We start from the raw sequence: 56,500 nt of genomic DNA, 5'->3' as shown, positions 1-56,500 counted from the left end.
GTGCACCGCGCGGATGTCGTTGGCCTGGGCGGTCTGCACGGCAGCGAGGTCGAAGGCCTGGCCGAGGCCGAAGACCGGCACGGTCCAGTCGTGCAGCATGTCGCCGTAGCGCACGAACGCCCGGGCCGAGCCGCGGGTGGCGCGCTCGGTGTGCAGCATCATGTTCACCCATGCGGCGGTGCGCTGGACCTCGCCGAACTTGGCGGCGTAGTAGCGCTGCTTGCTGCCCACGACCTCGGTGACCGGGCGCAGCATCGTGACGTAGGTGGGGGTGGCGTCGCAGCGCAGCGCGGCCGAGCGCCACAGCCCGAGGAACCACGACAGCCGCGGGTCCTTGATCACCAGCTCGGGACCACCGGCCTCGAACTGCCCGGCCAACCAGTCGTGCAGCCGCCCGCGCAGCGGCTCCAGGTTGGCCAGCCTGCCGGCCTCGAACCAGGCCGCGGGGCGGGCGTCGGAGACCTGCACCCGGCAGCGCTGCAGCAGCTCGTCGTGGAAGTCGACCACCCACTGCGGCTCGCCGAACCCCTTGGGGTTGGTCTCGTCGGCCTGCACCTCGGGCTGCGGCACGTGCATGCCGAGGGTGCGCAGCGTGCCGGCCATCGTGCTCGTGCCGCTGCGACCCGAGCCGACGACGAACACCACCCGGCGCTTGATCGGCGGCGAGGCGGAGGCGTCCACGGGGGTCACGCTAGCGGCCCCGCGGCGTGCGGAGTCGCCTCGGCCGCAGCGGTGGGCCCGCCCGGCTTGTCACCCGGCTTGTCACCCGGCTTGTCTCCGAGCGCCCCCTCGATGCGCGCCCACGCCTCCTCGCTGCTGACGGCGGGCCCGGTGGCTCGCGGATATCCGCGGGGGCGCACCTGCTCGGCCGGCCCGAAGCCCGCCTCGCGGCCGGTGAGGTCCTGCGCCCCCGCGATCGCGGCGATCACCTCGTCCAGGTCCTCGCCGGGCCGCGCCACACGGCGGGCACGGTTCAGCGCGGCGGTGCGCACCAGCCGCGCCACCGAGCCGTCCTTGAGGTGCAGGCGGCGCAGGCCGTCGTGGGTGTGCTCGAGGTGCAGCAGCTGCTTCTCCAGCGTCAGCCGGCGGGGGGCGAAGCGCACCCCCGGCAGCCAGAGTCGGAACGCGGCGCCGGTGTCCTGGGCCGCCAACGACTCCGGGGTGTCCTCGAGCAGGCGCACCCGCGGCTCGTGGGCGTAGGTGGCGTGCACGACGCGCAGGTCGTAGCGGTCGTCGAGCACCGGCGCGCGGCCGTCGTCGAGGCTGCTCCAGTCGCCGAGCAGCAGCACCTGCACGTCGGTGAGGGAGCCCACCAGCACCGAGTCGACCAGCGCGCGCACCTCCAGGGCCTCGTGACCGCGGGCGTCGACGACCACCTCGAGGTAGGGCACGGGGTAGGACCGACCGCGCCGGCGCTTGGAGCGCAGCGCGGGCGAGAAGGCGGCGTGGAAGGGGTCGTTGTAGGTGTTGACCCGCTCGCGCCGCGACATCACGTGGGTGGGCCCCAGGTGCCAGGACCCCGCCTCGTGGTCGGGGATGAACACCGCTCCGGCGCGGGCCAGGGCGGCGCCGAGGGCGATGTCCTCGCCGAGTCGCAGCGAGGTGTCCATGCCGCCGGCGGCGAGGTAGAGCTCGCGGCGCACCGACGCCGTCGCGCCGGTGTGGGTGCGCAGCGCCATCCAGCCCGCCTGCGTGAGGTCGTCGGTGGCCTCGTAGATCTCATCGACCCAGGTGTGGCCGACCCGCTCCTGGTCGGCGAACCAGTCGGCGGCCCGACCGGCCACGACCTGCGCGTGCACCCGGGCGGGGTCCAGCTCCAGCACCGGGGTGGGGTCGACGAACCACTTGTCGCCCAGCACGGCGGCGTGGTCGATCAGGTGGTGCCAGCGCAGCTGGGCCTCCATCTGGGTGGGCTCGGCCAGCATGTCGGCGTCATACCAGTGCAGGACGTCGCCCTCGGCCGCCAGCGCCCCGGTGTGGCAGGCGTTGGCGCGGCCCCAGCCCTCGGTGACCTCCACGATCCGGGTGCGCTCGGGGCGCAGCTCGGGCAGCGTGAGCGGCACCGGCCCGTCGTTGACCACCAGCACCTCGAGCAGGTGGGCGGGGTAGGTCTGCGCGGCGAGCCCGGCCAGCACGGTGGGCAGCAGCGCGCCGGCGTTCCAGGCCGGGATGACGACGCTGAGCGCCAGCGTCGGCTCCCAGGAGCCGAGGGCCGGCGGGGTGAGCACCCGCCACTCGTTGCGGCGGATCCGGGGCTGGTTCACACGACCTCCTCGGCGGGGCTGGCGGGGCTGGCGGGACGGGGGCTGCCGGCGGACCCGGGGGGCACGCGGGTGAGGTAGCCGACGCCGCCGGCGGCGAGCACCGCCTGCCAGCCGCCGTGCTCGCGCAGCGCGGCGGCGCGCACCAGCAAGGGCCGCCCGGCCAGCGCCGCGACGGCGTCGGCGGGGGCGAGCGCGCACTCGGCGGGCTGGTCGGGCGTGGCGGCGCCGACGACGTCGGCGCCGGAGTACTGCAGCGCGAGCAGCAGCGCGTCGCGCAGGCCCGGACCCACGGGGGCCCCGGGGAGCTCGGACTCGACGAGCACGACGTCGGGCTCCGCGTGGCGCACGCCCGCGGCGTCGGCGAGCCGGGCCCGCCAGGCGGCCGTGCCGTGGGTGCGCAGCGCGTCGGTGCGCACCTGCACCGAGTGGGCCTCGCGGACGTCGTCGTCGGCGAGGTCGGGCTCGCCGAAGGCCCCGCCCACCAGCGGCACCCCGGCCATGGCCAGCGCGGCGACGCGGCGCGGGTCGTCGGGGGGCCCCACGCGCACCCCGCGCAGGGCGCGGTCGCCCGGCCCGGGCGGCAGGTCGGCCAGTGCGACGACGGGGCCGGCGGCGTCCCGGCGGAACCCGACGGGGCGGTGGCGGCCCTCGTCGAGGGGGTCGGCGCCCAGGGAGTCGGCGCGCAGCACCGCCGGGACGCGGCCGGTGACGGCGGCCTCGGCCGGCTCCGGCTGATTCGCGGCTTCCGCGGGGAGGAGCAGCACGTCGGCGGGGCGCTCGGCGTCGGGGTCGTAGGCGGGGGTGGCGGTGGGGTCGACCGGCGGCACCACGGCGCCGGCCACCCGCACCCCGAGGGGGCCGGCCGGACGCGGCTCGGGGGCGCCGGGGCTCACCGCGGCCCGGGCGAGGGCGAGCAGCACGGGAGCGGCGTCGGTGCGGGCGGCGAACTCCAGCCGGGTGATGTCGGGGCCCGCGTCGAGGTCGCGCACGGGCGGCCACCCGGGCCGGCCGCGCACGAGCAGCGGACCCGCCCCCGGCGCGACGACGCCGACGTGGCGGGCGCCGCCCACGCGCGCGCAGCGCGAGACCAGCCGCCGCAACTCCTCGGCGTCGCGGGCCACCAGCAGCAGGGTGCGCACCGGGCCCTCGAGGTCCTCGGGCCGGGGATCGCCGGGGGCGCCCTGGCGCACGGCGGCCGCGATGGCGGCGTCGCCCCCGGCGGCCACGAGGTCGAGCGGCACGGGCGTGAGCACCCAGGCGGGGGTGCGGACGCCGTCGAGGGCGGCGACCACGAGGCGGGCCAGCGCCGCGGGGTCGATCGACGCGGACTCGCTCGACGCTGCGGGGCCTGCGGACATAGGCCCTAACTTAGAGCGCGTGATCGAGATCCGGGTCAAGGGCGGCGAGCCGCGGGCCGAGCAGTGGCGCGCGGCACTCCCGGGTCACCGGGTGCGGGCCAGCCGGGGCGGGCCGGCCACCCGCCCGCCGGGGCCGCGCCCCGACGTCGTCGTGACGGTGGACCGGTTCGTGAAGCCGCCCACCTGGGACTGGGTCGAGCCCCTCGTGGCGGCCCTGGAGGCCAGCGGCGCCGACGCCGTGCAGTGCCCGATCGTCGACGCCGCCGGCCTGCTGGTCTCCCCCGCCCGGCCCGGCGAGCCGGTCTCGGCGATCGAGGACCTCGACGGCGTCGCGCTGCCCGAGCACTTCGCCGGGGTCGAGGCCCGGCGCCGCGGCACCGACGGTCCGGCGGTGCTCACCACTGCGGTGTGGCTGCCGCGCCTCGAGGCCGCGGGCGACGACGGCCTGCAGGCGCCGCAGGGCCCGGCCTGGGACGCCTGGCGCGCCCCGGTGGCCCCGCTGGTCGCGGGCGGGGGCGCGCTGCGCTGGTCGATCGACATCGCCGCGCACGCCAAGCCCGCCGGCCGCACCTGGGGCGACTGGCACTTCGCCCGGTCCCTGGGGCGGGCGCTCGCCGGCCTCGGCGACCAGGTCGTGATCGACCACACCGACACCCGCGACCGGCCCGGGCGCGCCGCGCAGACCGACGTCGTGCTCGTGATCCGGGGGCTCGACCGGGTCGCGCCGCTGCCCGGCACGGCCAACCTCGTGTGGGTGATCAGCCACCCCGACGACGTCACCGCCGAGGAGCTGGCCGGCTTCGACGCCGCCTTCGCCGCCTCCCCCACCTGGGCCGCCGCCCACGGCGCCACCCCGCTGCTGCAGTGCACCGACGCCACCCGGTTCCGTCCGGACGTCGCGCCCCGCACCCTCGGACCCGGCGCACTGTTCGTGGGCCACGCCCGCGGCGGCATGCGCCCGGTGGTGGCGGCGGCGCGCGAGGCCGGCGTGCCGCTCACCGTGGTCGGCACCGGCTGGGAGGAGCTCGGCGTGCCCGCCGCGGCGTCGTACCTGCCGAACGAGGACCTGCCCGGCGCCTATGCGGGGGCGCCGGTGGTGCTCAACGACCACCACGCCGACATGGCGGCGGCCGGGTTCGTGTCCAACCGGGTCTTCGACGTGCTGGCCTGCGGCGGCCGGCTGCTCACCGACCCCGTGGCGGGCCTCGCGGACGCCGACCCCGCGCTGGCGCAGGTGCCGACGTGGACCGGCCCGGACGACCTCGCGGCCGCCGTCGCGGACCCCGCCCGCTGGCCCGACGACGACGCCCGGCGCGCGCTGGCGCGCCACGTCGTGGCCGAGCACTCCTTCGACGCTCGCGCCCGGGTGCTCCGCGCCGCCGCCGCGGCCCTCGTAGACTCCCCCGCGTGACCCAGGCCGAGACGATCACGCCGGACCCGGCGATCCCCCTCCCGCCCTACACCCTGCGGATGGGCGGCAAGCACTTCAAGAACGACGTCGACTTCGTCGCCGCCGGCGTCCGCGACGCCCGGATGCTGCGCTCCCGCACCGGCATGGGCCGGCGCAAGCGGGTCCTGGACTGGGGCTGCGGCGCGGGGCGGCTCGCCATCGGCATCAAGCACCTGATGGGGCACGTGGAGGACTACCACGGCGTCGACATCCAGCCGCCGCTGCTGAACTGGGCCAAGGAGAACCTGGGCGACGAGCACACCCGCTTCACGCTGGTCGACGCCCACAACGCCCGCTACAACCCCGACGGCGAGTCGCACTTCGAGATCCCCGCCGACCCCGGCAGCGTCGACGTGCTCTACGCCTACTCGGTGTTCAGCCACATGCTCACCCACGACATCGCGGGCTACGGCGCCACCATCGCCTCGATCCTGGCGCCCAAGGGCAAGGCGATGATGACCGCGTTCGTGGAGGAGGACGTCCCGGACTGCGTGGAGAACCCCACCGACTACCTCAAGCTGGAGTGGAAGGGCGCGCTGCACTGCGTGCGCTTCGAGCGCCACTTCTTCGAGCGCACCCTGTGGGACGCCGGCCTGGCGGTGGAGGAGTTCGTCTACGGCCGCGAGACCGACGGCCAGTCGCTCTACGTCTTCCGCCGGCGATGAGCCCGGCCGAGGCCGAGCTGGAGCGGCTCCGCGAGGAGAACGCGGCGCTGCGGGCGCGGGTGGCCAAGCTGCGCAAGCGCAGCGGCGGGGAGGACCTGTCCTACCTGTTCGTGCTCACCTACGGCCGCTCCGGCTCCACCCTGGTGAGCGGGCTGCTCAACCGGATCCCCGGCTACCTCATCCGCGGTGAGAACCTCAACGCCGTGCACCACCTCTACCAGTGGCACACCAAGCTCGTCGAGGGACGTGCGAAGGGGCCCGCGGCGTCGTTCCGCACCCCCACCCACCCGTTCTTCGGCATCGGCGACGTGCCGCTGGACAAGTCGATCGCCGGCGCCCGCCGCCTGGCGCTGGACACCGTGCTGCGCCCCCTGGCCGACACCCGCGTGACCGGCTTCAAGGAGATCCGCTGGTACGCCACCGACATGCCGGCCTACACCGCCTGGCTGCGCGAGGTCTTCCCCGGCGCGCGGTTCCTCGTGAACACCCGCCACCAGCCCGACGTCCTCAAGAGCAAGTGGTGGGCCACCGGCACCGAGGAGGAGCGCGCCCACAAGGCCACCCACCTCGCCGACGTCGAGTCCCGCATCCTGGCCTGCGCCGAGGGCCTGGGCGAGGCCGCCTACCGGGTGCACTACGACGACTTCGTGGCCGACCCCACCGTGCTGCGCGGCATGTACGACTGGCTCGGCGAGCCCTGGGACGAGGCGGCCGTGCGCGCGACCCTCGAGGTGCGCCACTCCGTCTGACCCTCCCGGCCGGTCCGTGGTCGCCGGGGGAACGTTGCAACTAGCGAAATATGCAGGGTCCGCGATGGGTGCCGCGGTCTGGTCTGCACATTCCGCTAGTTGCGATTGGGAACGGCGACCACGAGGTAGTCCAGGTCCGCCCAGCGGTCCGTCGACCGCAGTGGGCGCCAGTCCTGACGACGCCCGGCCACGTCGTCGGCCCGAGGCTGTGGTCGCCCGTGGATCTCCAGGACACGCCACCGCGCGACCGCGAGGACACGGCTCCACGACGACAGTTCCGGGGCGATCTGGAGGCTGATCCGACCGCTGACGACCGACCCGCGCTCCGGGACGACGTCGGAGTCGAACACCGTGTGCTGTCGGTACATCCGCAGCCCTCGGCTTTCGATGCAGGTGTGGCCCTCGGTGTCGACGAGGACTCCCGTCACCTCGTACCGAGCGTCGTGCCCCGCGTAGGTGAGCGCATCCACGGGCGCGTCCGCGGGCGATCGAAGGCGGAGCCGGTCCGTGCGTGAGTAGCCGAACTCGAGGGCGAAGGCCCGCTCCTGCCCGACCTCAAACCCCTCGAGCGAGCCGTCCTCCAGCAGCCACGACCGCAGCCCCAGCCGGAAGGGTCCGGCCGCCCCAGGAACGGCGACCACGGCTCAGCCGCGGCTGCGGGGCTGGGCGGCGATGACGCGGGAGTACCAGTGGTACGAGCGCTTGGGGGTGCGCACGAGGGAGTCGAAGTCGACGTGCACCAGGCCGTAGCGCTCCCGGAAGCCGCCGGTCCACTGGAAGCTGTCGAGGAAGCTCCAGACGTAGAACCCGCGCACGTCGACACCGCGCTGCGCGGCCGCGGAGACCGCCTCGAGGTGGCCGGCGAGGTAGTCGACGCGGGCGGCGTCGTCGATGACCCCGCCGGGACCGGGGCCGGTGTCGTAGGAGGCCCCGCACTCGGTGATGACGATCGGCGGGAGGGCGTTGCGGAAGCGGGCGCGCAGGGTGATCAGCCATTCCCGCAGCGCGTCGGGCACGACCGCCCAGCCGGCGTCGGTCTCGGGGTAGCCCACGGTCTGCAGGAAGCGGAACGGCAGCGGGGCGCCCTCCTCGGCCGCGGCCACGCGCATCGGCCGGTAGTAGCTGACGCCGTAGAAGTCCAGCGGCTGGCGGATCTCGGCGAGGTCCCCGGGCTGGATCAGCTCCTCCACCAGCGGCATCAGGTCGGCCGGGTACTGCCCGAGCAGCATCGGCTCGAGGAACATGCCGTTCCACAGGGCGTCGAAGAGCTTGGTGGCACCGACGTCGGCGGGGTCGTCGCTGGCCGGCCACATCGGGGCGTGGAAGTTGGCGCACCCCACCGCGACGACGCCGGCCTGGCGCAGCGCCACCGTCGCACGGCCGTGGGCGAGCAGGAGGTGGTGGGCGACGTGAAGGGAGTCCAGGCCGAGCCGCCGTCCGGGGGCGTGCTGGCCGGTGGCGTAGCCCTGCATGGTCTCGACGTTGGGGGCGTTGACCGGCACCCAGCTGGCCACGCGGTCGCCGAGGCGGTCGGCCATCACGTAGGCGTAGTCGGCGAACTCCTCGATGGTGGCGCGGTTGAGCCAGCCGCCGTCGTCCTCCAGCCGCTGCGGGAGGTCCCAGTGATGCAGGGTGACCATCGGCGCGATGCCGGCCTCCAGCAGGCCGTCGACGAGGCGGTCGTAGAAGTCGAGACCGGCCTGGTCGACGGTGTCGGGGCCGTCGGGCTGCACCCGCGCCCACGACGTCGAGAAGCGGTAGCCGGTCACGCCGAGTCGCTTGAGCAGGGCGAGGTCGCCGCGCACGTGGTGGTAGTGGTCGGCCGCGACCGCCGGGCTGTCGCCGCCGGTACGCCGCACGAACGGGTCCCACACCGTCTCGGCGCGACCGCCGGCCGCCCCTTCCGTCTGCAGCGCCGAGGAGGCCACGCCGAGCACGAAACCGGGCGGCAGCTGGGGGACGTATCCGGTGACCTGTCCGGAGCTGCGGCGCGACACGGGACAATCCTGCCCATGAGTGTGGAGATCCGCCGCGGAACGTCCCGGTTCGTCGAGCGCGAGCCCGGCCGGCTGAGCCGGCACGCCTTCTCCTTCGGCTCGGTCTACGACCCCGAGCGGCTGCGGTTCGGGCCGATGGTCTGCCACGACGACCACCTCCTCGGCGACGGTCGCGGCTTCGAGGCCCACCGCCACTCCGGGCTGGTCATCGTCACCTACGTCGCGTCCGGGGCGCTGGCGCACACCGGCGACGACGGCGTCACGACCGTCGTGCAGCCGGGTCGGCTCAGCGTCACGCGCACCGGCGACGGCACGACCCACAGCGAGATCGCCGCGGCACCGCAGACCCGGTTCGTGCAGGTGTGGCTGGCCGACGACGCCCCGCCCGACGCGCCGACCTACGCCGTCTCCGAGGCCGCCGACTGGGCCGAGGCCACCGAGGTCGTGCCCGGCGCGCGGCTGCGGGTCGTGGACCTCGCCTCCGGCGGCGCGAGCACGGTCGAGCTGCCCCGCGCGGCCTTCGTGCACGCCTACGTGGCCCGCGGCGCGCTGCTGCGCAACTCCCTGGCCGAGCCGCTCGCCGAGGGCGACGCCTTCGAGCTGGCCGACGTGCCCGCGGAGATGCCGCTGGAGCCGCTCGCCGCCGGCGTCCCGACCACGCTGCTGATCTGGGAGTTCGACGCCGACCGGGTGCCCCACCCGCCCGCCTGACCCACCGGCCTGACCTGCGCGCGCGGGCTCGACAATTCGTCAGGTACCTGACGAATTGTCAGCGGCCCGCACCCACCCGGGGGCTGGGGATTCAGGGCAGCAGGACGGTGAGCGCGCCGGGGCGCACCTCGGCGACGGCGGGGGCGGCGTCGCGGGCGGGGAGGTGACCCAGCGACTCACCGTCACCACCCACCGGCACCGGGCCGCGGGCGCCGTCGGCGTGCACCTCGATGCGCCGGCCCCGCAGCACGGTGACCTCGGGCCGGTGCACGTGCTCGCCGCCGTAGATCGTGGGCAGCGCCCGGATGAGGGTGAGCTTGGAGCTGGCCTCGATGAGGATCACCTCCAGCAGCCCGTCGTCGACGACGGCGCCCGGGGCCACCTTCATGCCCTTGCCGTAGAAGGCGGAGTTGGCGAGCACGATGTTGGACGCCGCCACCTCGTGCGCTTCACCGTCCACCACCACCCGGGCACGCGCGGGCCGGTAGGTGGCCAGCGCGCGCAGGGCGGCGTAGGGGTACTGGGTGGCCTTGGGGAGGCGGTGGGCACCGTCGACGATCTCGGCGGCGCGGGCGTCGACACCGGCGTACACCGAGCCCGCGACAAGCCGCTCGGGCGCGCCGGGCAGCTGCCAGGAGATGAGGTCGACCGGCCGCGGCGCGCCCGTGAGCAGCACGCGGGCCTGGCCCTCGGCGTCGTCGGGGATGCCGAGCATCCGGGCGAAGTCGTTGCCGCGGCCCGCGGGCACGAGCGCCAGCGTGCCGCCGGCGGCGGCGACCGGGCCGGCGAGGGAGGCGAGCATGCCGTCGCCGCCCACCGACACCACGACCCGCCCGGCGGCGACGGCGTCGGCCACGAGCTGCGCCATCGCGGCGGGGCCGGGCGAGTAGGTGACCTCGACGTCGGCGCCGGCCTCGCGCAGCGCGCGGGCCACCGGCACGACGGCGCCGGGGGCGGCCCCGCCACCGGAGGCGGGGTTCACGAGGAACGCGAAGGAACGGGCGCTCATGGGATGAGCACCCCCGGGTTGAGGATGCCGGTGGGGTCGAGGTCGGCCTTCACCGCCCGCAGCACCGAGGTGCCGAGCGCGCCCACCTCGGCCCCGAGCCAGGGCTTGTGGTCGGTGCCCACCGCGTGGTGGTGAGTGATGGTGGCGCCGGCCGCGACCAGCGCGTCGCCCACCGCCGCCTTGGCCGCCAGCCACTGCGGCAGCGGGTCGGCCGCGGCGCGCGTCGCGACGGTGAAGTAGAGCGAGCAGCCGGTCTCGTACACGTGCGAAATGTGGCACAGCACGAGCGCGCCGTCGCCCAGCGACTCCGCCAGCGCGGTGCGGACGCCGGCGTAGACGGCGTCGCGGTTGCTCCAGAAGGTGGCGGTCTCCATGGTCTCCACGAGCACCCCGACGTCGAGCAGGGAGTCGCGCAGGTAGGGCGCGTCGAAGCGGCCGTGGGCCCACGCCTCGCCGGGACCGGTGCCGAGCGGGGTGCCGCCGAGGGCGGTCAGCGCCGCGGTGACGCGCTCGCGCTGCGCAGCCACGGCCTCGTCGGTGCCCTCGTAGCCGTTGATCATCAGGCAGCCGCCGGCGGGGGCCGCGGCGTCCTCGTCGGCGCCGATCGCGTCGGGCCGGGCGAGGTTGATCGCGGTCTCGTTCTCGTCCGAGAGCCGCAGCACGGTGGGCGCGAGGCCGCCCTGCACCAGCGTGCGGACGGCGTCGGCACCGGCGTCGAAGGAGGGCCAGTGCCAGCCCTCGTAGACCTTCTCGGCCGGCAGGCGACGCACCCGCACGGTGAGCTCGGTGATGACGCCGAGGGTGCCCTCGGAGCCGAGCACCAGCTGGCGCAGGTCGGGTCCGGCGGCGGTGGCGGGGGCGACGCCGAGGCGCCACTCGCCGCGGGGCGTGGCCAGCCGCAGCCCCACCACGAGCGCGTCGAAGCGGCCGTAGCCGGCGCTGGACTGCCCGCTGGACCGGGTGGCGGCGAACCCGCCGAGGGTGGCGTGCTGGAAGGACTGCGGGAAGTGGCCGATCGTGAGGCCGTGCTCGGCGAGCAGCGCCTCGGCCTCGGGGCCGCGCAGGCCGGGCTCGAGGGTGGCGGTCATCGAGACGGGGTCGACGGCGAGCAGCCGCTTGAGGCGCACCAGGTCCAGGCACACGACGCCGGCGAAGCCCTCGCGTCGTGCCACGAGACCACCGGTCACCGAGGTGCCGCCCCCGAAGGGCACGACCGCCACGTGGTGCGCCACGGCCCAGGCCAGCACCGCCTCGACGTCGTCGTGGCTGCCGGGGCGCACGACGGCGTCGGGGGCGTCGGTGAGGTCGCCGGCGCGGGCGCGCAGCAGGTCGGGGGTGGACTTGCCGCGGGTGCGCAGGCGGCGCACGGCGTCGTCGAGCAGGACGTGTTCGGCCCCGACGCGTGCGCGCAGCTCGGCCAGCGCGGCCGCGGGCAGCCCGCAGGGCGGCAGCGGCGCGTCGACGACGACGGCGCGCTCGCTCAGCTCGCCGAAGGCGAACTCCACCAGGCCGCGGGTGGCCTCGGGCAGGGCACCGGCCCGGGCGGGATCGCCCCAGCGGAGCGGGTGCATCTCGGTCTGCTCGACCGCGGGGTACTGGCTCATGCGTTACAGTGTGACATATGACGTCACTTCGTCACATGGATGCGGAGCAGGAGCCGCCGACCGAGCCGCGCGAGGCCTACCTCGACGCCGCCCGGGAGTGCGTGCTCGACCTCGGCTGGCGCCGCACCACCCTCACCGAGGTGGCCCGCCGCGCCGGCGTCTCACGGATGACGATCTACCGCACCTGGGCCGACCGACCCGCCCTGCTGGCCGACCTGCTCACCCGCGAGTGGACGGCGGTCGTCGACGCCACCGCCCCCGACGCCGCGCGGGCGGACGGGCTCGTCGACCGGCTCGTGGCGGCCGTGCGCGCGCTGCGCGGCAACGAGCTGTTCGTGCGCATCGTCGAGCTCGACCCCGAGGTGCTGCTGCCCTACCTCACGAGCCGCCGGGGCCGCTCCCAGCAGCACCTGATCGACCTGCTCGAGGCCGCCGTCGCCGCCGGCCAGGCCGCGGGTGAGGTGCGGGCCGGCGACCCCGCCGTGATCGCCCGCGCGCTGGTGCTGGCCGGCCACGGGTTCGTGCTCTCCATGCACACGATGATCGACGGGCCCGGCGGCCCGGTGTCCGCCGCCGCCCTCGAGGCAGAGCTGCGCCTGCTCATCACCCGGGCTCTGGCCCCGTGAGCGCCGCGACCGCCCGCGCCGCGGGCCGGAGCGACGGCACCGAGGCGCGCCTGGTCGCCGGGCTCGGCGGCGCACCGGACGACGTCGACGTCGTCGTGATCGGCCTGGGCATCACCGGCGCCGGGGTGGCGCTCGACGCCGCCACCCGCGGCCTGTCGGTGCTCGCGGTCGACGCCCACGACGTCGCGTTCGGCACCTCGCGGTGGTCCTCCAAGCTGGTGCACGGCGGCCTGCGCTACCTCGCGAACGGCCAGCTCGGCGTGGCCCACGAGAGCGCACTGGAGCGCGGGGTGCTCATGGAGGTCACCGCCCCGCACCTCACCCGCGCGATGCCCTACGTCGTGCCGCTCACCGCCGACGCGCCCTGGATCAACCGCACGCTCACCCGCGTCGGGCTGCGCGCCGGCGACCTGCTGCGCCGCGGAGCCCGCACCTCCGCCGACACCCTGCCCCCGCCGCGGCGGCTCTCCGCCACCGAGGCGCTGCGACTCGCCCCCGTGCTGCGCCGCTCCGGGCTGCGCGGCGCCCTGCTGTCCTGGGACGGCCAGCTCGAGGACGACGCCCGGCTCGTGCTCGCCGTCGCCCGCACCGCCGCGGCCCACGGCGCCGCGGTGCACACCCGCGCCCGCGTGCTCGGCATCGCGGGCGCGCCGGGCCGGCACGAGGTACGGCTGCGCGACGAGCTCACCGGCACCGAGCACGTCGTGCGCGCCCGCGCCGTCGTGAACGCCGCCGGGGTCTGGGCCGGCGACCTCGCCCCCGACATCGCCCTGCGCCCCAGCCGCGGCACCCACCTGGTGCTGCGCGCCGAGGCGCTGCCCGGCCTGGGCGCGGCGGTGTTCGCCCCCGTGCCGGGCAGCACCAGCCGGTTCGTGATGGTGCTGCCCCAGCCCGACGGCACCCACTACGTCGGCCTCACCGACGAGCCCGTCACCGGCCCCGTGCCCGACGTCCCGGAGCCCACCGAGCCCGAGATCGGGTTCCTGCTCGACGTCGTGAGCGCGACGGTCGACCGACCGCTGCGCCGCAGTGACGTCGTCGGGGCCTTCGCCGGGCTGCGACCCCTGCTCGACGGCGCCGACGGCAGCACCGCCGACCTCTCCCGCCGCCACGCCGTGGTGACCGGTCCGACCGGCGTGACCACCGTGGTCGGCGGCAAGCTCACCACCTACCGCCGGATGGCGCAGGACACCGTCGACGCCGTGCTGGCCGCCCGACCCGAGCTCGCCGCGCGGGCCACCGGACCGTGCATGACGGCGTCGCTGCCCCTGCTCGGCGCGGCGTCGCGCGAGGAGCTGGCGCGCAGCGAACAGCCCGCCCGGCTCGTGCGCCGCTACGGCACCGAGGCCGCGCTGGTGCTCGCCACCGCTCGCGCCACCACCGGACTCGACGACGACGCCCTGCTCGCCCCGATCGCCGAAGGCGTGCCGACCTGCCTCGCCGAGCTGGTCTTCGGGGTCACCCACGAGGGCGCCGCCGACGTCGCCGACCTCCTCGAGCGCCGCACCCGCATCGCCCTCGTGCCGGCCGACGCCGACCTCGCCCGCCCCGCCGCCCTGCAGGCCCTGGCCGCCGTGGGTCGCCGCTGAGCGTCGTCACAAGCATTCGACAGGCGAATCCGCCCGATCGGCATGCCGAATGCTTGTGACGACGGACCCCGCGGGGCACCGATGAATCCGGGGGCCGAGGACGGTCGGTGGTTCGATGGGCCCGGACCAGGAGGTCCCGGGCGGAACGGAGCAGGCATGGACGACACCGGCACGACGAGCGACCCGCGCGCGGCGCTGGGCGACTTCGACACCCTCACCGCCACCTACCAGCGGGAGCTGCTGGCGCACTGCTACCGCATGAGCGGCTCGCTGCACGAGGCCGAGGACCTGGTGCAGGAGACGCTGCTGAGGGCCTGGCGGGCCAGTGACCGCTTCGAGGGCCGCAGCTCGGTGCGCACCTGGCTCTACCGGATCGCCACCAACGTGTGCCTCACCAACCTCGAGGGGCGACCACGCCGGCCGCTCCCGGCCGGGCTCGGCACCCCCGACCAGCCGGCCGGCGACGCCCTGGAGGAGAACCACGAGATCCCGTGGCTGGAGCCGGTGCCCGACGCCGCCGTGGTGGTGGCCGAGCGCGACACCCTGCGGCTGGCGTTCGTGGCCGCGCTGCAGCACCTCCCGGCCCGCCAGCGCGCGGTGCTGATCCTGCGCGACGTGCTGCGCTGGAGCGCCGCCGAGACCGCCGAGGCGCTGGAGACCACCGCGGCCGCCGTCAACAGCGCGCTGCAGCGCGCCCACGCCCAGCTGGCCCAACGCGGCCTCAGTGAGGACACCGTCGTCGACGAGCTCGACCTCGCCCAGCGCCGGCTGCTGGAGGCCTACCTCGACGCCTTCTGGCGCAAGGACGTCGACGCGATCGTCGCGCTGCTCAAGGCCGACGCCACCTGGGACATGCCCCCGTTCCTCAACTGGTTCCGCGGGGCGCGCACGATCGGCGACCTCATCGGCGGGCAGTGCCCCGGCGGCGTGCACGACATGCCGATGGTCGCCACCGTGGCCAACGGCCAGCCGGCGTTCGGGCTCTACATGCGCACCCCGGAGGACGACTTCGTGCCCTTCCAGCTGCAGGTCCTCAGCCTCGACGGCGACCGGGTGCGACACGTCACCGCCTTCTTCGACACCGCGCTCTTCGCCCGCTTCGGGCTGCCCGAGCGACTGCCGGTCGGCCATGTGCCCGCCCCGCCCTGCTTCTAGCGACCCCCGCGCCGACGAGCACGCCCTGTGGGCCGCGGCGGCGGCCCACCTCGACGACGTGCTCGCCGGGATCCGGGCGCCCGACCTCGACCGGCCCACCCCCTGTGCGCGCTGGCGGGTGGGGGATCTGCTCGCCCACCTCGACGACGGGCTGCAGGCGCTGGCCGAGGGCGCGGTCGGCGGCATCACGCCGCGGGCGACCCCACCGGCGACGGCGGTGACACCCCGCCGGGTGCGGGCCACGCTCGCGGTGGCGGTGGCGCGCTGGCAGCGCCTCCCGCCCGCCTCGCCCGCCGCGCCCGCCTCCCGGGTGGATCGGTGGCCGGTGCCGCCCTGGCTGCTGCTCACCGTCGGGGCCCTGGAGGCGACCGTGCACGCCTGGGACCTCGCCCGCGCCGTCGGGTCCGACGCCGCGATCCCGGTCGAGCTGGCCCTGCCGCTGCGACCGGCCGCGGAGCTGCTCACCGGCTGGAGCGGCCACCGCGGCGACCCCGACGACGCCTTCGCCGCCCCGCTGCCCGTCCCGCCCGGCGCGAGCGCCGAGGAGCGCCTGCTCGGCGTCGTGGGGCGGCGATGGTCCAGACCGGTCGACACCGGTTCGCCGATTCCCGGGACGCGACCAATCGGGAGTTCCTAGCCTGAGGCCATGCCGGTCCCGCCCCCCGCCGGCCCGACTCTGACGCGCGCCGCCGTCGCCCGGCCCCCCATGCCGGACGACGCCGACGCCGCGCTCGAGCAGGCCCGTCTCCTCCTCACCCGTGGTGAGTTCGCGAGCGCGGTGGACCTGCTCGACCGGCTGGTCACCGGCGACGACGCCGACCCGCGGCGCGCCCCCGACAGCGACGCCGCGCTGGCGCTCGCCGCACGCCTGCGCACCCGGCTGCGGGCGCTGTGCGCGCTGGTCGAGTGCCGCCTGGCCCGCGGCGAGCTCGACGAGGCCGCCGCCCTGCTGGCGCGACTGCGGCCCACCGGCGGCGCCGCCGACGCGTGGGTGCACCACGCCCGGGCCGAGGTCGCCGCCGCCCACGGCGAGCACGAGTCGGCGCTGCTGCACCACCGCGCGGCCGGCGGCGCGATCGCCGCCTTCACCTCCCGGCCCCGCACCGACACCCCCGCCGACACCTACTGGGACCAGGTCGGCTGGTCGGCGCTGCGCTGGCGTCCCGGCGCGGCGCTCGCGCTGGTGCACCTGGGCCGCCCCGCCGAGGCGCTCGACCTCGCCTACGCCGAGCAGGCCGAGGCCTGGGAGGCCGGGGACCCGCTCCACCTCGCCGTCGCGCTGCGCACCCTGGCCGCCGTCGAGCCGTTCGGGGAGCGCGTGCTGCGGCTGCGCGAGGCCCGGGCCCTGCTGCGCGACAGCGACGCCGCACGGCTGCAGGCCCAGGTCGCCACCGACCTCGCCGCCCACCTGATCCTCTCCGGCGAGGGCGCCGAGGCGCTCGCCCTGCTGCGCGAGGCCGAGTCCTACGCCATGCGCGAGCAGCTGTGGCCGCTGCAGAACCGGATCGGGCGCCTGCTGCAGCACCTCGGCGAGGACCCCCGACGCCGGGAGGCCGAGGCCCTGGCCGTCCTGACCCAGGCCGAGCGCCGCGTCGCCGTGCTCGTGCTCGAGGGGCGCAGCAACCGCGACATCGCCGGCGTCCTGCTGATCTCGGTCAAGGCCGTCGAGGGCCACCTCTCGAAGATCTACCGCAAGCTCGGCGTCGCCTCCCGACAGGCGATGCTCGCCGCCATCGCCAGCTGAGGTCCTTCTCCGGCCGTCAGGCGGCGAACCAGTCCGAGAGCCGGATCGGGCCGGGGCAGCTGATGTTCATGTCGCGGTCGGCCTCCACCCACTGGGCGAAGATCGGCTCCCCGCCCTGGATCGAGGCCTCCGGGCCGCAGCGGCGCAGCGCCTCCTCCCGCGAGGTCTGCCCGGCGGCGCGCCACTCCGGCACCCCCAGCGCCAGGTCACCGACGACGGCGTCCCACAGCGCGGTGGTGGAGTAGACGCCGATGCCGTAGCCGGCGTCGCGGTAGCCCCGCGCCAGGCCGGTGACCACGGCGGCGTTGGCCTCGAGGTCGCTGCTCCACTCGAAGTCGGGCACCGGCTCGACGTCGATCCAGATCACCGGCACCTGCGCCATGCCCGCCTCGCGCAGGGAGGCGAGGTTGAACCGCGCCTGCTGGTAGCCGACGTTGGCGAGCAGGCCGGCGGGCGTGGCGGCGTCGAAGGGGCCGTCGTCGCCGTACTGCTCCACGAAGCGCGGCTCGGGGTAGCTGGCCACGGCGTAGGCGCCCAGGAGCATGCCGCGCTCGCGCGTCCAGGCGGCCTGCTCGGCCAGGCAGGGGTTGGGGGAGACGCCGGGGCCGTTGGTGAGCCCGAGGATCACGTACTCGGCCTCGGGCACCGGGCGCGGCTGGCCCGAGGAGCGCTTCTCGGGGATCCCGAGGCCGGGGGCGCACTGCGGCCAGGACATGTCGGCGCCCAGCACGTCCTGCACCACCGACTCGGCCGACAGCTCGCCCGCGACCTGCTCGGCCAGGTCCGCGAGCGAGGGGCGGGTGGGTGCGGGCGGGGCCGGCGCTGCGGGCACGGTGGCCTCGGGCACGCCCACGACGTCGCCGCCGGGCACCGAGGGCGCCACATCTCCCGACGGGCCGCCCGACGGGCCGCCCGACGGGCCGCCCGACGGGCCGCCCGCCGGGCCGGCCGGCGCGGCGCCGGTGCCGCAGGCCGTCAGGAGCAGGGCCAGCAGCAGGGGCAGCAGCCGTCGGGGCGCGGGCCGCCGGCGGGCCTCAGACCGGGAGCGCCACATAGGTCGTCTCGAGGTACTCCTCGATCCCCTCGAAGCCGCCCTCGCGCCCGAAGCCGCTGGCCTTCATGCCGCCGAAGGGCGCGGCGGCGTTGGAGACCAGGCCGGTGTTCACCCCGACCATGCCGAACTCCAGCCGCTCGGCCACGCGGATGGTGCGGGCGAGGTCGCGGGTGAAGACGTAGGAGGCCAGGCCGTACTCGGTGTCGTTGGCCCGGCTGATCGCCTCGTCCTCGGTGGTGAAGGTGGTGATCGGCGCGACCGGTCCGAAGATCTCCTCGCGGGTGATCGCCGAGTCGGCCGGCACGTCCACCAGCACGGTGGGCGGGTAGAAGTACCCGGGACCGGGCAGCGGCTCACCGCCGACGACGACGCGGGCACCGTCGTGCACGGCGTCGGTGACGAGCTCGGCCACCGACTCGCGGGCCTTCTCGTCGATCAGCGGCCCCACCTGCACGCCGTCGTCCTGGCCCCGGCCGACGACGAGCGCGCCCATCCGGGCGGCCAGCCGCTCGGCGAACGCGCCGGCCACCGACTCGTGCACCAGGAAGCGGTTGGCGGCGGTACAGGCCTCGCCCATGTTGCGCATCTTGGCCACCATCGCGGCCTCGACGGCGACGTCGAGGTCGGCGTCCTCGAACACCACGAACGGGGCGTTGCCGCCCAGCTCCATGCTCACCCGCTGCAGCTGGTCGGCGGACTGGCGCACCAGCACCTTCCCCACGCCGGTGGAGCCGGTGAAGCTGATCTTGCGCAGCCGGTCGTCGCCCTGGAGCGCCGCGCTGATCGCACCGGCGTCGAGGCCCGTGACGATGTTGAGCACCCCGTCGGGCAGTCCGGCCTCGGCCAGCAGGGCCGCGAGGTACAGCATCGTGAGCGGGGTCTGGGCGGCCGGCTTGACCACCATCGTGCAGCCGGCGGCGATCGCGGGGGCGATCTTGCGGGTGCCCATCGCGAGCGGGAAGTTCCACGGCGTCACGAACAGGCAGGGGCCCACCGACTTGCGCATCGTGAGCAGCCGGCTCGCACCGTTGGGGGCGCTCATCCAGGTGCCGTGGATGCGCACGGCCTCCTCGGAGAACCAGCGCAGGAAGTCGGCGCCGTAGGCCACCTCGCCCTTGGCCTCGGCCACCGGCTTGCCCATCTCCAGACTCATCAGGAGGGCGACGTCGTCGGTGCGGGCGGTGAGCAGGTCGAAGGCCCGGCGCAGGATGTCGCTGCGCTCGCGCGGCGGCGTGGCGGCCCACGAGGCCTGCGCGGCCACCGCGGCGTCGAGCGCCTCGACCGCCTCCCCCGCCCCGGCGTCGGGCACCGTGGTCAGCACGCTGCCGTCGGCGGGATCGAGGACGTCGAAGCGGGCGCCGTCGTCGGCCTCCCGCCAGGCGCCGCCGATGAACAGCGCGCGGTGGACGGCGGGCAGGAGGTCGTCGAGGCGGGCGTCGCGATCGCTCATGGCACCACTCAACCACCCCGGTGGTCCCCCGCGCGGCAGGACGTCGCGGCCCCGCGGCAGGACCGACCCGCCCACGAACACGGCAATCGGCAGACAGCGACGACACGGCGTCGTAGGATCGACCAGTCGTCCTTCGAAAGGGAGCACCGAGAAGACGACAGGACCCCTCGCTGACCCCATGCGGCGAGGGGTCCGCTGCTTCCCGGGTGGATCAGCCCGTGGCCAGCAGCGCCGCGAGTTGGGCGCGGGACCGCACGCCGAGCTTGCGGTAGATCCGGGTGAGGGTGGCCTCCACCGTCTTGACCGACACGTAGGTGGTGCTCGCGATCTCGCGGTTGCTGGCACCGGCGGCCACGGCCGCCGCCACTCGTCGCTCGGCGTCGGTGAGCGAGGCCAGGCCGGCCCCGGCCGGCGCGGGCGCGTCGTCGGCCTCCAGCCCCTCCAGCCAGGCCGAGGCGCCGAGGTCGGTGAGCACGCGGCGGGCGCGGTCGGTGAGCGCCCGCGCACCGGCGAGGCGACGCCGGCGCCGCTCGATCGCGGCGTGGGTCAGCAGGGCGCGGGCATGGTCGAGCAGCAGTCCCCGGTCGGCGCACACGCTCGCCGATCCCTCCAGCAGGAGCACCGCGCCGTCGGGGTCCCCGCGGGCGGCGAGCACCTCGGCCTCCGCGCGGTCGAGCACGGCGCGCACGCCGGCGGTGTCAGCGGGGTCAGCGGGGTCGGCGGCGCCGCGGGCCAGCCGTCGGCGGGTGGCGGCCAGCAGGTCGGCGGCGTCGTCGACGCGACCCTGGCGCACGAGCACGACGGCGTGCTCGGCCTGCCAGCGGTGCACGGTCGGGTCGTCGTAGCCCTCGGCGGCCTCGATCGCGGCGATCCGCCCGTAGGCCGCCTCGGCGCCGGTGAGGTCGCCCGTGCGCAGCCGGCACTGCCCGAGCACGGCGAGGTGCCGCACGACGTAGCGCAGGTCGCCGCGCTCGGTGGCGGCCTCCGCACCGCGCTGCGCGAGGGCCGCGGCACGCTCGACGCTGCCGCCCACCGACTCGGCGAGCGCGAGGGCGAACCAGGTGGTGTGCGCCTCGAGGTCGAAGGCCGCGCCGACCACCTCGGCGCGCCGCGCCAGCTCCCGGGCCTCCCGGCCGTGTCCGGTGCGGGCGGCGACCTCGACCAGCGAGCGCAGCACGTGCACCTCGTCGGCCCCCGCGCCGGGCTCGAGGCGGGCCAGGACGTCGCGCAGCTCGCGGTCGGCGTCGGCCGGGCGGTCGTCGTAGAGCGCGAACCGGGCGCGGGTGTACTGCGGGGAAACGTGCCAGAACCCGGCCGCCGGCACGCCCGCGAGCGCGAGCGCCTCGGCGAGGGGGGTCCGGTGGTCGCCGCCGCTCCAGCGCCGGGCCACGGCGAGGGTGGCGAGCGCGCGCGGCAGCTCGGTGCCCCCGGGGTCGACCCGGCGCAGCAGGCCCACCGCCTGCTCCGCGGCCTCGGCGGTGGCGTGCGGGCGGGCCTCGGCCAGCGCGATCCGGCCGCGCTGCAGCAGCACCTGGGCCACCAGCGCCTCGTCGTCGCCGGCGTCGGCGAGTGCGGCGGCCAGCACCTCGGCGAGGGCCCGCACCCCGAGACCGGCCAGCTCGGGCACCGCCAGCCGGGCGCGCACCGCCTGCGCCGGGGTGGGGGCGGGGTCCACCACCTCGCGCAGGGTCGCCAGGGCCCGCCGCACGAGCAGGGCGTGGTTGCCGGGGGCCGCGGTCTCGGCGGCCGACACCAGCCACTCCACGCGGTCCCCGGCCCGGGCGACGTCGGCGCGGTCGGCGGCCAGCAGGAGCAGGTCGGCCGCGAGGTCGCGGGCGCCCCGACCGGTGGCGGCCGTCGCGGCCTCGGCCAGCCGTCGGGCGAGGTCGGGGTCGGGACGGGGGTCGGCCAGCGCCCGGTGGCGCAGCCGGGTGGGCTCGTCGGCTGCGCTGGCGGACAGCCGGGCGTGCCGCGCCGCGACCTCCTCCGCCGGACCGGCGGCCAGCAGGTCGCGCAGGACCGAGGGCACGAAGCGCACCACGTCGTCCTCGCCCAGCACCACCAGCCCCTGCGACGCCGCCACCGCCACGTGCTCGGCCGCGGCGAGGTGACCGGCGCGGGCGAGGTCGCGCACCCGCGGGCGCAGCAGCAGCGCGGCGGAGGCGAGGGTGTCGCGCACCGGCGGGGGCAGCGCGGCCACCCGGGCGCGCAGCACCCGCTGCAGGCTTTCGGGGAGCGAGTGCGGTCCGCCCAGCACCTGCGGTCGCTCGCCGATCGCCCCGGCGAGCAGCAGGGCCAGCGCCGGGTTGCCGGCCGACTCGCGGTGCAGGCGGGCGGCGACGTCGGGTCCGACGCCCTCCTCGGCGAGCACGGCCACGAGGTCCACGACGTCGAGCGGCGGCACGTCGAGCAGCGTCAGGCCGCGCAGGTCGGCCGGATCCGGCTCGGCGCCGGCCACCAGGGAGCCGAGCAGCACCACCCGACCGGGCAACCGTCGGCGCAGCGCACCGACGGCGTCGGAGGAGGCGGCGTCGAGCCAGTGGAGGTCGTCGGCCACGAGCAGCACCGGGTGCGAGGCCGCCACCCGGGCCACGACGCGCTCCAGCACGCGCCGCAGCTCGCCGGGTGCCGGATCGGCCGTCGGGAGGGACGTGACGAGCCCGCGCAGGCGCGGGTCGGCGCTCGTGCGCGCGTGCCAGAGCAGCGCGCGCACGGCGGCGTCGGGCGACGCGGCGTCGCCGGGCGACCCGGCGCAGCGCAGCACCACGACGTCGCGGGCGGCGACGTCGGCCGCGACGGCGTCGAGCAGCGCGCTCCGGCCGATCCCCGCCGGACCGCACAGCACGACCGACTCCCCGCCCACCAGGGCCTCACGCACCCGGGCCCGCAGGTGCGAGCGCCCGACCGTCGGCCTCATGCCGTGCACCGCAGGAGAGGGGGCGAGGCCCGGCGGGCGTTCACTCCGCCAGGCCGCGCAGGAACTCCTCCAGCAACGGCCCGGCCGTGCCCGAGCCCGAGGATCCCTCGGCGACGAAGACGGCCACCGCGAGATCGCCCTGGGCCGCCACCATCCAGGCGTGGGTGCGCACCTCGCCGCCGTCCTCGAACTCGGCGGTGCCGGTCTTGGCGATCACGGCCGGACCCGGCACGTCGGCGAGGCCGCGCCCGCTGCCCCCGGTCACGACGCCGCGCAGGAGCGTGCGCAGCGTGTCGGCCTCGTCGGCGGTGAGCGGCGCGACGCCGTCGGGCACCGCGACGTCGACTTGCGCGAGCAGGCGGGGCACCACGGTCTCGCCGGCCTGCACCGAGGCGATGACGGCCGCCATGGTCATCGGCGAGGCCAGGATCGTGCCCTGCCCGATCATCTGCGCGGCGCGGGTGGTCGCACCCTCGGGGGCGGGCACGCTGCCGAAGTAGGCCGGGAAGCCGAGGTCGTGGTCGATGCCCAGGCCCAGGGAGGCGGCCGCGGCGGCGAGGTCGCCGTCGTCGAGGCGGTCGCGCTCGGCGATGAAGGCGGTGTTGCAGGAGTTCGCGAGGGCGGTGGCGAGCGGGATGTCGCCCAGCCCGCCGGCGGGGTAGTCGTCGTAGTTCTCGAAGTCGCGCCCGTCGACGTCGACGGTGGCGGTGCAGGGCACGACGTCCTCGGGACCGACGCCCGCGCGCAGCAGGGCGAGGGTGGAGACGATCTTGAACGTCGACCCCGGCGCGTACTGACCGAACGTGGCGAAGTTCTGGCCGCCGTTGCCGGGACCGTTGGCGGCGGCGAGGATCGCACCGTCACTGGGGCGGATCGCCACCAGCGCGCTGGCCGGACCGACGTCGGCCAGCACCCGCTCGGCGAGCTCCTGGGCCGGCAGGCTGAGGCTGGTGGCGAGGTCCTCGCCCTCACCCCGGCCGCCCACCCGCGCGAGCCGGCGCTCCCTGTCGTCGCTGGCCACCGCCTTGACCAGCAGTCCGTCGGCGCCGCGCAGCTGCTCGTCGTAGCGCGCCTGCAGCCCGGAGATGCCGGCGACGTCGCCGACCTGGAGCGTGGGGTCCTCGGCGATCATCTCGGCGGTGACCTCACCGACGGTGCCCAGGATCGGAGCGGCGAACTCGCGCGTGGGCGCGAGCGGGATCTCGTCGGGCACCAGCCGCAGGCCGCGCAGGTCGGCGTCGGCCACCGCGGCGGGCACGTCGTCCTCGCGGTAGGTGATCGCGGCGACGAACGCCTTCTCACCCGCCGCCTCGACGGCCTTCGCGAAGGGGCCGGGGTCGACGTCGACGAGCCGGGCGAGCGCCCGCGCCGCGGCGCCGGCCCGCTTCGCCGGCACCAGGGTGCGGTCGATGCCGACCCGCACCACCGGGCGCTCGGTGACCAGCACCCGGCCGCCGGCGCCGGGGATGTCGCCCCGATCGGCGCTGACCGGGGTCACGTCGAGCACCGAGGCCGCCGTGAGGGAGGGCTCGACCACGTCGTGCCCCCACACGACGGCCCAGTCGTCGGCGCCGGACCCGGGTCGCAGCGTGACGGTGGAGGTGTAGGCCCAGGGGTCGGCCCCTTCGAGCAACGGCCAGGACCACTGCAGCGTGGCGGTGGCGCCGTCGTCGGTGAGGGTGGTGTCGACCACCTCGATGTCGGGCGTCACGTCGCCGAGCCCGGCCACCACCTCGCGCAGGTCGTCGGTGGCCTCGACAGGAGTGACGTCGGTGAACCCGACGCCGGTGAGGTCGCCGGAGGCGAGACCGGTGGCGAGCGTGGCGGCCGCCGCGGCCGCCGCCCCCGCGCCGTCGGGTCCGCCGTCGTCGTCGCCCCCGGTGCAGGCGGACAGGAGCAGGGCGAGCACGACGGGGACCGCGATCCGGGCGCGACGAGGCGGGGCCATGGGTCGGTTCTACCAACCCGCACCCACGATCAACCGCCCCCGGGCCGCACGGTCGTCGCGGAACCAGCACCCACCGCCGCCCTGACGCCGACCCCCGGCTCACCGCGTCTCGTGACGGCGCCGGGGGCGCCTCCTCGACGAACGCGAGTCCCCACGGTCGTCACGAGACGCCGACCCCCGGCCCACCGCGTCTCGTGACGGCGCCGGGGGCGCCTCCTCGACGAACGTGAGTCCCCACGGTCGTCGAGGAGCGAGCGCCAGCGAGCGTCACGAGACGCCCGCACCGACCCACCACCTCGCCCGACGGCGCCGGGGGCGCCTCCTCGACGAACGTGGATCGCGTCGGTCAGCGGCGCCTCAGAGCAGCGGGGAGACCAGGGGGGCGTAGCCGTCGCGGTGGCCGGCGCGGTTGGGGTGGTAGCTCTCCGACACGGGGTTGCTCAGGCCGTTGATCCACTCGACGTCGTCGCACACGGCGTGGCCCACGAACCGCGAGGTGGGGTTGGCGAACCCGAAGCCACGGGCGGCGGCCGCGCTGGCCAGGCGGGCGTTGAGCTGGTCGGCGGTCTGGTTGAGCCGGGTCTCCTCGCTCGGGGAGAAGAAGGTGGCGGCGTTGCAGTCCTCGCCCATGAAGATGCGGGGGTAGCCCACCACCACGACGCGGGCCGCCGAGGCGCGGCTCCGGATCGAGGAGAACAGCGTGGCGAGCCGGCCGGGCAGGGTGCCGGAGACGAACGCCTGCGCCCGGTCGATCGCGCCGTTGCAGTCGCTGGCCCAGCCCGGTTGGGCGCACTCGGTGAGGACGTCGGCGAACCCGGCGTCGTTGCCGCCCACCGAGATCGTGACGTACCGCGTGGTGGAGGACAGCGCCCCGAGCTGGCGGCTGGTCACCGTGCCGGTCGTGGCGCCCGAGCAGGCCTGGAAGTTGAGGCTGTAGCCCTTGGCGGCCGCGATCAGCCGCGGGTAGGCGTAGGTGGAGCGCTGGCAGGAGGTGCCGTCGTCGAGGTAGCTGCGGGTGCCGACGCCGCTGGAGTAGGAGTCGCCCAGCGCAACGTAGGACGGCCCCGCCGCCCGGGCCGGTGCGACCGGCGCCACCAGCGCGAGGAGCAGCGCGAGGGTCGGGGCGAGGACGGCGCCGACGAGCACCGATGGGCGGGACGGACGAGTGGGCATGAGGGCGCCTTCCGAGACGACGACGTGAGCCGGATCACTCCAGCACGTTCCGTCGTCGGACGGAAGGGCCCGCCGGGGAACGGTGGACGACGGGCCGTCCACCGCCCCGGGGCGGATCAGTCCTCGCGGCCCTTCTTGTGGCGCGGCTTGCGGGCCGGGCCACCGTCGCCACCCTCGCCGCGGTCGTAGGAGGGCCGCTCGCCGCGCGGGCCGCGCTCCCACCGGTCACCCCGGTCGCCCCGGTCGCCCCGGTCCTCGCGGGGACCCCGGCGCGAGGGCGGACCGGAGTCCTTCTGCAGCTCGATGAGGCGACCCGAGATCCGGGTCTCGCGCAACCGCTCCCAGGCGTCGCCGAGGTCGGCGGGCAGCTCGACGATGGAGTGGTCGGGGCGGATGGCGATGTGCCCGAAGTCGCTGCGGCGCAGCCCGCCCTCGTTGGCGAGGGCGCCCACGATCTGGCGGGGCTCCACCCGGTGCCGCTTGCCGACGTTGATGCGGTAGGGCACCAGGCCGCGCTCGGCACCGCGGCCGGCGCCACGCTCGCCGCGGGCACCGCGCTCGGGACGCTCGCCGCGCTCGAACCGGTCGCCCCGCTCCGGGCGGTCACCGCGCTCGGGACGCTCACGCCGGGCCTTGGGCTCGGGGTCGGGCTCGAGGAGCAGCGGGGTGTCGCCCTGGGCGACGATCGCCAGGGCGGCGGCGACGTCGATCTCGGGGACGTCGTGGTGGCGCACGTAGTGGGCCACGATGTCGCGGAACCGGTCGGTGCGCGCGGTGTCGGCGAGCGCGGCGGTGATGGCGTCGTCGAAGCGGCTCAGGCGGGTGGCGTTGACCTCGTCCACACCCGGCATCGCCATCTCGACCAGCGGGGCCTTGGTGGCCTTCTCGAGGTGACGCAGCAGGTAGCGCTCGCGCGGGGTCACGAACGAGATCGCGTCGCCGCTGCGACCGGCGCGGCCGGTGCGGCCGATCCGGTGCACGTAGGACTCGGTGTCGGTGGGGATGTCGTAGTTCACGACGTGGCTGATCCGGTCGACGTCGAGGCCGCGGGCGGCGACGTCGGTGGCCACGAGGATGTCGAGCTTGGCCGACTTGAGGCGGTTGACGGTGCGCTCGCGCTGCTGCTGGGCCATGTCGCCGTTGATCGCCTCGGCGGAGTAGCCGCGGGCCCGCAGCTTCTCGGCGAGCAGCTCGGTCTCGTTCTTGGTGCGGACGAAGACGATCATGCCCTCGAAGTTCTCGACCTCGAGGATGCGGGTGAGGGCGTCGACCTTCTGGGGGTAGCTGACCACGAGGTAGCGCTGGGTGATGTTGGCCGCCGAGGCGGCACTGCGCTTGACCGCGACCTCGACGGGGTCGTTGAGGTACTTCTGCGAGAGCCGGCGGATCGAGGCCGGCATGGTGGCGCTGAACAGCGCGACCTGCTTGCTGGCCGGGGTCTCGGCGAGGATCGTCTCGACGTCCTCGGCGAAGCCCATCGTGAGCATCTCGTCAGCCTCGTCGAGCACGAGGTGCTCGAGCTGGGAGAGGTCGAGGGTGCCGCGCTCGAGGTGGTCCATGATCCGCCCGGGCGTGCCGACGACGACGTGCACGCCGCGGCGCAGCGCGGACAGCTGTACGCCGTAGCCCTGGCCGCCGTAGACGGGCAGCACGTGCACGCCCTTGAGGTGGCTGGCGTACTTCTCGAACGCCTCGCACACCTGCAGCGCGAGCTCACGGGTCGGGGCCAGCACGAGCGCCTGCACGGCCTTGGCGGAGGGGTCGAGGTTCTGCAGGATCGGCAGCGCGAAGGCGGCCGTCTTGCCGGTGCCCGTCTGGGCGAGGCCGACGACGTCGCGGCCGGTGAGCAGCAGCGGGATGGTCTCGGCCTGGATGGCCGACGGCGACTCGTAGCCGACGTCGGAGAGCGCCTTGAGCACGCCGCCGGTGAGACCGAGGTCGGCGAAGGTGAGCGGCGCGGGAGAGTCCGGGGCCGCCGCGACGGCGCCCTCGGCGGGGGTGTCGTCGGCGGGTACAGCGGGCGTTTCAGGGTGATCCACCCGCCAACGGTAGTGCCCCGAGCGGCTCGGCCGGGATTCCCCGCGGCCGTGCGCCCGCTCACGCCGGCGCCGGAGGGTGGCGGGAGCGGCCGGACCGCGGGATGCTCGCCGGCATGGATCCGCAGGCGGAGGAGCTGGTGCACCCGGCGGGGATCGCCGACTGGCACCGGTGGTTGGCGGCCCACCACGGGCGCGGCCGCGGGGTGTGGGTCGTGTCGTGGCGACGGGGCTCCGGGCACACACCGGTGCCGTACGAGGACCTGGTGTGCGAGGCGTTGTGCTGGGGGTGGATCGACTCCCGCACCCGCACGCTGGACGACCAGCGTGCGGCGATGTGGTTCGCCCCGCGGAGCGCTCGCAGCACCTGGGTGCGCTCGAACCGCGAGCGCGTGGAACGCCTGGAGGCGCAGGGGCGGATGCAGCCGGCGGGTGCCGCGGCGGTGGCGGCCGCCCGCGCCGACGGCCGCTGGGACCTGCTGCGCGACGCCGAGGACGGCGTCGAGGACCCCCTGCTCACGGCGGCTCTGGACGCCGAGCCCGCCGCCCGCGCGGGATGGGACGCCGCGACCCCGGCCGCCCGTGCCCGGGCCCTGATCGACCTGGCACTGGCGCGCACCGGCCCCACGCGGGAGAAGCGGATCGCGGGGATCGTGGCGGCCTGTCGGCAGGGCCGGTCGCCGGCGCCCTGAGCAGCCCCACCGCCCCGGCCAAGGGAGGGGCGCGAGCGCCACGCTCAGGTGGAGCGCGGGTGGAGGATGCGGGCCGGTTTCGAGGGTCCGGGTGGGGGACGGAAGGCGATCTGGACGTTTTCTGGACGTGCCGGGGGCAGTGCGGTACCTTTGGTGAACGGAAAGTGAACAGGAGGTGTCCCATGATCTACCGCGAAGCGAACGGCGCGCTCGAGATGCGCTGGTTGCCCGTCACCGACGATCAGGGCCGCACCCACATGGAGGCGGTCTGGTTCACGCCCGCCCCGGCAGCGGTCATCCACACCGCCGCCTGAGCACGGCGCCAACCCCCACGCGATCCCGCATCCGGCCCTTCCCCTGGGCCGGATCCGGGATCGCGTGATTTTTCCACCCCGAGGGCGGGAACAAGCCGGCGTCGCCGACGGTTAGGATCGTTGATTGTTCAACCACTTCCCTCCTGAGGAGCCCACCATGACCGAGTTCGACGCCGCCACCACCGCCCTCGCCGACATCACCGGCGACTACACGATCGACCCCACCCACACCCGCCTGGGCTTCGTGGCCCGCCACGCGATGGTCACCAAGGTGCGCGGTCAGTTCACCGACTTCAGCGGCACCGCCCACATCGACGCCGCGAACCCGGCGGCCTCCACGGTCTCGCTCACCATCGGCGTCGGCAGCGTCGACACCGGCGTCGCCGACCGCGACGGTCACCTGCGATCGGGCGACTTCTTCGACATCGAGCAGTTCCCCGAGATCACCTTCGTCTCCACCGAGGTCAGCCGCGACGGCAGCACCTGGAGCATCACCGGCGACCTCACCATCAAGGGCACCGCCAAGTCCGTGACGATCGAGTTCGACGAGGTCGGCTCGGCCCAGGACCCGTTCGGCAACACCCGCCTCGGCTTCGAGGGCGCGGCCACCATCAACCGCAAGGACTGGGGCCTGGTGTGGAACGCCGCGCTCGAGACCGGCGGCGTGCTCGTCTCGGAGAAGATCAAGCTGGAGTTCGACGTCTCGGCCATCAAGAACGCCTGAGGCCTCCGCGCTCCCCGGCCCGTCGCCCCACCCGGGGCGGCGGGCCGTCGCCGTCCGCGCCGGAAATCCCGGTGCCGACCCGGCCCGGGACTGCTTGGATCACCGACGTGACCGCCGCCGACACGCCCCACCTGCTCGACCTGCCCCCGGCGGCCCTGCCCGACGACGTCGTCGCCCGGCCGCTGCGGGCCGGCGACGCCGCCGCCGTCGCCGCGCTGATGGCGGCCCAGGAGCAGCACGATCTCGGCGAGGTGCACGTCGAGGAGGCCGACATCGTGGCCGACTGGCAGCACCCGGCCTTCGACGTCGGTCGCGACACGATCGGGCTCGAGGACCCCACCGGCGCGCTGGTGGCCTACGCCGAGCTCGGCATCGGTGAGCGCACCGACGCCGCCGTGCACCCCGACCACCGGGGCCGCGGCCTGGGGAGCTGGCTCGCCCAGTGGCTGCGTACCCACGGCACGGCGTCGGGCCGGGAGCGGATCGGCTCGCCGGTGCCGCTGGACTCCGCCGGCGACCGGCTGCTCACACGGCTGGGCTACCACGAGCGCTGGCGCAGCTGGGTGCTCGAGCTCCCCGACGGCGCCACCATCCCCGAGCGGCCGCTGCCGTCGGGCTACACCGTCGGGACCGCGGAGCCGGCCGAGTACGCCGCCGTGCTCGACGTCGTCGAGGACGCCTTCCTGGAGTGGTCGCGACGCGAGCGCCAGACCTTCGCGGAGTTCGAGGCCACCGTGCTGCGCCGCCCCGGCTTCGCGCCCTGGCAGGTGCGGGTCGTGCGCGACGACGCCGGCGCCGTGGTCGGCGTCGCCCTGCTCACCCTCGACCCGAGCGTGCGCGTGGGCTACCTGAGCCGGCTCGCGGTCCGTGCCGACCGGCGCGGGCGCGGCCTCGCCCAGGCGCTGATGGCCGACGCCTTCGCCACCGCCCGCGCCCACGGCGCCGTGCGCAGCGAGCTCTCCACCGACAGCCGCACCGGCGCCCTCCCGCTCTACGAGCGGATGGGGATGGTCGTCACCTCCACCTGGGTGCACCGCGCCGTCTGGCTGCGCCTGCCCACCTGACGCCGTCCCGTGCCCCGGCGTTCTCCGTCGTCACCAGAGAAATGCACCTGTCTACCGCCGAAACCGGTGCATTCCGCTGGTGACAACGGGAGACCGCGACCCGCGCGACGGCCTCAGCCGCGGAGCGGGACGTTGGCCCGGGCCTCGATCGTGGTCCTCACCCGGGTCACACCCGGGGTGGGCGGGGTGGAGGAGAAGCCGAAGCGCGGGGCGGGCAGCACCGGGCGCAGGTCGCCGAGGCCGGCGTCGTCGAACGTGCCCGACATGGCGGTGACGCGACGACGGTCGAGGGCGCCGTACCACTCGCGACGCGGGTCGGCGGCGGTGCCGGTGGTGCCGCGGGTGCGGACGCCGCGCAGCACGGTGCGCGCGACCGGATCGGTGAGCGCGCACCAGGCGGGCGCCCCGGCGAGCGGCGTCGGCACGGCCCGCAGCAGCGCACCGAGCGGGGTGCGGCGTCCGACCTCGAGGTCGAGGCGCAACGACGCGGAGCGCACCCGCCACCGGCGGCCCGGGTCGCCGGTGGCGGCGAACGGCTCGACGCGGATCTCGTCGAAGTCGTAGGTGCCGGCGATCAGCCGGGCGACGTCGGGCGTGGGCGCGAGCAGCACCCGGTGACCCCGGGCGGTCTCCACCATCGCGTCGGCGAAGGAGCCCAGCGGCGTGTCGTGCCACCAGCCGACGACGACACGCACCCCGCTCGCGCTCCCGACGCCGGCGATGTGGCCGTCGAAGCGCCACCGCTGCCGATCCGCCCCCACCCCCCGATCCTGCCAGCCCCCGGACGCACGACGGCCCCGCCCGGCAGGAGCCGGACGGGGCCGCGGGTGGGGCGGGATCAGCGGATCGGCGCACCCGAGATGGTGCGGGCGATGACCAGGCGCTGGATCTCGGAGGTGCCCTCGAAGATCGTGTAGATCTTGGCGTCGCGGCACCAGCGCTCCACCGGGTAGTCGCGGGTGAAGCCGTTGCCGCCGAGGATCTGCAGCGCCTTCTCGGTGACCTTGATGGCGGTCTCGCCGGCCATCAGCTTGCTCATCGAGCCCTCGGCGGCCTCGAACGGGCGGCCCTGGGCGGCCATCCAGGCGGCGCGCCACACCAGCAGGCGGCTGGCGTCGATGCTGGTCTTCATGTCGGCCAGGGCGAAGGCGATGCCCTGGTTCTCGATGATCGGCTTGCCGAACTGCTCGCGGGTCTTGGCGTAGTCCAGCGCCACCTCGTAGGCGGCGCGGGCGATGCCGATGGCCTGGGCGCCCACGGCGGGGCGGGTGCGCTCGAAGGTGGCCATGGAGGCGTTGCCGCGGGCACCGGCACCCTCGCGGGCGCGGGCCAGGCGGGCGTCGAGCTTCTCCTTGCCGCCGAGCAGGCAGCTGCCGGGCACGCGCACGTTGTCGAGCACGACCTCGGCGGTGTGGCTGGCGCGGATGCCGTGCTTGAGGAACTTCTGGCCCTGGCTGAGGCCCTTGGTGCCCGGCGGCACGATGAAGCTGGCCTGGCCGCGGCTCTTGAGGTCGGGGTCGACCACGGCGGTCACGACGTGCACGTCGGCGAGGCCGCCGTTGGTGGCCCAGGTCTTGGTGCCGTTGATGACCCACTCGTCGGTGGCCTCGTCGTAGCGGGCGCGGGTGCGCATCGAGCCGACGTCGGAGCCGGCGTCGGGCTCGGAGGAGCAGAACGCGGCGAGCTTGAGGTCGCCCGGGGAGCCGAACATCTGCGGCACCCACTCCAGCACCTGCTCGGGAGTGCCGTTGGCGCTCACGCCGGCGGCGGCCAGCGCGGTGCCGACGATCGCCAGGCCGATGCCGGCGTCGCCCCAGAACAGCTCCTCCATCGCCACCGGGATGCCGAGACCCGTGGGGTCGAAGCCCTGCGTGGCGAAGAAGTCCATGGAGTAGATGCCGGCCTTGGCCGCCTCCTCCACCACCGGCCACGGGAACTCCTCCCGCTCGTCCCACTCCGCAGCGGCGGGGCGGATGACGTCGGCGGCGAAGGTGTGCAGCCAGTCGCGCAGCTCGACGTGGTCGGGGGTCAGCTCGAAGCTCGGGGTGGTCTCAGTCACGCCCGAAATGTACCTGCGACACGACGTCGCTGACAGCGTGTTCTGGCGCACAGTCGTTCACTGAGTCGGGCGACAGTTTGCTCGGTCAGCCGAGCAAACTGTCGGTTCGGGCCCTCCGACGACGGCGTGTCGGGCAGTTTGCTCGGCCAGCCGAGCAAACTGTCGCAGCCCCCGCACCCCCGACCTGGGGAGGATCGGGGGTCAGCGGGCGAGCCAGGCGGCGTAGGCGTCGAAGGTGGAGGGGCGGCCGAGGAAGTCGGCCACGAGGTCGGCGGCGTCCTTGCTGCCGCCGGGGGCGAGCACGCGGTCGCGGTAGCGGCCGGCGACCTCGGGGTCGAACAGGTCGTGCTCGTCGAAGGCCGAGAAGAGGTCCTTGGCGATCACCAGGCTCCACATGTAGGTGTAGTACGCCGAGGAGTAGCCGCCCAGGTGCCCGAAGGAGGCGAAGAAGTGCGTGCCCTCGGGGTGGGGCCACGGCGAGTAGCGCTCCTGCAGCTCGATCATCCGGGCGGTGAGGTCGGCCGGCCGCTCGGCGTGGAAGCAGTAGGACACCGCGGCGTAGAACATCTGCTGCCGCGCGAGGTAGCCCTTGCCGAAGTCGTCGCTGCGCCGCATCGCCTCGACCAGCGACGCCGGGATCGGCTCGCCGTCGGCGTTCGTGGCGAACGAGCCCAGGATCGCGGGGTCCCAGGCCCACTCCTCCAGCATCTGCGAGGGCGCCTCCACGAAGTCCCACTCGGTGGCGACGCCGGCGAACCGGGCCCACTCCACGTGGCCGCCGAGCACGTGGTGCACCAGGTGGCCGAACTCGTGGAACAGCGTGACGACGTGGTCGTGCTCCATCAGCCCGCGGCTGAAGTTGCACACCAGCACGCCCTCGGGCAGCTGCCGCCCGGCGACGCCGTCGGCGAGGGTGAACTGCGCGGCGTGCTTGTACTTGCCCTCGCGGGGGTGCAGGTCGAGGTAGATGCGGCCCAGCGGCACACCGTCGGCGACCCGCACGACGTCGTAGGCGGTGACGTCGGGGTGCCACACCGGTACCTGTGCCGGGCCGAGCTCGTCGTAGCGCAGACCGAACAGCCGCCCGGTCACCTCCAGCAGCCCGTGGCGCACCTTGTCGAAGGCGAAGTAGGTGCGCACCCGCTGGGAGTCGACGTCGTACTGCTCGCGGCGCACGGCCTCCTCGTAGAAGGAGGCGTCGGCCTGCGGCACCCGCTCGGCGTCGGGCACGTCGGCGCGGTAGCGCGCGAGCAGGATCGCGAGGTCGCGCTCCATCGGGCCGGCGGCGGCCTCGGCGATGCGGTCGATGAAGGCGGGGATGGCCGGCCCGGAGCCGATCATCTTCACCTCGGCGTCGTAGGAGGGCCAGTCGTCGTAGCCGACGGTGGTGGCCAGCTCGTGGCGCAGCGCGAACATCTCGGTCAGCAGCGGCTCGGCCTCGGGCCAGCCGCGCTCGAGGAACGCCACGGTCATGTCGTGCCGCACCCCGGCGTCGGTGGCGAACTGGCGCACCGGCACGGCGTCGGGGTAGTCGGTGGTGAGGGTCACCAGGCCGTCGTCGTCGGCCGGGTGGGCCTCGAGGAAGTCCTGGGGCAGTCCGTCGAGGCGCTCGGGCGCGACCCGGATCGAGCGCACGTCCTGGCGCGCGACCCGGCTGAACTCCTGGCCCAGCTCGGTGAGCCGCTCGTTGAGCGCCGCGATCCGCGCGCGGGTCGCCTCGTCACGGTCGACGCCGGCGCGGGTGAAGTCGCGCAGCACCTTGGCGTGCAGGCGTGCGGCCTGGTCGTCGAGGTCGTCGGTGCGCAGGCCCGCCAGCACGGCGTACAGCTCGCCGTCGAGGGTGAGGGCGGTGGAGACGCGGGCGACGTCCTGCTCGGCACGCTCGGCGGTGGTGCGCACCTGCTCGTCGGGGTGGACGTTGCCGAACAGCGACCCCAGCGCCGCCACCCCGCCCAGGGCGAGCATCGCGTCGTCCCAGTCGCGCAGCACGGCGCGGGCGTCGGCGGCCGCCGCGCCCTCGGCACCGATCGCACGCACCGCGGCCACCAGCGCCTCCGCGCGGGCCAGACCCGCGCTCGCGCGCTCGCGGATCCAGTCCTCGAACGCCTCGGCGGCGGGCAGCGTCAGCGGGGTCGGGGCGGCGGGGGTGTGGGACGACGTCACGCTCCCCACCCTGCCACGCCCGGGTGGGAGGATGCGCGGGTGAATCCCGCTCGCCCCCGGCAGGGCCAGGTCGTCACCGTCTTCCGCAACCGCCTCGACCCCGCGGCGCAGGCCGCGTACCGCGAGGAGCTCGACGTCGTGGCCGCACTGGCGCGGGAGATGCCCGGGTTCGTGGAGTCCACGACCTTCACCGCCGAGGACGGCGAGCGGGCGACGATCGTGACCTTCGCCGACGCCGAGTCCCACCGAGCCTGGCGCGACCACCCGCGCCACCGCAGCGCCCAGCGGCGCGGGATCGCGGAGTTCTACACCGAGTACTCGATCGCAGTGGGCACCACCGAGTACGCCGCCGCCTGGTCGCGTCCCCCCGCCTCCGAGTAGCCCCCGGTCAGGACCCGCGCAGCTCGCGGTACCGCCGGTCGTGGAAGGCGCCGGGGGTCGGCGTGACGCTCGGCTCGGCGAGGTCGCCGCGGGCCCGGACGGGCACCCCGGCGTGGCGACAGGCGCGGGCCACCTCGGCGTAGCGCTCGTCGTCCCAGCCGAGCTCGTCGCACAGCGCCTCGGTCACCGTGGTGCCCAGCGCCAGGGTGAACTGCCCCTCGGTGTCGAGGAGCACCACCGGCGCCCGGTCGAGCGGCAGGTCGTCGGGGCCGCGCCACAGGCCCACCCAGCTCCCGCCGTCGAGCTCGGCCACCCAGGTGATCAGGGCCCCGGTCTCGGCCATGGCGCTCACGTTGGCGGCGATGTCGGGGTCGGCCAGCTCGGCCGGGGTCAGGTAGCCGGTGTCGAACACGTCGGGCGTGTCGTCCTCACCGAGGAACTCCACCCCGTACTCCTCCCAGGGCTCGGTGTCCCCAGCGGCGAGGCGGTCGCGCCAGTGGCGCACGTCGTCCGGCAGCGCGGTCATGGCGTCACCCTGTCCCGCCGCCGGTGGTCCCACACCCGACCCGGGGGATCGGATCAGCCCGTGACCTGCGCCCGACGACGCCGCAGGTGCGCGGCCTCGGCGGGATCGACGGCGAGGGCGAGCGCGGCGTCGTAGGCCGCGCGCGCCTCGGCGCTGCGACCCAGGCGGCGCAGCAGCTCGGCGCGCACCACGTGCCAGGCGTGGAGCCCGGGCAGCGGGGCGCGCTCCACCAGGGCGAGCGCCACCGCGGGGCCGTCGACCTCGGCCACGGCCACCGCGCGGTTCAGGGCGGCCACCGGTCCGGGATCGAGTCGCACGAGCTGGTCGTAGAGCGCCAGGATCTGGCCCCAGTCGGTGCTCGCGGCGTCGGGGGCGTCGGTGTGCACGGCACCGATCGCGGCGAGCAGCTGGTGGCGCCCGGGCGCGGGGCCGCCGGCGCGGTGGCGGGCGAGCAGGTCGCGCACCAGCGCGTGGCCCTCGGCGACGAGCGCGCGGTCCCAGGCGCCGCGGTCCTGGTCGGGCAGCGGCACCAGCACGCCGTCGGCGTCGATGCGCGCGGGGTCGCGGGCCTGCAGGAGCAGCAGCTGGGCCAGCAGCCCCTGCACCTCGGGGTCGCCGGGCAGGAGTGCGTGCAGCAGCCGCGCCAGCCGGATCGCCTCGGCCGCCTGCGCGCGGCGCAGCCCGTGGTCGGGCGCGGCGGCGCCGAGGTAACCCTGGTCGAAGACCATCCAGACGACGTGCAGCACGGTGGCGGTCCGCGCGGGAAGATCCGCAGCCTCGGGCACGGCGAACGGCAGCCGACGACGCGCGATGGCGGCCTTCGCGCGGGTCAGGCGCTGGGCCATCGTCGTCTCGGGCACGAGGAACGCCGCCGCGATGCGGGCGGTGGGCACCCCGGCCACCAGCCGCAGGGTGAGCGCGATCCGCGCCTCGGGGGCCAGGTCCGGGTGTGCGCACACGAACATCAGCCGCAGCCGGTCGTCGTCGACCACCCCCACCGGTGCGTGCGGGGTGTCGTCGAGGACCAGGAGGGCGGCCCGGTGCTTGTCCTCGCGGTGGCCCTCGCGGCGCAGCCGGTCCAGGGCCCGGCGGGTGGCGGTGGTGGTGAGCCATCCGCCGGGGTTGGCGGGGACGCCGTCGACCGGCCACCGCTCGAGCGCGACGACGAGCGCCTCGCCGGCGGCGTCCTCGGCCAGGTCGAGGTCGCCGAACCGGCGGGCGAGTGCCGCCACGATCCGGGCGTGCTCGGCCCGGTGGACGGCCTCGACCGCCTCCCGGGCCGTCGCCCCGCCGCCGGTCACTCGCCCTGGAACGGACGCACCTCGACCTTGCCCTCACAGGCGGCCGAGCCCTTGGCCGCCCAGGCCAGCGCGGCGTCGAGGTCGGCGGCCTCGATGATCCAGAAGCCGCCGAGGTACTCCTTGGCCTCGGAGTAGGGGCCGTCGGTGACCACCGGCGACTCTCCGGTGGCGTCGACCACCGAGGCGGCGTCGATCGGCATCAGACCCCCGGCGAAGACCCACGCGCCGGCCTCCTGCACCTCGGTGTTGAAGGCGCCGACGGCGGCGAACATCCGCTCCATCTGCTCGGGCGTCGCGTGGATGGCGTCGGCGGCGTCGGTGGGGTCGTGGTGCACGGAGAGCAGGTACTGCGGCATGAGGGCTCCTCGGAGTGAAGGTGACAGGTGTCGGGGACGTCGTCCCCTGCCTACCCCACGAACGGGATCACCGCATCACGACCCTCCCCGGAAAAGATTCCGTCGCTGGTCCAGACCAGGGACGCCGACGGAGGGGCCACGTGGGGCGGGCCCTGCGGCGACACACGGGCGACGCGCGATCTTGTCGCCCTCTTGTCGTTGTTCGACCACGCGGGCCGAGATACCCGCCCTAGTGTGCGCGGGTGCCTCTCTCCTTCTCCCGTCCAGGGGCGGCCCTCCTCGCCGCCTCGACCCTGATCGGTGGCGTGCTCGTCACCACCATGCCGGCCCAGGCCGTCGCCGGACCGCAGGCCGCCCCGGCCGCCTCGTCCGAGCCCAAGCTCTACGTCGACCCTCGCATCCCGGAGGGCACGCCGTACGAGAAGTTCCGTCCCCGCGCGGCCCGCACCGCCCCGCTGTCGCAGACCTTCCAGCTGCACAGCAAGCCCGGCGCGGCCACGACGCTGTTCATCGACGTCGACGGCGGCACCGTCGCCGGCACGGCGTGGAACGAGTCCTACGGCGCGTTCCCGAACCCGTTGCCCGGTTGGGACATGGACGGCGACGGCGCGACCTTCAACGACAACGAGCTGCTCGGCGTCCAGGCGCTGTGGAACCGCGTCGCCGAGGACTACGCGCCCTTCGACATCGACGTCACCACCGAGCAGCCCTCCGCCGACCGGCTCTCGCGCACCTCCGAGGCCGACACCACCTACGGCACCACCGCGTTCGTCACGGACTCCTCGGCCGTGAGCGACGCGATCTGCCAGAGCCAGTGCGGCGGCATCGCCTACACCGGCGTGTTCGGCTCGGTCGACGCCGACACCTACCGCCCGGCCTGGGTGTTCTCCAAGCTGCTCAACGACGGCAAGGACCCCAAGGCGATCGCCGAGGCCCTGAGCCACGAGGTCGGCCACAACCTGGGCCTGGCCCACGACGGCCTGCTGGAGGGCGGCACCCTGCCCGCCGCCGAGTACCACTCGGGCACCGAGATCTGGGGCCCGATCATGGGCGCGCCGTACGGCTCCCCGCTCACCCAGTGGAACCCCGGCGACTACGCCTTCGCCTCCAACACCACCCAGGACGACTTCGTGGTGTTCGGGGAGAACGGTCTCGCGTTCCGTCCCGACGACGTCGGCAACGACGTCGCCGGTGCCGGCACCACGCTGCCGACCGAGGCCGCGCCGGCGATCATCGGCAGCCGCACCGACGTCGACGTGTTCAACCTCGGCACCTGCTCGGGCAACGTGTCGGTGACCGCCACGCCCACCTCGATCGGCCCGAACCTCGACATCAGCCTGACGCTGCTGAACGGCAACGGCGGCACCGTCGCCACCGCCAACCCGGCCACCTACAAGGTCGCGGACAAGAACGAGGCCGGCGGCCTGGACGCCACCATCACCGACAACCTCGCCTCCGGCACCTACTACGCCAAGGTGGACGGCGCCGGCCAGTCGGTGCCCGCCGACTCGGCGTACTCCGACTACGGCAGCCTTGGCTCGTACCGCCTCGCGGTCACCAACTGCGCCGCCAGCCAGCAGGTCGCCCCCGGCGCCCCCACGAACCTCGCCGCCAGCGTCACCGACGGCACCGTGAACCTGAGCTGGACCGCGCCGGTGGACCAGGGCTCCTCGCCGGTGACCGGCTACTCGATCACCGTCGACGGCAACGCCGCCGGCACCTCCACCACCACCTCCAAGGCGCTGACCGGCCTGGCCGCCGGCCAGCACCTGCTCGGCGTGCGGGCGGTGAGCGCCGCGGGCAGCAGCACCGAGGCCACCACCACGGTCACCGTGCCGAACGCCCAGGTCGCCCCCGGTGAGCCGACCACCGTCGCCGCCACCGTGTCCGGTTCGGTCGCGACCCTGACGTGGGGCGCCCCGGCCTCGGCCGGTTCCTCGCCGATCAGCGCCTACCGGATCCGGGTCGACACCGGTGCCCCGCAGGACGTCGCGGCCACCGACCGCACCTTCTCCACCGCCGCCCTGGCCCCCGGCACCCACGAGCTCGGCATCCGCGCCGTGTCCGCCGCGGGCACCAGCAGCGAGGTCGTGCGCTCGGTCACGATCGCCGCGGACCCCGTGGCGCCCAGCGAGCCGGGCGACGTCGCCGCCACGGTGTCGGGCCAGACCGCGACCCTCACCTGGTCCCCGCCCCTGAGCAGCGGGTCCGCCGTGATCAGCGGCTACCGCGTGCGGGTGGACAACGGCGCGCTCGTGGACCTCGGTCCCAGCGCCCGCTCCTACACCAGCGGGGTGCTCGCCGCGGGCCAGCACGTGCTCGGCGTGCGCGCGATCTCGGCCGACGGCATGAGCAGCGAGGTGAGCCGCACGGTCACGATCGAGAACGTCGCCACCCCGCCGAGCGCCCCGCTGTCGCTGCAGGGCTCGGCCTCGGGCACCACGATCAGCCTGACGTGGCAGGCCCCGTCCTCCGACGGGGGCGCGGCGATCACCGGCTACCTGCTCAAGCGCGGCACCACCACGCTGCAGCAGCTGCCCGCCTCGGCGCGCTCGACCACCCTCACCGGCCAGACCCCCGGGGCGCAGACGCTGCGGCTCGTGGCGGTCAACAGCGCCGGCGAGGGCGCGGCGGCCGAGGTCACCGTCACCGTCGCGACGCCTGCCGTGCCGGCCGCGCCCGGCACGCCGTCCCTGGCGCAGGGCAAGCGCGGTGGTGCGCTGACCCTCATCGCCGCGTGGAAGCTCGGCGCGGTCCCGGCCGGCGGCGGCGCGATCGACCAGGTGCAGATCCTGTGGAAGCTGGTCGGCTCCACCCGCACCGCCACCACGACCCTGCGGGGTGCGGCGACGCGCGCCGAGGTCAAGCTGCCCGCCGGGGTGTGGGCCGCCCAGGTGCGCGCGCACAACAGCGCCGGCTGGAGCGCGTACAGCGCGGTGAGCCGGGGGGTGCGCCCGCGCTGATCCGCGCGGTCGTCCCCGGCTGACAGCCCTCCACCGCCCCGGTCGGACCTCGGTCCGGCCGGGGCGGTGCCGTTCCCGGGCCGTGCGGCAGCTGATTCGGTTCGGGTCGGTCGGGATCCGTTGGGGGGCCCGCGCGTGCTCGGTTGCCGCAAGGCGGCCTCAAGCCCGCACCCGCGCGGCTCGCCCGGCCCTAGCGTCGGAGCATGCCCACCACCAGCCCGCTGCGTCGTCGTCCGCGCGCCCGCCGCGCCGCCGCGACCATCCTGCTCGTGGGATCGCTGCTCGGACCGATCGCCACCCTCGCCCCCACCTCCGCCGCCGCCGCCGATCAGCCCTCGGCGCCGCTCGCGCTCAGCGTCCGCCTCGAGGCCCGGGCCGCCTACCTGCGCTGGGAGACCCAGGACGAGCTCGTCGGTCTCACCGGCCTGCGGCTGGAGGTGGACCGCGAGCCCGCCCGCGACCTCGACCCCGCGACCCACGAGGTGCGGCTGGCCGGCCTGCGGGCGGGCGCGCACGAGGTGCGGCTCACGGCCCTGTCGCCCGTCTCGGCACCGGTCACGGCGACCCTGCGCTTCGTGACCGCCGCCGTGCGTCCGGGCCTGCCGCGCGACGTCGCGGTGCTCACCGACGCCGCCGGGGTGCACCTGACCTGGCTCCCGCCCCTCGACGACGGCGACGCCGACCTGCTGGGCTACCAGATCGGGCTGCAGGGCTCGGTGCTGCGGATGGTCGACGGTGCGGCGACGTCCGCCACGCTCACCGACCTCCCGCCCGGGCCCCTTCGTCTCAGCGTGGCGGCGGTCAACCCCGCCGGCGTGGGCGGGCGGATCAACGTCGACGCCGTGGCCCCGGCACCTCCGGTGGCCGAGCCCGTGCTCCCCGGCACGCCGAGGCTGGACGCCGTCGTGCCCGGTGCCGGCGGAGGCGCCCTCACGGTGCGCGCCCGCTGGACCGTGCCGGGCGGCGTGGTCGAGCAGGGGCAGGTGCGGTGGCAGCGGGTCGGCCGCGCCGGCGTCGTCACCACCGACGTGGTCGGCATCGCGCGGACCGTCGAGACGCCCGTGGCCGAGGGCCTGTGGGTGGCGCAGGTGCGCAGCCGCAACGCCGCCGGTTGGGGCCCCTGGTCGGCCCGCAGCGCCGCGGTGCGCGCCCGCTGATCCGACGGGTGCTGCCACCATGGGCCGGTGACCGACGTCCCCGCCGACCCCTCCCCCTGGGCCGCCTTCTACGGTGACCGCCTCGACGACCTGCTGCGGCTGCTGGACGGCGGCGACCTCGACCCCGCCCTGCCGGTGCCGGCGACGCCGCAGTGGACCCTGCGCGACGTCGTCGCCCACCTGGCGGGGGTCGGGGCCGACATGGTCGCGGGGCGTCTGGACGGCGCCCCGGGCGAGGCGTGGACCGCGCGCCAGGTGGCCGAGCGGGCCGATCGCACCCTGGCGGAGCTGATCGAGGAGCTGCGCGACGGACGCGACGCCGCTGTGGCGGCCGTGGCGGCCTCCGGCGTGGCGCCGCCGGCATTCGACTCGGCCGTGCACCTGGCCGACCTCCACGAGGCGCTCGGCCTGCCCGCGCCGGCGTCGTCGGCGTGGGCACCGATCCTGGAGGCCGTCGCCGACCGGGTGGCGCCGCTGCGGGGCCGGGTACCCGACTACGAGCTTTTCCGGGCGGCCTTCTCGCGCCGCAGTCGCCGGCAGCTGCAGGCCATGGCGCCGCACTTCACCGCCGAGGAGATCGAGCTGGTCGGCGTGTTCGGCACCCGCGACGACGACCAGCCCGTGCCGCCGACCGCCGGGGGAGGGTCCGGGTGAGACCGCGGGTGAGGGTCGTCACCACCTGAGCCCGGCGAGTACGAATCCGCGGTGAACCTTGCGCGGAAGCGCGGACCGGGCCCGGTGAGGAGTCCTTAGCCTGAACGGGTGAACCTCGGGTCCCGCTCCCTGCTCGCCGGCCTGGCACTGGCGCTCGCCGGCCTCGCCCCGGCGCTGGCCGCGCCGACCGTGCCGGCGCCGCGGGTCGCCGAGCACCCGGCGTCGGTCGCACCCCGCGACGGGACCGACCCGCGACTGACCCGGGACCTGTTCGTGCGCCGCACCCTGGCGGCGCGGGCGGGAGCGGCGTTCCGCGAGATCGCCCGGGAGCCGCAGGCGCTGTGGCTCACCGGCGGTCCCGAGCCGACCCGCCACACCCGCGAGTACGTGCGGCGGGCCGAGGCGGCCGACCGCACCCCGATGCTGGTGGTCTACAACATCCCCGGCCGGGACTGCGGCCAGTTCAGCGCCCAACCGAGCCCCGTCTCGGGCGCGCAGTACCGGGCCTACGTGCGCGCCGTCGCCGCCGGCCTCACCGACAGCCACCCGCTGGTGGTGCTCGAGCCCGACGCCCTCTCCTTCGTCGGCGACACCGGCTGCGGCGGGCAGGGGGCGCGCCTGGCCCTGCTGCGGGATGCGGTGCGGGTGCTCGGGGCCGCCGGGGCCTGGGTGTATGTCGACGCCGGCAACTCCGGCTGGCAGCCTCCCGGTCGGATGGCCCGGCTGCTGCAGCGGGTCGACGTCGCCGGCGCCCGCGGCTTCGCCACCAACGTCGCCCACACCCGCGCGAAGGTCGACGAGCTGGCCTACGCCCGCGCGATCGCCGCACGTCTGGCCCGCCGCGGCATCTCCGGGGTGCACGCCGTGATCGACGTCGGGCGCAGCGGTGCCGGACGCGCGGGGCCCGACCCGCGCGACTACTGCAACCCCGTCGCCGCGCGCCTCGGCGAGCCGCCCCGCACCGTCTTCTCCGGCGTCGTGGACGCGCTGCTGTGGATCAAGCCGCCCGGGGAGTCCGACGGCTACTGCAACGGCGGTCCGGCCGCCGGGGAGTTCTTCCCCAGCGGCGCCTGCCGTCTGATGGGGCAGTCCTGGGCCTACTACGACGACTACCGCCGGGTCTGCGTGGGCTGAGCACCCGGGCCCACCCGGTGCGGGCGTCGACTGCGGGGGACGCAGGCCTGTCAGGTGCGCGCGTCTCGTGACGCTCGCTTCGCTCGCTCCTCGACGACCGTGTCCCCCGCGCCGTCACGAGACGCGGTCAGCCGGGTGCGCGCGTCTCGTGACACTCGCCGCCGCATGTTCGTCGAGGAGGCGCCCCCGCGCCGTCACGAGACGCGGTGGGCCGGCAGTCGGCGGGGGCGTCGTACCACCCGTCCCTGCTGTTTTTCGGCGCCGAAACAGCACCTGCGGTTGATACGACGCCAAACCTCGGGCGACCTTGCGGTGGGCGACCTAGCCTGAGCCGGTGCGACGGCGACTCCCGATCCTGCTGCTGCTCCTGGCTGGAGCGTTCACCGTGCCGACCTCGGCCCAGGCGGAACGGTCGAGCCCGGACAGCGGGGCGTCCACCACCACGATCACGGCCTCGCGTGCGGCCGCCGACCCGCGCCGGACGCGCGGGCTGTACGTCGACCCGCGGATGAAGGCCGCGCAGGCCGGGCCGGCGTTCGCCGCGATCGGGCGCAAGGCGCAGCCGCTGTGGATCACCGACTACTACGACGACCCCGCCGCCGCGACCCGCGACTACGTCACGCGCGCCGAGCGGGCCGGCAAGACGCCACTGCTGGTGGTCTACAACATCCCCGACCGCGACTGCGGCCTGTACTCCTCCCAGGACGAGCAGGTGACCGACGCCGAGTACCGCGCCTTCGTGCGCGCCGTGGCGAAGGGCCTGCGGGGCACCCGCCCGATCCTGATCCTCGAGCCCGACGCGGTGCCGTTCATCGGCAACCCTTCCTGCACCGGCCAGGGCGACCGCCTCGCCCTGCTGCGCGACGCCGTCACGGTGCTCACCAAGGCCGGCGCCTGGGTGTACCTCGATGCCGGACACTCTGGCTGGCAGACCCCCGCCCACACGGCGCCGCTGCTGGCGAAGGCGGGGGTGGCCACCGCGCGGGGCATCGCGACCAACGTCGCCAACACCCGCGCCACCACCGACGAGCACACCTACGCCACCGCGGTGGTGCGGGCGCTCAAGGCCCGCGGGATCGGCGGCGTCCGCTACGTCATGGACACCTCCCGCAACGGCGCGGGCCGCAACGGTCCGGAGAACGGCGACGTGTGCAACCCCGTCGACGCGCGCCTGGGCCTGCCGCCGCAGCTGCGCTTCGACGGCGCCTTCGACGGCCGGCTGTGGGTCAAGCTGCCCGGGGAGTCCGACGGGCCCTGCAACGGCGGCCCGTCCTCGGGTGAGTTCTTCCCGACCGGCGCCTGCCGACTGCTCGGCACCGCCTCCTCGTACTACGACACCGGAACACGCACCTGCCGGTCCTGACGGGACTCGGCGTCAGCCCATCGTGCGGGCGCCGTCGATGCTCTCGCGGATGATGTCGGCGTGCCCGGCGTGCTGGCTGGTCTCGGCCAGCACGTGCAGGGCGATCCGTCGCACCGACCACGACGCACCCGGGGTGAACCACGGGGCGGCGGGCAACGGGTGGGCGGCGTCGAGGTCGGCGGTGGCGAGGAACGCGTCGGTGGCCGCAGCCACCTCGGCGTAGCGGCCCAGCAGCGCCTCGAGGGTGTCGGCCTCGGTGAGCACGAACCGGGTGTCCTCCCCGTCCCAGCCCTCGGCACCCGCCATCACGCCGGTACGGGCGAAATCGGCCCAGCCGGCCTCGGTGTCGCTCACGTGCTTGAGCAGCGAGGCCAGGCTCAGCGTGCTGACGGTGGGGGTGCTGCGGGCCGCGGCGTCGTCGAGGCCCTGCACGGTGCGGCACAGGAACGCGCGGTGCTGCTGCAGGGTGGTGACGAGATCGGCGTGCGCAGAACTGGCGAAGGCGGCGGGGTCGGTGGTGGTCACGGGGGCTCCCGAGGGGTCGGCGTCGGCGGGATCCTGAGCCTAGGACCGGCCACCGACAGTCGGACCGTTCACCAACCCCAGGTGCCCGGTCCGCCCTTGAACGGTCCGACCACCCGCGAGGTGATCCAGCCGCCGTAGAAGCCGCCCTCCTGGGGGACCACCACCTCGTCGTCGACCAGGCAGCGGTCCATGGCGGCGGGCATCACGGCCACGGCGTCGCGCAGGGCCGCGAACCCGGGGGTGGGGTCGGGGTAGGTCCACCCGGCACGCGGGGCGACGACGTCGAGGTCGGGACCGCCGAGCACGTCGTAGTAGGCCGCCCGCCCCTTCCACTCGCAGAACGAGGAGCCCTCGGCCGGGCGCAGCGCACCGGGGACGAACGCCGCCGCGGGCAGGTAGAAGGTGGGCGGGTGGCTGGTCTCGAGGACCCGCCACGAACTGGTGGTGCGGGCGATCGTCACCCCGCCGAGCACGATCTCGATCGAGGCCGAGCTGGGCTCGCAGGCCGGCGGGCGGGGGTAGTCCCAGCACGACTCCTGACCGGGACCGGGCTTGATCGGCTTCACGGGCGGCATGCCGCCAGTCAACCCGGCGACACGTGAGCGCAGGTCACCCGTCGCGGTGGGCCAGGCCGTCCAGACGCAGCCGGGTGGACTCGTCGCGGTGGGTGCCGCTGGTGCCCACGTGCTTGTCGCTGATGACCGGGCCGTTCTTGAGCACGTGCACCAGCGCCATCCCGTGGCCGCGTCCCAGGCCGTGCTCGGCGGCCAGCCAGGCGAGGACGTCGCCCGCCTTGCTGCCGGCGTCGAACCCGGCGGCGCCCAGGGCGTCGAGCAGCTGCTGCGGGGTGTGGCCGGTCTTCTTCTCGGCGCCGTCGAGGTAGGCCTGGAAGGACATGGGCGTTCTCCTGGTGGGGCGGGGAGGTGCGGTCGGACGCCGGTACCGACCGCCGGCCGGAGCCGGACTCATCGACGCTAGCGTGCAGGGGTGAGTCTGTTCGAGTTCGAGGGCACCTGCCCCACCGTCCACCCCGACGCCTGGGTGGCGCCCACCGCCGTGCTGATCGGCGACGTGACGGTCGAGGCCGGGGCGAGCATCTGGTACGGCGCGGTGCTGCGCGGCGACATCTGCCGCATCGTCATCCGCGAGGGCACCAACGTGCAGGACAACTCGGTGCTGCACGCCGAGCCGGGCGGCACGCTCGAGGTCGGCCCGCGCGCCACCATCGGCCACGGCTGCGTCGTGCACTGCGCCGAGGTGGGCGAGCAGGCGCTGATCGGCAACGGCAGCACCCTGCTGGACCACGCCCGGGTCGGGGCGGGCAGCCTCGTGGCCGCCGGCTCGGTCGTGACACCGGGCACCGAGATCCCTGCCGGCGTCCTGGCCGCCGGCACCCCCTGCAAGCCGCTCAAGCCCGTGGCCGGCACCACCTCGGAGCTGTGGATCGAGACCAACAGCGCCTACTACCGCGAGCTCGCGCAGCGCCACGCCGCCGGCGCCCGGCCGGTCGTCCCCGACGCGGAACCCGACGCGGAACCCGACCGGGCCGAGGCCTGACGTGGCCGCGCCCGGGGCTCGGGCCCGGCTGCGCGGTCTCGTGGCCGACACCCGGCCCCTCCAGGAGCCGCACTTCGGCCGGCTGTGGCGGGCCAGCATCGTCACGGTCGTCGGCGCACAGCTGACCGTCGTCGCGGTGCCGGCCCAGATCTACGCCGACACCGGCTCGTCGGCCTACGTCGGCCTGACCGGCGTCTTCGGTCTGGTGCCGCTGATCGTGTTCGGACTCTGGGGCGGTGCGCTGGCCGACGTGATGGACCGGCGCCGGCTGCTGCTCATCACCACCACCGGACTGATCGTCACCAGCGCCCTGTTCTGGGTGCAGGCCGCGCTCGGCAACACGAACGTGTGGCTGCTGCTGTGCCTGTTCGCGGTGCAGCAGGCGTTCTTCGCGATCAACCAGCCCACGCGCAGCGCCGTGCTGCCACGGCTGCTGGATCCGCGCCTGCTGCCGGCCGCCAACTCGCTGATGATGACGGTCACGATGGCCGGCGGCATCGCCGGCCCGCTGCTCGCCGGGGTGCTCCTCCCGGTGACCGGCCTCGAGCTGCTCTACGCCCTGGACGCGGTGTCCCTGCTCACCACGCTGGGCGCGGTGCTGCGGCTGCCACCGCTGCCCCCGGTGCGCCTGCCGGGCGCGCCGAGCGGCACCCCGGGACTGCGCTCGGTGATCGAGGGCTTCGCCTACCTGCGCACCCAGCCGATCCTGCTGATGTCCTTCGTGGTGGACCTCATCGCCATGGTCTTCGGCATGCCGCGCGCGCTGTTCCCCGAGATCGCGGCCACGTCCTTCGACGGCCCCCGCGAGGGCGGGCTGGCCTTCGCGCTGCTCTTCGCCGCCATCCCCCTGGGCGCCGTCGCGGGCGGGGTGCTCTCGGGCTGGGTCTCGCGGGTCGAGGCCCACGGCCGCGCCGTCGTGGTGTGCATCGTGGTGTGGGGGGCGGCGATCGTGGGCTTCGGCGTCGCGGTCGGCGTCGCCGCCGAGGTGCCCGCCGCGCGCACCCCCCTGCTCGTCGTGGCGGTCACCCTGCTGGCGGTCGGCGGGGCCGCCGACATGGCCTCGGCGGCGTTCCGCACCTCGATGCTGCAGGCCGCGGCGTCCGACGACGTCCGCGGTCGCCTCCAGGGCATCTTCATCGTCGTCGTGGCCGGCGGACCCCGCATCGCCGATGCGCTGCACGGTGCCGCCGCGGTGTCGGTGGGCGCGGCCGCCGCAGCCGCCGGCGGCGGAGTGCTGGTGATCGTCGGCGTGGTGGTGGCCGCCCTCGTGGTCCCCTCCTTCGTGCGCTACCGGGTCACCCGCGCGGCTGCCTAACCTGGAGGCATGACCGCGCGCCCGTCCGTCCTGCCCCGTCGCGCGCGGTTCGCCGCCCTCACCGCGACAGCGGCCCTGGTGTTCCTCGGCGGCTGCAGCGGCCAGGACGACGGCGCCGACGCCGCCCCGGCGGACCCCACCGTCCCCACCGCCTCGGAGCCCGCCGCCCCCGTCCCTACCGCCCCGGGATCCCCGGCGCCCGACGCCCCGGCCGGCGATCCGCTGCCCTGCCCCGAGGTGCGCGCCGGCATCGACGCCTTCAACGCCGGCGACCTCGACGAGACCGTCGCCCGGTTCGTGGCCGCGGTCCCGCTGGCCGAGGAGGCCTACGCCGCGGATCCCTCCCCGGCCCTGGAGGCGCTGCTCGACGCCGTGCGCTACTACGCCGCCCTGCCCGCCGAGCAGTACCTCGCCGCCTCCGCCGGCTCCCCCGAGTTCCAGGTGCACAAGGCCACCACCCTCACCCTGTGCCGCTACCAGGGCCCGCCCGCCGGTGAGGGCGACGACGGCACCGTCACCGCCTGAGCCCCCGCCGCTCGCCACGCTCGTCCGCCCCGTCCGCCGCACCGCACTCGGAGCCTCCTCAAGACCGATCTGCCACCATCGGCCCCGTGACGTTCGTGCCCACCCCGCCCGATCCGGTGTTCCCGACGCCGCCGACCCCCGCGGCAGGTCGGCCGTCGCGCACCCCCGGCATCGTCGCGGCCGTGGTGCTGCTCGGGGTCGCGGTGCTGCTCGCCGTCCTCGGCTCGTTGGTCGCCCTGGTGAGCGTGGCGTTCCTCGACTCCTGTCCCCCGCCCTCGTGCAGCGTCGACGCCGCAGCGAGCACGGTGGTCACCGCGATCGTGGTCGCCGGGGTGGTGCTGCTGGCGGGGCTGGTCACGACGATCGTCGCGATCGTGCGACGCCGCACCCCGTGGGCGTGGGCGCTGGGCACCGTCGTGGCCGAGATGCTCACCTTCGCCGTGGCCGCGCTGGCCTACGGCGCCGCCGTCAGCTGAGCGACGGCCCGGCCGGGTGCTCGGAGGCCAGCAGCGCGTAGGTGAGGGTGTCGCGCCAGGTGCCGTCGCGGTGCAGCGCGTCGGCCACCGCATGACCCTCCCGACGCATCCCGAGCCGCTCCATCAGCCGCCACGACGCGGTGTTGTCGGCGAAGCACACCGCGATGACGCGCCGCAGTCCGAGGCCGCCCTCGGCGCGCGACGCGAAGCACAGGTCGAGCAGGGCACGCACCGCCTCGGTGGCGAGGCCGCGACCGGCGTGGGCGGGGTCGAGGGTCCAGCCGAGCTCGGCCTCGCAGGCCAGCGCCTGCTCGCGCACCTCCGCCTGCGCCCAGGCATCGGCGATGCTCACCATCAGGTCCATCACCACCCGACCCTCGTGCTCGACCACCACGGTGGACCCGAGCTTGGCGACGAAGCGCTCGCGGTAGGCCGCGGGATCGCCGACCTGCGAGGTGAGCCAGCGGGCCACCTCCGGATCGGAGCGCAGCGCGAAGGTCGGCTCGGCGTCCGCCGCCACCGCCGGGCGCAGCCGCAGGCGCGGGGTGCGCACCGGCCAGCCCGTGGCGCCGGCGACGTCGAGCTCGGCCGCCAGGGCGGCGTCGTCGCCCCCGGGTCCGCTCATGCCGGGTCCGGGGTCGCGTCGGGGTCGGTGAGCCGGGCCAGTCGCTGCGAGAGCGACGTCGTGCGGTGGGCGTTGCCGGGCAGCTCGACGTAGCGGCGCCCGAAACGCTGCAGCAGGGCGTCGTCGAGCCGGCGCACCGCGCCCGGCGGCTGCCGATAGGCCATCCGCTCGCCGATGAGGTCCTCGTCGACCCCGCCGAGCACCTCGGCCAGCGCGGCGAAGGTCGTGACGTCGAGGTCCTGCAGCAGCCCCGAGAGCCAGCCGTAGTGCTCGGCGCGCGACCACTGCGCCTCGGGGTAGTGGGTGGCCAGGAAGGCACCGAGCGCCCGAGGGTCGAGCCAGTCGGCGGCACCGCTGGCGTCGGCCGCGGCCGCGGCGGGGGGCGCGGCGGCCTGCACCCGCTCGCGGATCTCGGCGAACTCGCGGTCGGCGAGCTCGAGCAGGCCCGCGGCGAGGGTGAAGCGACGGTCGAACTCGCGCACGTGCTCGGGCGGCACCGCACCCTTGTAGCGGATGTCGTGCTCGAACTCGGCCCAGGCGTGCTGCAGCACCGTGCGCACCTGCACCTGGGCGGTCGTGTCGTCGACGCGGACCTGGAGGTGCCGGCTGGCGTAGCCGAAGCGCCCCTCGCCGGCGGTCTCGCGCCCGAGGTCGCGGTCGTCGGTGACCACCAGGTCGGAGGCGAGCAGGGCCGCGACGCGGTCGACGTCGCCGCGCACGTAGGTGATCACGCGCACGCCGATCTGGTCGCCGATGTCGTGCAGCGGGTCGGGGTAGAGCGGCTCGCCGTCGCGGGTGCGTCCGGCCTTCTCGGCGAAGGAGGTGACGCTCTTCGCGCGGCCGGTGACCGAGAGGTAGTTGATGCCGGCCTCGTCGAGCACGTGGGTGATCCGCGCGACCGCCTCGGCTGCGGCGACCTCGCGGGCCGGTTGTTCGGCCGCGTAGCGGGCCACGGCCTCCCGCACGACCTTGTGACGGCTCACCACCGCGGCGCCGAGCGAGGGGGTGACGATGTAGCCGGTCTCGAGGTCGCCGTAGAGGGTGACGTCGTCGGGGCGGGTGTCGGCGAAGCGCGCGATGCACGCGCACAGCACGGCGTCGACCTGGTCCTCGACGTGACGCAGCTGGCTCTTGCGGGTGGCGTGCTCGACGTCGTGGCGCAGCCGTGCCCACGCGCCGTCGGGTCCGTCGGGGTTGTGCAGCTGCTCGACGCCGCGCATCAGGCGCAGCATCTCGCTGCGCAGCAGGTCGAGGTCGCGGCCGGGCTTGTTCTTGTACTTCAGCACCTTGGGGAGGTCGAAGAGCACGATGCTGGCGGCGTGGGGGTAGACCTCCATCGCGCGCCGGCGGCGCCGCGAGCGGGGGTTGACGTCGAGCCCGAGCCGCTTGGCCAGCCGGCCCCCGCGCGGCCCCTCGGCGAACTCCGGCTTGCCGAGGTTGGTGGGGTGGGTGCCGGCGTCGAAGCGGCGGAAGTCGGCCGAGAGCGCCTGCTCGGCGGGCCGGGAGCCGGTGGGGTTGGTGACCACGAGCGGGGCGTCGATGGCGACCACGCAGTCGCCGTCGACGTAGGCGGCGAGCGCGGCCTCGATGTCGTCGTCGCTGCGCTGGGCGCTGACGTGGAGCAGCCGCCCGGCCGCATCGAGCACGGCGACGCCGGTGGGGTTGCGCTCCCCCCAGGCGAGGTCGATCCCGACGTAGTGCATCCCGCGAGGCTAGCGGCTGGTCCCGACGGCCGACCCCCACCTCACCGCGCCTCGCGACGGCGCCCCGCAGACGGTCGTCGAGGAGCGAGCGCCAGCGAGCGTCACGAGACGCCCGCACCCGAACATCGACGTCCCGTGACGCCGTGTTGTCAGCCGCGGCGCAGGGTCACCCGGTCGATGCGGGTGCCGTCGGTGGCCAGGGCGGTGAGGCGCATGGTGGCGGGGCGGCCGGCGGAGCGGGGGGTGACGTCGAGGAACGCCAGGCTGTGGGTGTTCTCCACGACCGAGGCGTAGGTGGTGGCCTCGGGGATGCGCAGGCCGTCCTCGTCGGTGACGTAGGACAGCGGCAGGCCGCCGGTGGGGTACACGGCCTGACCGGCGCCGCCGGCGGTGAGGTAGGTGGTGCCGCGGCGGGAGTCGACCACCGCGCCGCGCCCGGCCTCGACCACGGGCGCGCCGGCCCGCATCGGGTGCGACCGCTCGTAGCAGTGGTTGTGGCCGTTGACCACGAGGTCGACGCCGTGGCGGTCGAAGATCGGCTCCCAGCGCGCCCGGATGCCGCCGTCGGAGCCGTGCACGAGGTTGGTGCAGTACACGCAGTTGTGGAAGCCCACGACGAGGAAGTCGACGTCGGGGTCGGCCCGCAGCTCGCGCAGCCGCCGGTCGAGCCACCGGTCCTGGGCGGCGCCGAGGTAGCCGTTGTTGCGGTCGATCTCGGAGGAGGCGTCGTTGCCGTCCAGGGCCACGAACCCGACGTTGCTCCAGGTGAAGGAGTAGGTGACCGGCGCCCCCTGCACGCCGTTGCCGGGCAGCCGGAAGCGGTCGAGGTAGCCGTCGTAGCCGAGCTCGCCGTTGCCCGCCTCCATCTCGTGGTTGCCCACGGTGGTCATCCACGGCGTCGTGCGCGCGCTCGGCTCGATCTGGCGCAGCCACCGGTCCCAGGTCGCGAAGTCCTGGGTCTGGGGCCCGCCGGCGCCGGTGCCGCCGGAGGAGTCGGCGTAGCAGAGGTCGCCGACGACGAAGGCGAGGTCGGGCTGCTGCTTGTTCATCAACGCCACGTGGGCGGCCGCGGCGGCGTTGACGCCCATGTCGCCGAAGGCGGCGAACCGGAACGGCACCGGCCGCGCGGGGGCGGTGGTGAAGGTGCCGGTGCGCAGGGCGCCGCCGCGGTGGGTGATCCGGTAGCGGTAGCGGGTGCCCGGCTCCAGGCCCCGGACGGTGGCGTGGTGGTAGACCGTGCCGGTGCGCCGCGAGCCGGTGCTGCGCACGGGCACGCTCATCCCGAGACCGCGATCACGGCCGACCTCGACCTCGGGGCGCGCGACCGAGCCCGGCGTCGCCCAGGAGATCGTCATCGTGCGGCGCGCGTCGGCGCCGTACACCAGGTGCACGCCGCGCGGCGGGGCGGCGCTCGCCCCCGGCGGCGTCCAGAGCAGCGGGGTGACGGCGGCGCCGGCCAGCAGGCCGCGACGGGAGGTGCTCACCCGGGTGAGGGTGCCACCTCGGCGTGAACGGCGGAAGGCCTGCGGGTGGCGTGGGAGTTCGGCCCGGAGGCTCAGCCGGCGAGCGCGACGGCGAGGGCGGCGCCGAAGCGGGCGTTGGCGCGCACGAGCGCGATGTTGGTGGCCAGGCTGGCACCGTCGGTGAGCTCGACGATCCGCTTCAGCAGGTACGGGGTGATGTCCTTGCCGGTGATGCCGAGGCGGGCGAGGTCGGCCAGGGCGTGGTCGATGACGGCGCCGATCTGGTCGGCGGGGATCTCGTCCTCCACCGGCACCGGGTGGGCGAGCACGAGCCCGGAGCGCATGCCGAGGGCGCGGGCGGCGCCCACCGCAGCGGCCGCCTCGGCGGCGTCGGCCACGCGGGCCGGGGACGCCAGGCCGCTGCTGCGGGAGTAGAAGGAGGGGAACTCGTCGCTGCCGACCACCGCCACCGGCACGCCGTTGGTCTCCAGGACCTCCAGGGTGAGGGCGATGTCGAGGATGCTCTTCACGCCCGCGCACACGACGGTGACCGGGGTGGTGGCGAGCTCGGTGAGGTCGGCCGAGACGTCGAAGCTCTCCGGGGCGCCGCGGTGCACCCCGCCGAGGCCGCCGGTCACGAAGACCTCGATGCCGACCAGCGAGGCCAACCGCATGGTGGCCGCCACCGTGGTCGCGCCGTGACGACGCCCGGCCATCACCCAGGGCAGGTCGCGCACGCTGACCTTCCCCACGCCCGGGTCGGAGGCCAGCAGCTCGAGCTCGTCGTCGTCGAGCCCGACGGTGGGCACGCCGTGCAGCAGCGCGATCGTGGCGGGCACCGCGCCCCCGGCGCGCACGATGCCTTCGACCTCGCGCGCCATCGCGACGTTGTCGGGGTAAGGCATGCCGTGGCTGATGATCGTGCTCTCCAGCGCGACGACGGGGCGGCCCGCGGCGAGCGCGTCGGCGACCTCCGGGCTGGTACGGATCGGGATGCTCACAGCAGGCTCCTCACGAGGTCGTCGGTCAGGTCGGGCCGCACGGCGCCGGCGTGCGCGAGGGTGAGCGCGGCGGCGGCGTGGGCGTAGCGGGCGGCGGCGGCCGGGTCGGCCCCGCCGCGGGTGGCGTGCACCCAGGCGGCCAGCATGGCGTCGCCGGCCCCGGTGACGTCGACCAGGCCCCCGACCCGGGCGGGGTCGACGGCGGGCAGCCGGTGCTCGGCCCCCGGTCCACCCGCCCCGAGCAGCAGCGACCCCGCCGGGCCGCGCCGCTCCCACACCCACGCGACGCCCGCGCCGTGCAGGTCGGCGGGCGCGCCGAGCACGGCCAGCTCGGGGGCGGAGGCGGCGAGCAGCAGCAGCGGGCGGTCGGGGGTGAGCAGCGGACGCAGCCGGTGGGCCTTCGGCACACTGACGGCGTCGACCACCACCGGCACTCCGGCCGCGACCGCGGCGTCCCAGACCGCGGCGAGCACGGGCGCGGGGAGGTTGGTGTCGAGCACGAGCACCGCGGCGCCGACGGGATCGGGCACGTCGCCGGGCCCGAGCAGGTCCGTGGCGGCGTGGTCGCTCACCGCCCCCACGAGCTCGCCGTCGGCGTCGAGCAGGGCGACGTAGGACGCCGTCGCCGCCGGCACGGTGACGGCCCTCAGGTCGAGGCCGGCCTGCGCGCAGGAGCGGCGCACGAGGTCGCCGTGGGCGTCGGAGCCGAGCGCGGTGACCAGGCGGGTCGGCGATCCGAGCCGGGCCAGCACCTCCGCGACGTTGCGACCGACCCCGCCGGCGGCGGTGCGGGTGGTGCCGGGTCGGCTCGTGGCGACGCCGTCGTCGTCGGCCCGTGGGGCCGGGCGGGCCACGACGTCGACCCCGGCGCCACCGACCACGAGCACGGGGCGGACGGCGGCGGGGTCGGGCACCGCTCGATCGTAGGTGGCGCCCGCGGCGCGGATCAGCACCAGGTGACGTCAGCAGCGATGAATCCCGTTGTCGGTGGCGGTCGCTACGGTCCAGAGTGGGCGCCACGCCCGCTCCCCACGTCGTCGAACCGAAGGACCTCGCATGGTCGAGATGATCCGCGCCACCGGACTGGTGAAGCGCTTCAAGGGGGTCGAGGCCCTCAAGGGCCTGGACCTCAGCGTGCCCGAGGGCACCGTGCTCGGGCTGTTGGGCCCCAACGGCGCCGGCAAGACCACCGCCGTGCGGTGCCTGGCCACCCTGCACCCCTTCGACGAGGGCTCGGCGACGGTCGCGGGCGTCGACGTCCGGAGCAACCCGCAGGAGGTGCGCCGCCGGATCGGCCTGTCGGGCCAGTACGCCGCGGTCGACGAGCACCTCACCGGCTTCGAGAACCTCACGATGGTGGGGCGCCTGTACGGCATGCCGAAGCACCAGGCGCGCGAGCGGGCGGGTGAGCTGCTGGAGCGGTTCTCGCTCTCCGATGCCGCCCACCGGCCCTCCAAGACCTACTCCGGCGGCATGCGACGACGCCTCGACCTCGCGGGCGCGCTCGTGGCCGCGCCGCCGGTGCTGATCCTCGACGAGCCCACCACCGGCCTCGACCCGCGCTCGCGGCTGGAGATGTGGGACGTCATCCGCGAGCTCGTGGCCACCGGCAGCACCCTGCTGCTCACCACGCAGTACCTCGAGGAGGCCGACCGCCTCGCCGACGACATCGTCGTCATCGACCACGGACAGGCGATCGCCCGCGGCACCGCCGACGAGCTCAAGTCGCGCACCGGCGGCGAGCGCATCGAGATCGTGGTGGCCGACGCCGCCCGCACCCAGATCGCCGTCGACGCCCTGCGCGGCGTGGCCCGCGGGGAGGTCAGCGTCGACGAACGCACCGTCACCGCCGCCGCCGAGGGCGGCGCCCGCGCCCTCATCGCGGTGCTGCAGCACCTCGAGGACCACGACGTCGCCGTGCTCGACGCCGGGCTGCGGCGCCCCACGCTCGACGACGTCTTCCTCACCCTCACCGGCCAGCCGGCCGCCCCGGCGGCCGAGGCCGCGTCCGAGCCCGCGAGCGCCGAGCCCACCCACGACACCGCGTCGCACGACGCCCCCACCCTGGCGAAGGAGTCCTGAGGATGAACGCCGTCAGCCACGCCCTCTCCGACGGCTGGGTCGTCGCCCAGCGCAACCTCATCAAGATCAAGCGGGTGCCCGAGGTGCTCGTGTTCGTGCTGATCAGCCCGATCATGTTCGTGCTGCTCTTCGCCTACGTCTTCGGCGGCGCGATCAACGTGCCCGGCGACGTCGACTACAAGGAGTTCCTGATCGGCGGGATCTTCGCCCAGACGGTCGTGTTCGGTGCCACGTTCACCGGCGCGGGTCTGGCCGAGGACATGACCAAGGGCATCATCGACCGCTTCCGCAGCCTGCCGATGTCGCCGGCCGCGGTGCTGATCGGCCGCACGTCCTCCGACGTCGTCTACAACGTGCTCTCGCTCATCATCATGGCCCTGACCGGCCTGCTGGTGGGCTGGCGCGCCCGCGAGGGCGTGGTCGACCTGCTGCTCGGGTTCGGCCTGCTGCTGCTGTTCGCCTACGCCATCAGCTGGGTGCTCGCGTGGATCGGCCTGCTGGTGCCCAGCGTCGAGGTCATCAACAACGCCTCGTTCATCGTGATCATGCCGTTGACGTTCGTGTCCAACGCGTTCGTGCCCACCGAGTCCTTCGACGGCGTGCTGCGCACCTTCGTGGAGTGGAACCCCGTCTCCACCCTCACCCAGGCCTGCCGCGAGCTGTTCGGCAACATCGCCCCCGGCGTGCCGGTCCCCGACTCCTGGGCCATGCAGAACGCCACCCTCTACACCCTGGGCTGGGTCGTGCTGATCCTGGCGGTGTTCGTGCCGCTCTCGGTGCGCCAGTACCGCATCGCCGGCGCGCGCTGACCCGCACACCGCACGGCCACGACACCACGACGGCCCCCCATACCCAAGGGGGGCGGCGGCCGTCGTCGT

General features: G+C 75.4%; 52 protein-coding genes (1 of these 52 cut by a window edge). 25 read left to right on the top strand and 27 right to left on the bottom strand.

What is annotated here, in order from left to right; translation table 11 throughout:
- The 3 genes in view from ACERUJ_RS10165 to ACERUJ_RS10155 are tightly spaced (at most 5 nt apart) and all read right to left on the bottom strand, a layout consistent with a single transcriptional unit that may run on beyond the window.
- On the bottom strand, window positions 1–681 hold the 5' portion of the coding sequence (locus ACERUJ_RS10165; protein ID WP_370248405.1) for a sulfotransferase family protein. 387 nt of this gene lie to the left of the window's left edge; the window shows 681 of its 1,068 coding nt (coding positions 1–681); it begins with the start codon at window positions 679–681; the stop codon falls past the left edge of the window.
- 5 nt (window positions 682–686) lie between these two features.
- The gene (locus tag ACERUJ_RS10160; protein ID WP_370248404.1) at window positions 687–2,264 is read right to left on the bottom strand and encodes a glycosyltransferase family 2 protein; all 1,578 of its coding nucleotides are present in this window, start codon (window positions 2,262–2,264) and stop codon (window positions 687–689) included.
- Window positions 2,261–3,622 (bottom strand): hypothetical protein, encoded by a 1,362-nt coding sequence (locus ACERUJ_RS10155; RefSeq protein ID WP_370248403.1) that lies wholly within the window; start codon window positions 3,620–3,622, stop codon window positions 2,261–2,263. Before ACERUJ_RS10155 ends, ACERUJ_RS10160 begins: the two co-directional genes overlap by 4 nt.
- A 19-nt stretch (window positions 3,623–3,641) precedes the next feature.
- Here ACERUJ_RS10155 and ACERUJ_RS10150 point away from each other — a divergent pair, with 19 nt between their 5' ends.
- From ACERUJ_RS10150 to ACERUJ_RS10140, 3 genes are read left to right on the top strand one after another with little or no spacing between them, the layout of a single operon-like run.
- The gene (locus ACERUJ_RS10150; protein ID WP_370248402.1) at window positions 3,642–5,033 is read left to right on the top strand and encodes a glycosyltransferase; all 1,392 of its coding nucleotides are present in this window, start codon (window positions 3,642–3,644) and stop codon (window positions 5,031–5,033) included.
- Window positions 5,030–5,737 carry a class I SAM-dependent methyltransferase gene (locus tag ACERUJ_RS10145; RefSeq protein WP_370248401.1) on the top strand — a complete coding sequence of 236 codons (708 nt, stop codon included), beginning with the start codon at window positions 5,030–5,032 and terminating at the stop codon, window positions 5,735–5,737. The genes ACERUJ_RS10150 and ACERUJ_RS10145 overlap by 4 nt, the downstream gene beginning before the upstream one ends.
- The gene (locus tag ACERUJ_RS10140; RefSeq protein WP_370248400.1) at window positions 5,734–6,486 is read left to right on the top strand and encodes a sulfotransferase; all 753 of its coding nucleotides are present in this window, start codon (window positions 5,734–5,736) and stop codon (window positions 6,484–6,486) included. Before ACERUJ_RS10145 ends, ACERUJ_RS10140 begins: the two co-directional genes overlap by 4 nt.
- Window positions 6,487–6,581: 95 nt before the next feature.
- Here ACERUJ_RS10140 and ACERUJ_RS10135 read toward each other — a convergent pair whose 3' ends face one another.
- Window positions 6,582–7,127, bottom strand: coding sequence for a hypothetical protein (locus ACERUJ_RS10135; protein ID WP_370248399.1), 546 nt, complete (start codon window positions 7,125–7,127; stop codon window positions 6,582–6,584).
- 3 nt (window positions 7,128–7,130) lie between these two features.
- Window positions 7,131–8,483 (bottom strand): glycoside hydrolase family 1 protein, encoded by a 1,353-nt coding sequence (locus tag ACERUJ_RS10130; RefSeq protein WP_370248398.1) that lies wholly within the window; start codon window positions 8,481–8,483, stop codon window positions 7,131–7,133.
- A 15-nt stretch (window positions 8,484–8,498) separates the two neighbouring features.
- Here ACERUJ_RS10130 and ACERUJ_RS10125 point away from each other — a divergent pair, with 15 nt between their 5' ends.
- Complete coding sequence (locus ACERUJ_RS10125) at window positions 8,499–9,194, top strand: pirin family protein (RefSeq protein ID WP_370248397.1); 696 nt, start codon at window positions 8,499–8,501, stop codon at window positions 9,192–9,194.
- 91 nt (window positions 9,195–9,285) lie between these two features.
- Here ACERUJ_RS10125 and ACERUJ_RS10120 read toward each other — a convergent pair whose 3' ends face one another.
- Together ACERUJ_RS10120 and ACERUJ_RS10115 are read right to left on the bottom strand one after the other, a co-directional pair.
- Window positions 9,286–10,203, bottom strand: a complete 918-nt coding sequence (locus ACERUJ_RS10120) for a diacylglycerol kinase family protein (RefSeq protein WP_370248396.1) — start codon at window positions 10,201–10,203, stop codon at window positions 9,286–9,288.
- Window positions 10,200–11,807, bottom strand: a complete 1,608-nt coding sequence (locus ACERUJ_RS10115; protein WP_370248395.1) for an FAD-binding oxidoreductase — start codon at window positions 11,805–11,807, stop codon at window positions 10,200–10,202. The genes ACERUJ_RS10120 and ACERUJ_RS10115 overlap by 4 nt, the downstream gene beginning before the upstream one ends.
- A 17-nt stretch (window positions 11,808–11,824) precedes the next feature.
- On the opposite strand from ACERUJ_RS10115, the gene ACERUJ_RS10110 reads away from it, so the two are divergent.
- From ACERUJ_RS10110 to ACERUJ_RS10090, 5 genes are all read left to right on the top strand, one after another.
- Window positions 11,825–12,433: a TetR/AcrR family transcriptional regulator gene (locus ACERUJ_RS10110; protein WP_370248394.1), complete on the top strand. Its 609-nt coding sequence runs from the start codon at window positions 11,825–11,827 to the stop codon at window positions 12,431–12,433.
- A complete protein-coding gene (locus ACERUJ_RS10105) occupies window positions 12,430–14,022 on the top strand; it encodes a glycerol-3-phosphate dehydrogenase/oxidase (RefSeq protein WP_370248393.1) in 1,593 nt (530 codons plus the stop codon). The genes ACERUJ_RS10110 and ACERUJ_RS10105 overlap by 4 nt, the downstream gene beginning before the upstream one ends.
- A 156-nt stretch (window positions 14,023–14,178) precedes the next feature.
- A complete protein-coding gene (locus ACERUJ_RS10100; protein ID WP_370248392.1) occupies window positions 14,179–15,177 on the top strand; it encodes a sigma-70 family RNA polymerase sigma factor in 999 nt (332 codons plus the stop codon).
- On the top strand, window positions 15,152–15,814 hold the full coding sequence (locus ACERUJ_RS10095) for a TIGR03086 family metal-binding protein (RefSeq protein WP_370248391.1): 663 nt from the start codon (window positions 15,152–15,154) through the stop codon (window positions 15,812–15,814). The genes ACERUJ_RS10100 and ACERUJ_RS10095 overlap by 26 nt, the downstream gene beginning before the upstream one ends.
- Window positions 15,815–15,823: 9 nt before the next feature.
- On the top strand, window positions 15,824–16,921 hold the full coding sequence (locus ACERUJ_RS10090) for a LuxR C-terminal-related transcriptional regulator (RefSeq protein WP_370248390.1): 1,098 nt from the start codon (window positions 15,824–15,826) through the stop codon (window positions 16,919–16,921).
- Between the two features lie 16 nt (window positions 16,922–16,937).
- Here ACERUJ_RS10090 and ACERUJ_RS10085 read toward each other — a convergent pair whose 3' ends face one another.
- The 6 genes from ACERUJ_RS10085 to ACERUJ_RS10060 form a co-directional block, all read right to left on the bottom strand.
- Complete coding sequence (locus ACERUJ_RS10085) at window positions 16,938–17,975, bottom strand: hypothetical protein (RefSeq protein WP_370248389.1); 1,038 nt, start codon at window positions 17,973–17,975, stop codon at window positions 16,938–16,940.
- Window positions 17,956–19,425: an NAD-dependent succinate-semialdehyde dehydrogenase gene (locus tag ACERUJ_RS10080; RefSeq protein ID WP_370248388.1), complete on the bottom strand. Its 1,470-nt coding sequence runs from the start codon at window positions 19,423–19,425 to the stop codon at window positions 17,956–17,958. The genes ACERUJ_RS10085 and ACERUJ_RS10080 overlap by 20 nt, the downstream gene beginning before the upstream one ends.
- A gap of 211 nt (window positions 19,426–19,636) precedes the next feature.
- On the bottom strand, window positions 19,637–22,342 hold the full coding sequence (locus ACERUJ_RS10075; RefSeq protein ID WP_370248387.1) for an AAA family ATPase: 2,706 nt from the start codon (window positions 22,340–22,342) through the stop codon (window positions 19,637–19,639).
- Between the two features lie 40 nt (window positions 22,343–22,382).
- Window positions 22,383–24,290: a penicillin-binding transpeptidase domain-containing protein gene (locus ACERUJ_RS10070; RefSeq protein ID WP_370248386.1), complete on the bottom strand. Its 1,908-nt coding sequence runs from the start codon at window positions 24,288–24,290 to the stop codon at window positions 22,383–22,385.
- 357 nt (window positions 24,291–24,647) lie between these two features.
- Window positions 24,648–25,463: an SGNH/GDSL hydrolase family protein gene (locus tag ACERUJ_RS10065; protein WP_370248385.1), complete on the bottom strand. Its 816-nt coding sequence runs from the start codon at window positions 25,461–25,463 to the stop codon at window positions 24,648–24,650.
- A 116-nt stretch (window positions 25,464–25,579) separates the two neighbouring features.
- The gene (locus ACERUJ_RS10060; protein ID WP_370248384.1) at window positions 25,580–27,502 is read right to left on the bottom strand and encodes a DEAD/DEAH box helicase; all 1,923 of its coding nucleotides are present in this window, start codon (window positions 27,500–27,502) and stop codon (window positions 25,580–25,582) included.
- Window positions 27,503–27,615: 113 nt separating this feature from the next.
- Between ACERUJ_RS10060 and ACERUJ_RS10055 the strand changes: the two genes are divergently transcribed.
- The 4 genes from ACERUJ_RS10055 to ACERUJ_RS10040 all read left to right on the top strand — a co-directional run bounded on the left by ACERUJ_RS10055 (window position 27,616) and on the right by ACERUJ_RS10040 (window position 30,293).
- The gene (locus tag ACERUJ_RS10055; protein WP_370248383.1) at window positions 27,616–28,191 is read left to right on the top strand and encodes a YdeI family protein; all 576 of its coding nucleotides are present in this window, start codon (window positions 27,616–27,618) and stop codon (window positions 28,189–28,191) included.
- Between the two features lie 182 nt (window positions 28,192–28,373).
- Window positions 28,374–28,505: a hypothetical protein gene (locus ACERUJ_RS10050; RefSeq protein ID WP_370248382.1), complete on the top strand. Its 132-nt coding sequence runs from the start codon at window positions 28,374–28,376 to the stop codon at window positions 28,503–28,505.
- A 157-nt stretch (window positions 28,506–28,662) separates the two neighbouring features.
- A complete protein-coding gene (locus tag ACERUJ_RS10045) occupies window positions 28,663–29,229 on the top strand; it encodes a YceI family protein (protein ID WP_370248381.1) in 567 nt (188 codons plus the stop codon).
- A gap of 107 nt (window positions 29,230–29,336) precedes the next feature.
- Window positions 29,337–30,293, top strand: a complete 957-nt coding sequence (locus ACERUJ_RS10040; RefSeq protein ID WP_370248380.1) for a GNAT family N-acetyltransferase — start codon at window positions 29,337–29,339, stop codon at window positions 30,291–30,293.
- Between the two features lie 113 nt (window positions 30,294–30,406).
- Here the strand turns inward: ACERUJ_RS10040 and ACERUJ_RS10035 are convergent, their stop codons facing one another.
- The 3 genes from ACERUJ_RS10035 to ACERUJ_RS10025 all read right to left on the bottom strand — a co-directional run bounded on the left by ACERUJ_RS10035 (window position 30,407) and on the right by ACERUJ_RS10025 (window position 34,515).
- A complete protein-coding gene (locus ACERUJ_RS10035; protein ID WP_370248379.1) occupies window positions 30,407–31,054 on the bottom strand; it encodes a hypothetical protein in 648 nt (215 codons plus the stop codon).
- 77 nt (window positions 31,055–31,131) lie between these two features.
- Window positions 31,132–32,352, bottom strand: a complete 1,221-nt coding sequence (locus tag ACERUJ_RS10030; RefSeq protein WP_370248378.1) for an acyl-CoA dehydrogenase family protein — start codon at window positions 32,350–32,352, stop codon at window positions 31,132–31,134.
- 201 nt (window positions 32,353–32,553) lie between these two features.
- Window positions 32,554–34,515 (bottom strand): M3 family metallopeptidase, encoded by a 1,962-nt coding sequence (locus ACERUJ_RS10025; RefSeq protein ID WP_370248377.1) that lies wholly within the window; start codon window positions 34,513–34,515, stop codon window positions 32,554–32,556.
- Window positions 34,516–34,554: 39 nt separating this feature from the next.
- On the opposite strand from ACERUJ_RS10025, the gene ACERUJ_RS10020 reads away from it, so the two are divergent.
- Entirely contained in the window at window positions 34,555–34,896 is a 342-nt protein-coding gene (locus tag ACERUJ_RS10020; RefSeq protein WP_370248376.1) for an antibiotic biosynthesis monooxygenase, read from the top strand.
- A 7-nt stretch (window positions 34,897–34,903) separates the two neighbouring features.
- Here ACERUJ_RS10020 and ACERUJ_RS10015 read toward each other — a convergent pair whose 3' ends face one another.
- From ACERUJ_RS10015 to ACERUJ_RS10005, 3 genes are read right to left on the bottom strand one after another with little or no spacing between them, the layout of a single operon-like run.
- Window positions 34,904–35,422, bottom strand: coding sequence for a hypothetical protein (locus ACERUJ_RS10015; protein ID WP_370248375.1), 519 nt, complete (start codon window positions 35,420–35,422; stop codon window positions 34,904–34,906).
- Window positions 35,423–35,475: 53 nt separating this feature from the next.
- A complete protein-coding gene (locus ACERUJ_RS10010) occupies window positions 35,476–36,723 on the bottom strand; it encodes an RNA polymerase sigma factor (RefSeq protein ID WP_370248374.1) in 1,248 nt (415 codons plus the stop codon).
- A complete protein-coding gene (locus tag ACERUJ_RS10005) occupies window positions 36,720–37,079 on the bottom strand; it encodes a YciI family protein (RefSeq protein ID WP_370248373.1) in 360 nt (119 codons plus the stop codon). Before ACERUJ_RS10005 ends, ACERUJ_RS10010 begins: the two co-directional genes overlap by 4 nt.
- A 242-nt stretch (window positions 37,080–37,321) precedes the next feature.
- Here ACERUJ_RS10005 and ACERUJ_RS10000 point away from each other — a divergent pair, with 242 nt between their 5' ends.
- From ACERUJ_RS10000 to ACERUJ_RS09980, 5 genes are all read left to right on the top strand, one after another.
- Window positions 37,322–40,042, top strand: coding sequence for a fibronectin type III domain-containing protein (locus ACERUJ_RS10000; protein WP_370248372.1), 2,721 nt, complete (start codon window positions 37,322–37,324; stop codon window positions 40,040–40,042).
- A gap of 203 nt (window positions 40,043–40,245) precedes the next feature.
- Complete coding sequence (locus tag ACERUJ_RS09995) at window positions 40,246–41,199, top strand: fibronectin type III domain-containing protein (RefSeq protein ID WP_370248371.1); 954 nt, start codon at window positions 40,246–40,248, stop codon at window positions 41,197–41,199.
- A 27-nt stretch (window positions 41,200–41,226) separates the two neighbouring features.
- Entirely contained in the window at window positions 41,227–41,853 is a 627-nt protein-coding gene (locus ACERUJ_RS09990; RefSeq protein WP_370248370.1) for a maleylpyruvate isomerase N-terminal domain-containing protein, read from the top strand.
- Between the two features lie 108 nt (window positions 41,854–41,961).
- Window positions 41,962–42,987, top strand: coding sequence for a glycoside hydrolase family 6 protein (locus ACERUJ_RS09985; protein ID WP_370248369.1), 1,026 nt, complete (start codon window positions 41,962–41,964; stop codon window positions 42,985–42,987).
- Window positions 42,988–43,321: 334 nt separating this feature from the next.
- Entirely contained in the window at window positions 43,322–44,350 is a 1,029-nt protein-coding gene (locus ACERUJ_RS09980) for a glycoside hydrolase family 6 protein (RefSeq protein WP_370248368.1), read from the top strand.
- A gap of 12 nt (window positions 44,351–44,362) precedes the next feature.
- Here ACERUJ_RS09980 and ACERUJ_RS09975 read toward each other — a convergent pair whose 3' ends face one another.
- The 3 genes from ACERUJ_RS09975 to ACERUJ_RS09965 form a co-directional block, all read right to left on the bottom strand.
- Window positions 44,363–44,875 (bottom strand): DinB family protein, encoded by a 513-nt coding sequence (locus ACERUJ_RS09975; RefSeq protein WP_370248367.1) that lies wholly within the window; start codon window positions 44,873–44,875, stop codon window positions 44,363–44,365.
- Window positions 44,876–44,943: 68 nt separating this feature from the next.
- A complete protein-coding gene (locus tag ACERUJ_RS09970; protein WP_370248366.1) occupies window positions 44,944–45,450 on the bottom strand; it encodes a DUF427 domain-containing protein in 507 nt (168 codons plus the stop codon).
- 34 nt (window positions 45,451–45,484) lie between these two features.
- Entirely contained in the window at window positions 45,485–45,772 is a 288-nt protein-coding gene (locus tag ACERUJ_RS09965) for a DUF4287 domain-containing protein (RefSeq protein ID WP_370248365.1), read from the bottom strand.
- A gap of 90 nt (window positions 45,773–45,862) precedes the next feature.
- On the opposite strand from ACERUJ_RS09965, the gene ACERUJ_RS09960 reads away from it, so the two are divergent.
- From ACERUJ_RS09960 to ACERUJ_RS09945, 4 genes are all read left to right on the top strand, one after another.
- A complete protein-coding gene (locus ACERUJ_RS09960) occupies window positions 45,863–46,432 on the top strand; it encodes a gamma carbonic anhydrase family protein (protein WP_370248364.1) in 570 nt (189 codons plus the stop codon).
- A 1-nt stretch (window position 46,433) separates the two neighbouring features.
- Window positions 46,434–47,747, top strand: coding sequence for an MFS transporter (locus tag ACERUJ_RS09955; RefSeq protein ID WP_370248363.1), 1,314 nt, complete (start codon window positions 46,434–46,436; stop codon window positions 47,745–47,747).
- A gap of 9 nt (window positions 47,748–47,756) precedes the next feature.
- Window positions 47,757–48,272, top strand: coding sequence for a hypothetical protein (locus ACERUJ_RS09950; RefSeq protein ID WP_370248362.1), 516 nt, complete (start codon window positions 47,757–47,759; stop codon window positions 48,270–48,272).
- Between the two features lie 86 nt (window positions 48,273–48,358).
- A complete protein-coding gene (locus ACERUJ_RS09945) occupies window positions 48,359–48,748 on the top strand; it encodes a hypothetical protein (protein ID WP_370248361.1) in 390 nt (129 codons plus the stop codon).
- Here ACERUJ_RS09945 and ACERUJ_RS09940 read toward each other — a convergent pair.
- From ACERUJ_RS09940 to ACERUJ_RS09920, 5 genes are all read right to left on the bottom strand, one after another.
- Window positions 48,741–49,373, bottom strand: a complete 633-nt coding sequence (locus ACERUJ_RS09940; RefSeq protein ID WP_370248360.1) for a GNAT family N-acetyltransferase — start codon at window positions 49,371–49,373, stop codon at window positions 48,741–48,743. The two genes, ACERUJ_RS09945 and ACERUJ_RS09940, sit on opposite strands and share 8 nt — an antisense overlap.
- Window positions 49,370–51,076 (bottom strand): DUF429 domain-containing protein, encoded by a 1,707-nt coding sequence (locus ACERUJ_RS09935; protein WP_370248359.1) that lies wholly within the window; start codon window positions 51,074–51,076, stop codon window positions 49,370–49,372. Before ACERUJ_RS09935 ends, ACERUJ_RS09940 begins: the two co-directional genes overlap by 4 nt.
- Window positions 51,077–51,225: 149 nt before the next feature.
- The gene (locus ACERUJ_RS09930; protein WP_370248358.1) at window positions 51,226–52,560 is read right to left on the bottom strand and encodes a purple acid phosphatase family protein; all 1,335 of its coding nucleotides are present in this window, start codon (window positions 52,558–52,560) and stop codon (window positions 51,226–51,228) included.
- A 71-nt stretch (window positions 52,561–52,631) separates the two neighbouring features.
- Window positions 52,632–53,540: a pseudouridine-5'-phosphate glycosidase gene (locus ACERUJ_RS09925; RefSeq protein ID WP_370248357.1), complete on the bottom strand. Its 909-nt coding sequence runs from the start codon at window positions 53,538–53,540 to the stop codon at window positions 52,632–52,634.
- Window positions 53,537–54,454 (bottom strand): PfkB family carbohydrate kinase, encoded by a 918-nt coding sequence (locus ACERUJ_RS09920; RefSeq protein ID WP_370248356.1) that lies wholly within the window; start codon window positions 54,452–54,454, stop codon window positions 53,537–53,539. Before ACERUJ_RS09920 ends, ACERUJ_RS09925 begins: the two co-directional genes overlap by 4 nt.
- Before the next feature lie 142 nt (window positions 54,455–54,596).
- Between ACERUJ_RS09920 and ACERUJ_RS09915 the strand changes: the two genes are divergently transcribed.
- Entirely contained in the window at window positions 54,597–55,622 is a 1,026-nt protein-coding gene (locus ACERUJ_RS09915; protein WP_370248355.1) for an ATP-binding cassette domain-containing protein, read from the top strand.
- 2 nt (window positions 55,623–55,624) lie between these two features.
- Window positions 55,625–56,431 (top strand): ABC transporter permease, encoded by an 807-nt coding sequence (locus tag ACERUJ_RS09910; RefSeq protein ID WP_370248354.1) that lies wholly within the window; start codon window positions 55,625–55,627, stop codon window positions 56,429–56,431.
- Window positions 56,432–56,500 lie beyond the last annotated feature (69 nt).

The sequence above is a fragment of the Nocardioides sp. genome (assembly GCF_964228225.1).
GTDB lineage: Bacteria > Actinomycetota > Actinomycetes > Propionibacteriales > Nocardioidaceae > Nocardioides.
This window is presented reverse-complemented; position numbering and strand designations above follow the sequence as displayed.

Bases quoted from the DNA above. Each gene is read 5' to 3' on its own strand.
- ACERUJ_RS10090 (WP_370248390.1), top strand. From the start codon at position 15,824: ATGCCGGTCCCGCCCCCCGCCGGCCCGACTCTGACGCGCGCCGCCGTC.
- ACERUJ_RS10125 (WP_370248397.1), top strand. From the start codon at position 8,499: ATGAGTGTGGAGATCCGCCGCGGAACGTCCCGGTTCGTCGAGCGCGAG.
- ACERUJ_RS10075 (WP_370248387.1), bottom strand. From the start codon at position 22,342: ATGAGGCCGACGGTCGGGCGCTCGCACCTGCGGGCCCGGGTGCGTGAG.
- ACERUJ_RS10115 (WP_370248395.1), bottom strand. From the start codon at position 11,807: ATGAGCCAGTACCCCGCGGTCGAGCAGACCGAGATGCACCCGCTCCGC.
- ACERUJ_RS10015 (WP_370248375.1), bottom strand. From the start codon at position 35,422: ATGACCGCGCTGCCGGACGACGTGCGCCACTGGCGCGACCGCCTCGCC.
- ACERUJ_RS09915 (WP_370248355.1), top strand. From the start codon at position 54,597: ATGGTCGAGATGATCCGCGCCACCGGACTGGTGAAGCGCTTCAAGGGG.
- ACERUJ_RS09935 (WP_370248359.1), bottom strand. From the start codon at position 51,076: ATGCACTACGTCGGGATCGACCTCGCCTGGGGGGAGCGCAACCCCACC.
- ACERUJ_RS10085 (WP_370248389.1), bottom strand. From the start codon at position 17,975: ATGTGGCGCTCCCGGTCTGAGGCCCGCCGGCGGCCCGCGCCCCGACGG.
- ACERUJ_RS10100 (WP_370248392.1), top strand. From the start codon at position 14,179: ATGGACGACACCGGCACGACGAGCGACCCGCGCGCGGCGCTGGGCGAC.
- ACERUJ_RS09940 (WP_370248360.1), bottom strand. From the start codon at position 49,373: ATGAGCGGACCCGGGGGCGACGACGCCGCCCTGGCGGCCGAGCTCGAC.
- ACERUJ_RS10065 (WP_370248385.1), bottom strand. From the start codon at position 25,463: ATGCCCACTCGTCCGTCCCGCCCATCGGTGCTCGTCGGCGCCGTCCTC.
- ACERUJ_RS09910 (WP_370248354.1), top strand. From the start codon at position 55,625: ATGAACGCCGTCAGCCACGCCCTCTCCGACGGCTGGGTCGTCGCCCAG.
- ACERUJ_RS10055 (WP_370248383.1), top strand. From the start codon at position 27,616: ATGGATCCGCAGGCGGAGGAGCTGGTGCACCCGGCGGGGATCGCCGAC.
- ACERUJ_RS10120 (WP_370248396.1), bottom strand. From the start codon at position 10,203: ATGAGCGCCCGTTCCTTCGCGTTCCTCGTGAACCCCGCCTCCGGTGGC.
- ACERUJ_RS10070 (WP_370248386.1), bottom strand. From the start codon at position 24,290: ATGGCCCCGCCTCGTCGCGCCCGGATCGCGGTCCCCGTCGTGCTCGCC.
- ACERUJ_RS10050 (WP_370248382.1), top strand. From the start codon at position 28,374: ATGATCTACCGCGAAGCGAACGGCGCGCTCGAGATGCGCTGGTTGCCC.
- ACERUJ_RS09970 (WP_370248366.1), bottom strand. From the start codon at position 45,450: ATGCCGCCCGTGAAGCCGATCAAGCCCGGTCCCGGTCAGGAGTCGTGC.
- ACERUJ_RS09965 (WP_370248365.1), bottom strand. From the start codon at position 45,772: ATGTCCTTCCAGGCCTACCTCGACGGCGCCGAGAAGAAGACCGGCCAC.
- ACERUJ_RS09995 (WP_370248371.1), top strand. From the start codon at position 40,246: ATGCCCACCACCAGCCCGCTGCGTCGTCGTCCGCGCGCCCGCCGCGCC.
- ACERUJ_RS10140 (WP_370248400.1), top strand. From the start codon at position 5,734: ATGAGCCCGGCCGAGGCCGAGCTGGAGCGGCTCCGCGAGGAGAACGCG.
- ACERUJ_RS10005 (WP_370248373.1), bottom strand. From the start codon at position 37,079: ATGCCGCAGTACCTGCTCTCCGTGCACCACGACCCCACCGACGCCGCC.
- ACERUJ_RS10155 (WP_370248403.1), bottom strand. From the start codon at position 3,622: ATGTCCGCAGGCCCCGCAGCGTCGAGCGAGTCCGCGTCGATCGACCCC.
- ACERUJ_RS10080 (WP_370248388.1), bottom strand. From the start codon at position 19,425: ATGAGCGATCGCGACGCCCGCCTCGACGACCTCCTGCCCGCCGTCCAC.
- ACERUJ_RS09950 (WP_370248362.1), top strand. From the start codon at position 47,757: ATGACCGCGCGCCCGTCCGTCCTGCCCCGTCGCGCGCGGTTCGCCGCC.
- ACERUJ_RS10045 (WP_370248381.1), top strand. From the start codon at position 28,663: ATGACCGAGTTCGACGCCGCCACCACCGCCCTCGCCGACATCACCGGC.
- ACERUJ_RS10110 (WP_370248394.1), top strand. From the start codon at position 11,825: ATGACGTCACTTCGTCACATGGATGCGGAGCAGGAGCCGCCGACCGAG.
- ACERUJ_RS10095 (WP_370248391.1), top strand. From the start codon at position 15,152: ATGTGCCCGCCCCGCCCTGCTTCTAGCGACCCCCGCGCCGACGAGCAC.